The 57,671-nt window shown below is 72.4% G+C and carries 46 protein-coding genes (2 of these 46 only partly in view); 27 read left to right on the top strand and 19 right to left on the bottom strand.

The window, feature by feature from the left end; genetic code table 11:
• On the top strand, positions 1-1,470 hold the 3' portion of the coding sequence (locus ACIHEJ_RS04385; RefSeq protein WP_400132841.1) for a PP2C family protein-serine/threonine phosphatase. 246 nt of this gene lie to the left of the window's left edge; the window shows 1,470 of its 1,716 coding nt (coding positions 247-1,716); the start codon falls outside the window, past its left edge; its stop codon occupies positions 1,468-1,470.
• A 41-nt stretch (positions 1,471-1,511) separates the two neighbouring features.
• A complete protein-coding gene (locus ACIHEJ_RS04380) occupies positions 1,512-2,675 on the top strand; it encodes a PP2C family protein-serine/threonine phosphatase (RefSeq protein ID WP_400132839.1) in 1,164 nt (387 codons plus the stop codon).
• Between the two features lie 31 nt (positions 2,676-2,706).
• On the opposite strand, the gene ACIHEJ_RS04375 is transcribed toward ACIHEJ_RS04380, so the two are convergent.
• The 3 genes from ACIHEJ_RS04375 to ACIHEJ_RS04365 all read right to left on the bottom strand — a co-directional run bounded on the left by ACIHEJ_RS04375 (position 2,707) and on the right by ACIHEJ_RS04365 (position 5,489).
• Positions 2,707-3,225 (bottom strand): MarR family winged helix-turn-helix transcriptional regulator, encoded by a 519-nt coding sequence (locus ACIHEJ_RS04375; RefSeq protein WP_400132837.1) that lies wholly within the window; start codon positions 3,223-3,225, stop codon positions 2,707-2,709.
• A gap of 80 nt (positions 3,226-3,305) precedes the next feature.
• On the bottom strand, positions 3,306-4,193 hold the full coding sequence (locus ACIHEJ_RS04370) for a YihY/virulence factor BrkB family protein (RefSeq protein WP_400132106.1): 888 nt from the start codon (positions 4,191-4,193) through the stop codon (positions 3,306-3,308).
• 87 nt (positions 4,194-4,280) lie between these two features.
• Positions 4,281-5,489, bottom strand: coding sequence for a phosphatidylserine/phosphatidylglycerophosphate/cardiolipin synthase family protein (locus ACIHEJ_RS04365; protein WP_400132104.1), 1,209 nt, complete (start codon positions 5,487-5,489; stop codon positions 4,281-4,283).
• A 219-nt stretch (positions 5,490-5,708) separates the two neighbouring features.
• Between ACIHEJ_RS04365 and ACIHEJ_RS04360 the strand changes: the two genes are divergently transcribed.
• From ACIHEJ_RS04360 to ACIHEJ_RS04330, 7 genes are all read left to right on the top strand, one after another.
• Positions 5,709-6,575: an oxygenase MpaB family protein gene (locus tag ACIHEJ_RS04360; RefSeq protein ID WP_400132102.1), complete on the top strand. Its 867-nt coding sequence runs from the start codon at positions 5,709-5,711 to the stop codon at positions 6,573-6,575.
• 133 nt (positions 6,576-6,708) lie between these two features.
• A complete protein-coding gene (locus tag ACIHEJ_RS04355; protein ID WP_400132100.1) occupies positions 6,709-8,907 on the top strand; it encodes a tetratricopeptide repeat protein in 2,199 nt (732 codons plus the stop codon).
• A gap of 239 nt (positions 8,908-9,146) precedes the next feature.
• On the top strand, positions 9,147-10,484 hold the full coding sequence (locus ACIHEJ_RS04350; protein WP_400132098.1) for a S8 family serine peptidase: 1,338 nt from the start codon (positions 9,147-9,149) through the stop codon (positions 10,482-10,484).
• Between the two features lie 9 nt (positions 10,485-10,493).
• On the top strand, positions 10,494-10,775 hold the full coding sequence (locus ACIHEJ_RS04345; protein WP_400132096.1) for a hypothetical protein: 282 nt from the start codon (positions 10,494-10,496) through the stop codon (positions 10,773-10,775).
• A gap of 121 nt (positions 10,776-10,896) precedes the next feature.
• Positions 10,897-12,462, top strand: coding sequence for a phytoene desaturase family protein (locus ACIHEJ_RS04340; RefSeq protein ID WP_400132094.1), 1,566 nt, complete (start codon positions 10,897-10,899; stop codon positions 12,460-12,462).
• 79 nt (positions 12,463-12,541) lie between these two features.
• On the top strand, positions 12,542-13,654 hold the full coding sequence (locus ACIHEJ_RS04335) for an NAD(P)H-dependent flavin oxidoreductase (RefSeq protein WP_400132092.1): 1,113 nt from the start codon (positions 12,542-12,544) through the stop codon (positions 13,652-13,654).
• Positions 13,651-15,201, top strand: a complete 1,551-nt coding sequence (locus ACIHEJ_RS04330; RefSeq protein ID WP_400132090.1) for an acyl-CoA synthetase — start codon at positions 13,651-13,653, stop codon at positions 15,199-15,201. The genes ACIHEJ_RS04335 and ACIHEJ_RS04330 overlap by 4 nt, the downstream gene beginning before the upstream one ends.
• A 22-nt stretch (positions 15,202-15,223) precedes the next feature.
• On the opposite strand, the gene ACIHEJ_RS04325 is transcribed toward ACIHEJ_RS04330, so the two are convergent.
• The 3 genes from ACIHEJ_RS04325 to ACIHEJ_RS04315 form a co-directional block, all read right to left on the bottom strand.
• A complete protein-coding gene (locus ACIHEJ_RS04325) occupies positions 15,224-18,115 on the bottom strand; it encodes an ATP-binding protein (protein WP_400132088.1) in 2,892 nt (963 codons plus the stop codon).
• A gap of 187 nt (positions 18,116-18,302) precedes the next feature.
• A complete protein-coding gene (locus ACIHEJ_RS04320; RefSeq protein ID WP_400132086.1) occupies positions 18,303-19,310 on the bottom strand; it encodes a (-)-alpha-amorphene synthase in 1,008 nt (335 codons plus the stop codon).
• Positions 19,294-20,727 carry a cytochrome P450 gene (locus tag ACIHEJ_RS04315; RefSeq protein ID WP_400132084.1) on the bottom strand — a complete coding sequence of 478 codons (1,434 nt, stop codon included), beginning with the start codon at positions 20,725-20,727 and terminating at the stop codon, positions 19,294-19,296. Before ACIHEJ_RS04315 ends, ACIHEJ_RS04320 begins: the two co-directional genes overlap by 17 nt.
• 219 nt (positions 20,728-20,946) lie before the next feature.
• Here ACIHEJ_RS04315 and ACIHEJ_RS04310 point away from each other — a divergent pair, with 219 nt between their 5' ends.
• Positions 20,947-22,443, top strand: coding sequence for an acyl-CoA synthetase (locus ACIHEJ_RS04310; RefSeq protein ID WP_400132082.1), 1,497 nt, complete (start codon positions 20,947-20,949; stop codon positions 22,441-22,443).
• Here the strand turns inward: ACIHEJ_RS04310 and ACIHEJ_RS04305 are convergent.
• From ACIHEJ_RS04305 to paaK, 5 genes are all read right to left on the bottom strand, one after another.
• Positions 22,440-23,363, bottom strand: coding sequence for a TIGR03620 family F420-dependent LLM class oxidoreductase (locus ACIHEJ_RS04305; protein ID WP_400132080.1), 924 nt, complete (start codon positions 23,361-23,363; stop codon positions 22,440-22,442). The two genes, ACIHEJ_RS04310 and ACIHEJ_RS04305, sit on opposite strands and share 4 nt — an antisense overlap.
• A gap of 76 nt (positions 23,364-23,439) precedes the next feature.
• On the bottom strand, positions 23,440-23,772 hold the full coding sequence (locus tag ACIHEJ_RS04300) for an ArsR/SmtB family transcription factor (RefSeq protein ID WP_400132078.1): 333 nt from the start codon (positions 23,770-23,772) through the stop codon (positions 23,440-23,442).
• An 87-nt stretch (positions 23,773-23,859) separates the two neighbouring features.
• Positions 23,860-24,780 carry an RNA polymerase sigma-70 factor gene (locus ACIHEJ_RS04295; protein ID WP_400132077.1) on the bottom strand — a complete coding sequence of 307 codons (921 nt, stop codon included), beginning with the start codon at positions 24,778-24,780 and terminating at the stop codon, positions 23,860-23,862.
• 38 nt (positions 24,781-24,818) lie between these two features.
• Entirely contained in the window at positions 24,819-25,292 is a 474-nt protein-coding gene (locus ACIHEJ_RS04290) for a carboxymuconolactone decarboxylase family protein (protein ID WP_400132075.1), read from the bottom strand.
• Between the two features lie 98 nt (positions 25,293-25,390).
• On the bottom strand, positions 25,391-26,695 hold the full coding sequence (gene paaK / locus ACIHEJ_RS04285; RefSeq protein WP_400132073.1) for a phenylacetate--CoA ligase PaaK: 1,305 nt from the start codon (positions 26,693-26,695) through the stop codon (positions 25,391-25,393).
• A 170-nt stretch (positions 26,696-26,865) separates the two neighbouring features.
• On the opposite strand from paaK, the gene ACIHEJ_RS04280 reads away from it, so the two are divergent.
• Positions 26,866-27,732, top strand: coding sequence for an alpha/beta fold hydrolase (locus ACIHEJ_RS04280; protein WP_400132071.1), 867 nt, complete (start codon positions 26,866-26,868; stop codon positions 27,730-27,732).
• A 129-nt stretch (positions 27,733-27,861) separates the two neighbouring features.
• On the opposite strand, the gene ACIHEJ_RS04275 is transcribed toward ACIHEJ_RS04280, so the two are convergent.
• Positions 27,862-29,481 carry an acyl-CoA synthetase gene (locus ACIHEJ_RS04275; protein WP_400132069.1) on the bottom strand — a complete coding sequence of 540 codons (1,620 nt, stop codon included), beginning with the start codon at positions 29,479-29,481 and terminating at the stop codon, positions 27,862-27,864.
• A gap of 186 nt (positions 29,482-29,667) precedes the next feature.
• Between ACIHEJ_RS04275 and ACIHEJ_RS04270 the strand changes: the two genes are divergently transcribed.
• The 9 genes from ACIHEJ_RS04270 to ACIHEJ_RS04230 all read left to right on the top strand — a co-directional run bounded on the left by ACIHEJ_RS04270 (position 29,668) and on the right by ACIHEJ_RS04230 (position 38,614).
• A complete protein-coding gene (locus ACIHEJ_RS04270; RefSeq protein WP_400132067.1) occupies positions 29,668-30,468 on the top strand; it encodes a crotonase/enoyl-CoA hydratase family protein in 801 nt (266 codons plus the stop codon).
• A 22-nt stretch (positions 30,469-30,490) separates the two neighbouring features.
• Complete coding sequence (locus ACIHEJ_RS04265) at positions 30,491-31,450, top strand: Zn-ribbon domain-containing OB-fold protein (protein ID WP_400132066.1); 960 nt, start codon at positions 30,491-30,493, stop codon at positions 31,448-31,450.
• Positions 31,447-32,496 (top strand): thiolase domain-containing protein, encoded by a 1,050-nt coding sequence (locus tag ACIHEJ_RS04260; protein ID WP_400132064.1) that lies wholly within the window; start codon positions 31,447-31,449, stop codon positions 32,494-32,496. The genes ACIHEJ_RS04265 and ACIHEJ_RS04260 overlap by 4 nt, the downstream gene beginning before the upstream one ends.
• Positions 32,493-33,659 (top strand): thiolase domain-containing protein, encoded by a 1,167-nt coding sequence (locus ACIHEJ_RS04255; protein WP_400132062.1) that lies wholly within the window; start codon positions 32,493-32,495, stop codon positions 33,657-33,659. Before ACIHEJ_RS04260 ends, ACIHEJ_RS04255 begins: the two co-directional genes overlap by 4 nt.
• A 93-nt stretch (positions 33,660-33,752) precedes the next feature.
• Positions 33,753-33,995, top strand: coding sequence for a DUF397 domain-containing protein (locus ACIHEJ_RS04250; protein WP_400132060.1), 243 nt, complete (start codon positions 33,753-33,755; stop codon positions 33,993-33,995).
• A gap of 141 nt (positions 33,996-34,136) precedes the next feature.
• Entirely contained in the window at positions 34,137-35,039 is a 903-nt protein-coding gene (locus tag ACIHEJ_RS04245; RefSeq protein ID WP_400132058.1) for a universal stress protein, read from the top strand.
• Positions 35,040-35,266: 227 nt separating this feature from the next.
• The gene (locus ACIHEJ_RS04240) at positions 35,267-36,508 is read left to right on the top strand and encodes an alpha/beta hydrolase family esterase (RefSeq protein WP_400132056.1); all 1,242 of its coding nucleotides are present in this window, start codon (positions 35,267-35,269) and stop codon (positions 36,506-36,508) included.
• 135 nt (positions 36,509-36,643) lie between these two features.
• Entirely contained in the window at positions 36,644-38,059 is a 1,416-nt protein-coding gene (locus ACIHEJ_RS04235; RefSeq protein WP_400132054.1) for a 3-hydroxybutyrate oligomer hydrolase family protein, read from the top strand.
• Between the two features lie 57 nt (positions 38,060-38,116).
• Complete coding sequence (locus ACIHEJ_RS04230; RefSeq protein WP_014670824.1) at positions 38,117-38,614, top strand: hypothetical protein; 498 nt, start codon at positions 38,117-38,119, stop codon at positions 38,612-38,614.
• A 15-nt stretch (positions 38,615-38,629) separates the two neighbouring features.
• Here ACIHEJ_RS04230 and ACIHEJ_RS04225 read toward each other — a convergent pair whose 3' ends face one another.
• Complete coding sequence (locus ACIHEJ_RS04225; protein ID WP_400132052.1) at positions 38,630-40,600, bottom strand: N-acetylmuramoyl-L-alanine amidase; 1,971 nt, start codon at positions 40,598-40,600, stop codon at positions 38,630-38,632.
• A gap of 258 nt (positions 40,601-40,858) precedes the next feature.
• Entirely contained in the window at positions 40,859-42,004 is a 1,146-nt protein-coding gene (locus tag ACIHEJ_RS04220; protein ID WP_400132050.1) for an aminoglycoside phosphotransferase family protein, read from the bottom strand.
• A gap of 266 nt (positions 42,005-42,270) precedes the next feature.
• Between ACIHEJ_RS04220 and ACIHEJ_RS04215 the strand changes: the two genes are divergently transcribed.
• Complete coding sequence (locus ACIHEJ_RS04215) at positions 42,271-43,761, top strand: hypothetical protein (protein WP_400132048.1); 1,491 nt, start codon at positions 42,271-42,273, stop codon at positions 43,759-43,761.
• 35 nt (positions 43,762-43,796) lie between these two features.
• On the opposite strand, the gene ACIHEJ_RS04210 is transcribed toward ACIHEJ_RS04215, so the two are convergent.
• Positions 43,797-45,221 carry a PP2C family protein-serine/threonine phosphatase gene (locus tag ACIHEJ_RS04210; RefSeq protein WP_400132046.1) on the bottom strand — a complete coding sequence of 475 codons (1,425 nt, stop codon included), beginning with the start codon at positions 45,219-45,221 and terminating at the stop codon, positions 43,797-43,799.
• Positions 45,222-45,567: 346 nt separating this feature from the next.
• On the opposite strand from ACIHEJ_RS04210, the gene ACIHEJ_RS04205 reads away from it, so the two are divergent.
• Positions 45,568-45,978, top strand: a complete 411-nt coding sequence (locus ACIHEJ_RS04205) for an SsgA family sporulation/cell division regulator (RefSeq protein ID WP_400132044.1) — start codon at positions 45,568-45,570, stop codon at positions 45,976-45,978.
• Between the two features lie 153 nt (positions 45,979-46,131).
• Entirely contained in the window at positions 46,132-48,195 is a 2,064-nt protein-coding gene (locus tag ACIHEJ_RS04200) for a phosphocholine-specific phospholipase C (RefSeq protein WP_400132042.1), read from the top strand.
• On the opposite strand, the gene ACIHEJ_RS04195 is transcribed toward ACIHEJ_RS04200, so the two are convergent.
• On the bottom strand, positions 48,185-49,210 hold the full coding sequence (locus ACIHEJ_RS04195) for a Gfo/Idh/MocA family protein (RefSeq protein ID WP_400132040.1): 1,026 nt from the start codon (positions 49,208-49,210) through the stop codon (positions 48,185-48,187). The two genes, ACIHEJ_RS04200 and ACIHEJ_RS04195, sit on opposite strands and share 11 nt — an antisense overlap.
• A 103-nt stretch (positions 49,211-49,313) precedes the next feature.
• A complete protein-coding gene (locus tag ACIHEJ_RS04190) occupies positions 49,314-50,408 on the bottom strand; it encodes a chemotaxis protein (protein ID WP_400132038.1) in 1,095 nt (364 codons plus the stop codon).
• A 156-nt stretch (positions 50,409-50,564) separates the two neighbouring features.
• On the opposite strand from ACIHEJ_RS04190, the gene ACIHEJ_RS04185 reads away from it, so the two are divergent.
• Together ACIHEJ_RS04185 and asnB are read left to right on the top strand one after the other, a co-directional pair.
• Entirely contained in the window at positions 50,565-51,344 is a 780-nt protein-coding gene (locus ACIHEJ_RS04185) for an alpha/beta hydrolase (protein ID WP_400132036.1), read from the top strand.
• A 277-nt stretch (positions 51,345-51,621) separates the two neighbouring features.
• A complete protein-coding gene (asnB, locus tag ACIHEJ_RS04180; protein ID WP_400132034.1) occupies positions 51,622-53,463 on the top strand; it encodes an asparagine synthase (glutamine-hydrolyzing) in 1,842 nt (613 codons plus the stop codon).
• On the opposite strand, the gene ACIHEJ_RS04175 is transcribed toward asnB, so the two are convergent.
• Entirely contained in the window at positions 53,456-53,983 is a 528-nt protein-coding gene (locus tag ACIHEJ_RS04175) for a DUF4232 domain-containing protein (RefSeq protein ID WP_400132032.1), read from the bottom strand. The two genes, asnB and ACIHEJ_RS04175, sit on opposite strands and share 8 nt — an antisense overlap.
• A 125-nt stretch (positions 53,984-54,108) precedes the next feature.
• The gene (locus ACIHEJ_RS04170) at positions 54,109-55,731 is read right to left on the bottom strand and encodes an alpha/beta hydrolase (protein WP_400132030.1); all 1,623 of its coding nucleotides are present in this window, start codon (positions 55,729-55,731) and stop codon (positions 54,109-54,111) included.
• Positions 55,732-56,004: 273 nt separating this feature from the next.
• Here ACIHEJ_RS04170 and ACIHEJ_RS04165 point away from each other — a divergent pair, with 273 nt between their 5' ends.
• Positions 56,005-56,676 (top strand): chaplin, encoded by a 672-nt coding sequence (locus ACIHEJ_RS04165; RefSeq protein WP_400132028.1) that lies wholly within the window; start codon positions 56,005-56,007, stop codon positions 56,674-56,676.
• A 145-nt stretch (positions 56,677-56,821) separates the two neighbouring features.
• On the top strand, positions 56,822-57,671 hold the 5' portion of the coding sequence (locus ACIHEJ_RS04160; RefSeq protein ID WP_400132026.1) for a GNAT family N-acetyltransferase. It continues 5 nt past the right edge of the window; only the first 850 of its 855 coding nucleotides appear in the window; the start codon lies at positions 56,822-56,824; the stop codon falls past the right edge of the window.

The following is a 57,671-nucleotide window of genomic DNA, read 5'->3' as shown; positions in this document are numbered from 1 at the left end:
CGGGACCTGCCCCGTCCGGGCCCGGACCACGTCGGTCACGCGGAAGCGGTTCTGTCGGCGGACGAGGAGACCGCGCCGATCCTGCGGCGGCTGGACGAGACCGAGAGACAGCTCCGTCTGCACCGTGAGGAGTTGCACCAGACCAACCAGGGCGTGCTGGCCCTGCATGCCGAACTGGACGCTGCCGCGCGAACCCAGCGCGACCTGCTCGACGCCGAACGAGCCGCCCGCGGCGAGGCCGACAAGGCCCGACGCCTGCTGACCTTCCTCGGCGACGCCAGCGCGGTCGTGACCGCGTCTCTCGACCAGGAGGACATCCTGCGATGTCTTCCCGGGTTGCTCGTCCCCGCGTACGCGAGCCAGGTCGACGTCTGGCTCTTCGACGAACCCGCAGGCACGAGCGGCGCACACTCCGCCGCGGCGGTCGCGGCCGCCCGCCTCGACCGTCCCCAGCACGCCGGGCCGCGCCCCGGCGCACTGCCGGGCGTCGACGACCTCCCGCCCTCCGCGCTGTCCCCGGACCGGCCGCTGCTGTGCATTCCCCTCACCGTGCGCCGCACCGCGGGCGTGCTGACCCTGACCGCGCCCGGCGACCGCTTCGACGAGGACACCAGTGTGATGCTGGTCGAACTGGCCCGCCGGACCGCCATCGCCCTGGACAACGCCCGCCGTTACGAACAGCACCGGGACACCGCCGAAGCCCTGCAGCGGGCCCAGCTCACCGACCTGCCCGCCAGCGAAGGCCTGCGCCTCGCGGCCCGCTACCTCCCTGCCACCCGCGGACTCAACATAGGAGGCGACTGGTACGACGCCTTCACCCACCCCGACGGCAGCCTGCTGACCGTGGTGGGCGACGTCACCGGGCACGGCCTGCGCGCCGCCGTCCTCATGGGGCAGCTGCGCACGGCCCTGCGCGCCTACGCCATCGAGGACGACAGCCCGGCCCGCATCCTCACCCGCCTGCACCGCATGCTCCGCCACCAGCAGCCGAATCTGTACGCGACCGCCGTGGTCGCCCGCTTCCGGCCCGGCGACCCGCACGTCGTATGGGCTGCCGCCGGGCACCCTCCCGCCGTGGTCAGGACGCCCGGTGGTTCCGTGCGCGTGCTGGACACCCGACCCGGCGTCATGCTGGGGGTGCCCCTCGATTTCGAGTACGAGGACCACACGGCCGAACTGCCGCCCGGCTCCACGCTCGTCCTGTACACCGACGGTCTGGTGGAGCGGCGAGCTCACGGCATCGACCCGGGCGTCGAGCTGCTCGGCAGGACCCTGGCCGCACTCGCAGAATCCGAGCTGGAGGACCTGGACGGGTGCGCCGAGTCGTTGCTCGCGCCCCTCCTGCACGACCACGAACGCGACGACGACGTCTGTCTCCTGCTCTGCCGCACGGCTGGGCCGACCACTCCGCACCAGGAGCCGATCGCGATAGCGTGGCGGTCACAGGGGGAGAAGATGGAGATGCCGTGAATGCCTCGGACCGGGCCCCGTCCGCGGAAGCCCAGCTGCGCATGGTTCCGCCGCACGCCCTGGTGGCCACCGCCGGCCGTCTGCTGGCGGAGCGGTTCGGCGCCCGGGAGGTGACGCTCCTCCTCGCCGACTACGGCCTGACGACCCTGCAACCCGTCACGCATCTGCCGCACACCGGAGATCCGGTCTCCGCGCACGACGGCCCCGCCGGTACCGCCTTCACGACTCAGAAACCAGTGGTGGAAGTCACCTCCGACCCGGCCACGCAGCTGGTGCACCTGCCCATGTCCGTCCGCGGGGACCGCCTGGGAGTGCTCTCCGTCCGGGTGCCCGCCACCTCGGCCGAGCCGGGCACGGTGCTCCGACTCTGCGACTTCGCCACCGCGCTGGGCCATGAGGTCGTCACGGCCGGCCGGGACACCGACCTGTACCTCATGGCTCGCCGCACCCGTCGTCTCACTCTTGCCGCCGAGATGCAGTGGCAGCTGCTTCCGGGCCGGGGCTGCGCCCGCGACGAATACGTCATCGGTGCTCACCTGGAGCCGGCCTACGCCATCGGCGGTGACAACTACGACTGGTCCACGGGCGCCGACCACGTCACCCTCACCGTCACCGACGGAATGGGCCAGGGCATCGAAGCCTCCCTGCTCACCAGCCTCGCCGTCGGCGCGCTGCGCAACGCCCGTCGCGCCGGCATCGGCCTCGCGGACCAGGCGTGCCTCGCCGACCAGGCCGTCTTCTCCCAGTACGGGGGCAAGCTGTACGCCTCCACCCTGCTGTTGCGCTTCGACCTCGACAGCGGCAGGGTCTGCGCCGTGGACGCGGGCTCCCCACAGGTCTACCGCCAGCGCGATGCCACGATCGAACGCATCGAACTCCGGGCCCAGCTGCCGCTCGGCATGTTCGAGGAGACCCTGTACGAGGAGCAGACCTTCCAGGTCGAAGCGGGCGACCGCCTCGTCGTCATGAGCACCGGTGTCCACGGCACCCGGTCGGCGACCGGAGAGGTGTTCGGTGAAGGCGTGCTGCGCCAGATCCTCGGGGCGACCCGGCAGAGCTCGCCGCACGAGACGGCACGCTCGGTCGTCGCGGGGCTGATCGAGCACGTCGGCGACGAAGGACTCGTCTCCGACGCCGCCGTCGTCTGCCTGGACTGGACCGGGCGCGATGCCGGGACGACCCGGGCCGGCCGGCGGAGCCGCTGACTCCGTGTCGGCTCCGGAGGCGGGAGGACGCTCAGTCCGGTGCGCGGAGGAAGGCCTTCATGCCATGGATCAGGGCCGATCGCTCCGCCGGTGCCATGGCCGCCAGCACCTCGGCCAGGGCCCGGGCACGTCGATGCGCCACGTCTTTCAGAACACGGCGCCCCTGGCCGGTGAGCGTCAGCAGCACCTCACGGCGGTTGCGCGGGTGCAGGGCCCGTTCCAGCAACCCCGCCGCCTCCAGCCGGTCACAGAGACGGCTGGCGGTGGGCAGCCCTATGTCCAGGCGGTCCGCCAGGCCCGTGAGGTTCACCTCCGGTGCCGCCTCGACGGCCCGAAGCGCCCGCAGCTGGTGGGGCGACAACCGCACAGCCGCCTCCTGCGCGGCCACGGACCACAGGGTCGCAAGACGCTCCACGGCATCGGCGATCTCGTGCGCGCCGACGCTCGGATCCCCCGACCCCTCGGCGCGGCCGTCGGCGCTGCCGGGAAGAGTCACGAGCTCATCACTTTCCGTGAGATCCGGGTGGTGCGGGAACAACCCATATTCCATCGCCCTACCCGGGGAACCGGAGCTCAAGCAGTGTTCGTGTGGCACGACCACCCGACCGCGCCAAGCACCCCCGCCCGGAGTCAGGGGCGGTCCGCCGCGGGTACCGGGTGACCGGCTCCTTCTCCCCGAGCGGGCTTCGCCAGCTCTGCGTTGAACTGGGCGCCGACGAGGAGGGCCAGGTTGGACAGCCACAGCCAGATCAGGAAGACCACGACGCCGGCGAGTGAACCGTACAGACGGTGATAGGTGCCGACGTGGGAGGTGTAGACGGCCATTCCGAGTGAGACGGTCAGAAGGAGCACGACCGCCAGTGTGCCGCCCGGCGCCATCCTGCCCACGGGTCGGGAGGACACGGGGCCCGAACGGTAGAGGACGAGCACCAGGGCGACGGCGACCGCGGCCGCGACCGGCCACCGCAGCGTGTCCCAAGCCGTCTGCGGCCCGGTACCCCAGTTCAGCGCCCGGCTCAGACGCCGGGTCAGGCCGCCGGTGAGGAACAACGCCACGGTGGACGTCAGGAGAAGGCTGATCAGGAAGAGGGCCGTGGCGATGATGCGCGGAGCGGTCCGCCAGACCGGCCGGTGCGCATCGACGCGATGCATGGCGTGCAACGCCCGGCGAAAGACGCTCAGATAGCTGCATCCTGACCACAGGGCTGCCGAACCTCCGAGAAAGACCAGCGTCCATGCCGTTGACGACTGTCCGGCCATCTGCCGCAGGGTGCTGCGCAGCATAGCGCGGGACGCGACCGGGGCGGCCTGCGACATGCGGTCGATGACCTCCGGCTTGGCCGTGGGCACGGTGAGCCCCAGGACCGAGAGGAGCACGAGCAGCAGGGGGAACAGGGCCAGTACCGCGTAGTACGTCAGCGCGGCGGCCCAGTCCGTGACGTCGTCGTCCCATACGGCGATCGGCGTCCGGCGCAGCGCCGCCCACCACCGGGCCGTCCGGCCGTCGGCATCCTCCACGAGGCGGATGTCCTCACCTCCGGTGCTCGGACGGCTTCCCGAATTCTCCGGTGGGTCGCCGTCGTCCTGCTGGGGTTTCCGGTCGGCCTACAGGAAGCGCCGGATCGGGGTGACCGAGGCCTCCTTGACGCGTTGCAGCACGGCCCGTCGTCTCCAGCGAGCGGGGTCGATGGAGACGCTGCGCTCCAGGTCCGCGTCGTAGTCGCGGTCGAGCGCGGCGGTGAACTCCTCGTCCAGGACGGCGAGCATGACCTCTTCGTCGTGGTCCATGGACCGGCGGTTGAAATTGGTGGATCCGATGAGAGCGGCGACCGAGTCCACGGTGATGATCTTGGCGTGCATCATGGTCGGCTGATACTGGCGGATGTGCACACCGGCCTGCAACAGACGGGTGTAGCGGTGCTGACCGGCGAGCTGACAGGCGCGCTGGTCGGTGTGCGGGCCGGGTAGCAGGATCTCGACACGGACCCCGCGACCCGCGGTCTCGCACAGCAGGTCGATGAAGTAGGAGTCGGGGGCGAAGTAGGCAGTGGCCAGCCGGAAGCGTTCCTCGGCAGAAGTGAGCATGACCCGGATCAGGGTCTGCATGTCCTGCCAGCCGATGCTCGCCGAGCCGCGGACGACCTGCACCACCGACGAGCCCGCCTGCGGGTGTTCCGCGAAGCGGTCACGGTCGTCGAAGAGTTCCTCGTGGCACTCGGCCCAGTTCTGCGCGAACGCGGCCGCGATGCCGTCCACGGCGGGACCCCGCACCCGGACGTGGGTGTCCCGCCACTCGGCGGGATTGCGGGCGTCACCGCACCATTCCTCCGCGATGCCCACGCCGCCGGTGAAGGCGGTGTGCTCGTCGACGACGAGGGCCTTGCGGTGACAGCGGTGGTTCTGTTTGAACGGAGACAGCCACACGGGTTTGCGGAACCAGGCCACCTGTACGCCCGCGGTGCTCATGACGTCCAGCAGGCGCTGCTCGATCTCCTTGGCGCCGAAGCCGTCGAGCAGCAGCCGCACCCGGACTCCGGCGCGGGCGCGTTCGGCGAGGGCGACGGCGAAGTCGTGGGCGATCCGGCCCCGCCAGTACACGAACGTCATCATGTCGATGGTGTGCCGAGCCGTGCGGATCGTCTCGAGCATCGCGGGGAAGATCTCGTCACCGTTGCGCAGGGGTGTCAGTTCGTTGCCTTCGGTCGCGGCCACGCCGATCAGCCGCTCCAGGCGGCGGCGCAGGCGCTGTTTGCGCGCCGCCGCGTCAGGCGCGCTCTCGCGAGCAGGGGGCGCCGGAATGCCGTCGAGTATCACGCCAACTCTCCCAGGGGGCCATACGGACAGAGCGTCGAGGGCTGCCGGACGAGCCCGAAGAAGCACATGCCCGGCCGGCACCGCATCACTCCAGCCGTCTGCCGGCGCCCACGGCTCGGATGCGGGCCGTACGAGTGGGACGACCACCCCTTCGAGTGAATGACCCCTGGGCGATCCGGGCAGGGACCACAGGTCGGGGGTGAAACGAGGTGACAACCGATGGCTGTGGTCACATCTGCGGGCGCGGGCGACCCCGGGCTGTTCACGCCGGGCTCCGTGACCTGGCAGATGCACGGCGACCCGATGATGTGGGTCGCCGGCGTCCGCGCGCTCTACCTGCAGGCCCTGCACCCGCGCGCGGTCCGCGGGGTCATGCAGAACTCCGACTTTCGCCGCGACGCCTGGGGCCGGCTCATGCGTACCGCGAACTTCGTCGGCACCACGACGTACGGCACCACCGAGGCCGCCGAGCGCGCCGGCGCCCGCGTACGGAAGATCCACAGCATGCTGACCGCGACCGACCCGGACACCGGTGAGCGGTACGGGGTGGACGAGCCCGGGCTGCTGCTGTGGGTGCACTGCGCCGAGATCGACTCCTATCTGCACGTCCTGCGCCGCTCGGGCTTTCCTCTCACCGACGCCCAGGCCGACCGCTACATCGCCGAACACCGCGTCGGCGCCCGTCTGGTGGGACTCGATCCGACGACCGTGCCGGGCAGCCGCGCGGAACTGGCCGCCTACTTCGCGCGCGTGCGCCCCGAGCTGGCCGCGGGCCCCGAGGCACGCGCGGTGGACGACTTCCTCCTCCGCCCGCCGGCGCACCCCCTCCTCGTACCGGTGCGCGAGGTGCTGTGGCGGCGCGTGGCGCAGTTGGCGTACGCCGCGCTGCCGCCGTACGCCCATGAGCTGTACGGCAGACCCGCCCCCCCACCTGCCGTCGTCACGCGGCGGCTGCGGTCCACGGGCGCCCTGCTGCGGTGTGTTCCCGCACGCCTGCGCTGGCAGCTCCCGCCCAAACACATCCTGCGCGCCATGGCGAGGCTCGGCCCCCAGGCGCGTCCGGCACCGTACAAACTTGGACGATAGGCCGCCATACTGGACGAGCAGGGGGGTCTGTCGCGGATCGGACCGTGCCGTGACGCGGCCGGGTGCGGTCGGGCGACGGCTCCCTCGGCGTGGGGCGGGGCGGGGCGGACGGCGACGGGGGCGACGGATCGCTATGGGGGAGAACAGGCTGGTTCAGGGCCGGTACCGGCTGCTCGACCTGATCGGGCGCGGCGGTATGGGCGAGGTGTGGCGGGCCCGGGACGAGTCCCTGGGCCGGCAGGTCGCGGTGAAGTGCCTCAAGCCGCTCGGGCCGTACCACGATCCGTCGGCCGGCCGGGTGCTGCGCGAGCGGTTCCGGCGCGAGGCCAGGGTCGCTGCCGCGCTCTCGCACCGCGGGGTCACCGTCGTGCACGACTTCGGCGAGTCCGACGGGGTGCCGTACCTGGTCATGGAGCTCCTCGAGGGCCGTGACCTGAGCCGGCTGCTGGAGGAGAACAAGGGGCATCCGCTGCCCGTGGACGACGTCGTCGACATCGCCGGGCAGGTCGCCGCCGCCCTCGCCCACACCCATCGGCAGGGCATCGTCCACCGGGACCTGAAGCCCGCCAACATCGTGCGGCTGACCGACGGGACCGTGAAGATCTGCGACTTCGGCATCGCCCGCCTCGGCCACGACATCGGCTTCACCGCCCGGTTGACCGGCACCGGCATCGCGCTGGGCACCCCGCACTACATGTCCCCGGAACAGATCGGCGCGGGCGAGGTCGACGAGCGCAGCGACCTGTACTCGCTCGGCTGTGTGCTCTACGAGATCGCCACCGGGGCACCGCCGTTCGACCTGGACGATCCGTGGTCGATCCTCATCGGCCACCGCGACACCCCGCCCCGCCCCCCGCGCGAGCGGCGCCCGGATCTCCCCGCCCCGCTCGACCGGATCATCCTCGACCTGCTGGCCAAACGACCCGAGGAACGGCCCCACGACGCCCGGGAACTGGTCCGCCGCATCCACACCGGCCGGGCGGCTCACGTCCCCGTCCCGGCCGTCCCGCCCCCGGACCGGCCGCGGGCCGGCCGCCTGCCGTCCTGGACCCGCGGTATGGCCACCGGCCACAAGGCGGTCGGTGCCGGGCTCGGCGCCCTGCCCCCCGATCCCGGCGCGGCCCTGACCGGCCGGTGGGCGACCCGTCCGGCCGGTACGGCGGTGGCGCTGCCGTCCGAACCACCGCCCCAGGCACTCGCCGCCCTCGCCGCACGGTACGGCGAGGGCGTCCGGCTGGCCCGGCTCGGCCGCTGGGCGGAGGCGGGCGAGATACACCGGGCCGTGGCCGCCGAACGGGCCGCGCTCCTCGGCCCGGACCACCCCGAGACCCTGACCGGCCGCTACCAGGCGGCCTTCGCCCTGGTCCGCGCCGGACGCGCCGCCGAGGCACTGCCCGCCTTCACGGAGGTCGCCGAGGCCAGAGCACGAGTCCTCGGCGCCGACCATCCCGACACACTCGCCGCCCGCCAGGAGACCGGCTACGTCCTGGGCCGGCTCGGCCGCCACTTCGAGGCGCACCAGGTGTACACCGCGGTGCTGGCCGCCCGGGTGCGCGCCATGGGCCCCGACCACCCGGACACCCTGCGCTGCCGGCACAACGTCGCCTGCACCCTCGGCAGGCTGGGCCGCCCGGACGAGGCCCTGCGCACGGCCCTGGACGTGGCCGCGGCCCGGGCCCGCGTGCTCGGCCCGGACCACCCCGACACTCTGGTCTCCCGCTGCGAGGCCGCCTACGCCCAGGGCCAGTCGGGCCGCTGGGAGGAGGCCCTGCGCGGCTACCGCGAGATCGCCGCGGCCAGAGCGCGGGTCCTCGGCGCCGACCATCCCGACACCCTCGCCGCCCGTTACGAGACCGCCCTCAGCCTCGGCCGCCTGGGCCGCAGCGCGGACGCCCTGAGCCTGTACCGCGAGCTGATCGAGGACCGCACCCGCGTCCAGGGCGCCACCCACCCGGAGACGCTGCGCGCCCGGCACGGCCTCGGCGTCAACCTGGGCCGGCTCGGCCGCTGGGAGGAGGCCCTGGCCGAGGCCCGCGAGGTGTGCGTGCTGCGCGAGCACCTCCTCGGCCCCGGCCACCCGGACACCCTCGTCAGCCGTCGCGAGGTCGCGGTCGCCCTGGGCTGGCTCGGCCGCTGGGCACAGGCCCTCACGGAGTACCGGCGGATCACCGCCACCCGCGAACAACTCCTCGGGCCGGAGCACCCCGACACCCTGGCCGGACGCGGGGACGAGGCGCACTGCCTGGAGCGCCTCGGCCGGGACACCGAGGCCGGCGAGCTGTACCGCAGGGTCGCGGTGATCCGCGGCCGGCACGCGTTCGGCGGGCGGTGACACCGGGTCGTCCCGACCGCCGCCGAGCTGCCTTTGGCATGTGCCATTGGTATTTCGCCTGTTTGGCGGTGCCGTCGGCCGTCGCCGCCCTGAGAGGGTGACCGCAGTCCCCGGTGGAACGAACCCGGTGACCGGCCTCGGCCACCGGCGGGATCCACCTTTCGCCGAGGCGGCGCCCGCGCCGGACCCGTGGATCCGTGCCGCCGCCCGCACAGCGTTTGGAGCCAAGCGTGCGTGTCATGATCCAATTGCGCCCGGAGCCCGATGTCGTCGCAGCCGTCATCGACCCGAGCGTGACCACCACCGTCACCGAGATCGCCGGTGAGCTGCCCGGAATCGCCCTCGACCCTCAATTCGAGCCGGTGGCGGTGCCCCGGCCGCAACCCGCGGCACCGGGGGCCGACCCCTTGTCGCTGGAGGCCGTCACCTACTCGATGGCTCCGCAGCACGCCGGTGTCCTCGTACGCGGTGAGATCCAGGACTACGACGTGGCCAGCCGCTACGCGATGCTGTCCGCGGCCCGCCGGGACGTCGTCGGCATCTTCTCCGACCCGGTCATCGAGACGCTGCCCACCTGCGGCGGCGACGGCCCGGTCGGGGACTGGCACGACATCCGGAGCAAGCTGACCGACCACCTGAAGTCGGAGGGCATGGACGGCGAAGGCGTCGCCCTCGCCATCCTCGACACGGGCATCAACGTCGCCCACGTGACCGAGGTCCTCGGGCAGGACGTGACCGTCGACGAGGCCCGCAGCTGGAAGCCGGACGGGGTCACCGGCAGCTTCGGCCGCTTCCCGGTCGACCACGGGTCGATGTGCGCCTTCGACACGAGGATCACCGCCCCCAGGGCCACGCTCCTGGACCTCCCCATCCTGCGCCCGAAGCCCCTGCTCGCGCTGCTCACGGACGCCGTAAAGGCCTTCGCCCACCTGCGGACCGTCCTGGACGCGATGCCGCAGGACAAGCGCGCGCTGGTGGTCAGCAACAGCTGGGGCTCCTTCGACCCGCGCGGGGACTTCCCGCCGGGCCACCCGGGCAACTACTCCGACAACCCCGCCCACCCCTTCAACCTGGCCGTCAGCGCCCTGGTGGAGGCCGGCGCGGACGTTCTCTTCGCCGCCGGCAACTGCGGACGGGAGTGTCCCGACGTCCGCTGTGCCTGGCCCGACCGGTCCATCAACGGGGCCAACTCGCACCCCAGCGTGCTCTCCATCGGCGGCGTCGACCTCCGCGGCGCCCGCGTGGGCTACTCCTCCCAGGGGCCGGGCCGGCTCAGCCGACGCAAGCCGGACGTCTGCACGTACACCCACTTCGCGGGATCGAAGGCCTTCGGGCCGGACGAGCCCGACAGCGGGACCTCGGCGGCCTGCCCCGTGGCGGCCGGCGTGGTGGCCGCGGTGCGCTCCCAGCTCCCCGTCGCCGAGCTGTCCCCGGCCGAACTGCGCGTGCTGCTGCGCCGTACGGCGGACGACCTCGGGATGGCCGGCTTCGACTTCGACTACGGGTACGGCACGATTGACGCGGCCGCCATCGTCGAGGCGGTGCGCCGCCGCAGGAAGAACGGCCGTCATCGCTGAGGAGAAGCCATGACCCAGGGCCCCACCGTCCTCGTCACGGTCACCCTGCCCGCCGGGGCGACACTGACGGACGCCCTGCGCCGGTACGGGCTCACCTCCGACGAGGTCGACGAGGCGTACGGTCTCGTGCCCGTGGATCCGGCCCAGGGCCTGTACGCCCTGCTGGTCAGTGAGGAAGCGGCCGCGCGCATCACCGGCGGTCCGGGCGTGTCGGGCCCCTACGCCAATCCGCCCATCGAGCCCTACGGGCCACCGCGGTCGGGGCCCGGGAGCGACGACGGCGGACGGTGAACGACGTGCCGTGGGCCGGCGGGGACCGGCCCACGGCACGTGCCCGCCGGCTGCCCGACGGGGCCGCGGACCGCCGGAACGCGCCCTCGCCGAACGGGATCATCTTGTGTTACGAAGAACCATGTCTGCCAACGAGGGATCCCGCGCGTACGACGCCGTCATCGTCGGCGGTGGCCATAACGGCCTCGTCGCCGCCGCCTACCTGGCTCGGGCCGGCCGCTCCGTGCTGGTGCTGGAGCGGCTCGACCACACGGGCGGCGCCGCCGTCTCCACCCGCCCGTTCGCCGGTGTCGACGCCCGCCTCTCGCGCTACTCCTACCTGGTCAGCCTGCTGCCGCAGAAGATCGTGCGCGATCTCGGGCTGGACTTCCGGATCCGCTCCCGCACCATCTCCTCGTACACGCCCGTGGAGCGGGCCGGGCGGCCCACCGGGCTGCTGGTCGGGGGCGGTGAGCAGCGCACCCGGGAGGCCTTCGCCCGGCTGACCGGCTCGGAACGCGAGTACGCGGCCTGGGAGCGCTTCTACGGCATGACCGGCCAGGTCGCCCAGCGGGTCTTCCCGACCCTCACCGAGCCCCTGCCCACCCGCGACGAACTGCGCCGCCGCATCGACGACGAGACCGCCTGGCGCACACTGTTCGAGGAGCCGATCGGCGTCGCCGTCGAGGAGAACTTCCGCGACGACCTGGTCCGGGGCGTCGTCCTCACCGACGCCCTCATCGGCACCTTCGCCGACGCCCACGACCCCGAACTGGCCCAGAACCGCTGCTTCCTCTACCACGTCATCGGCGGCGGCACCGGCGCCTGGGACGTGCCCGTCGGCGGCATGGGCGCCCTGACCGACGCCCTCGCCGCTGCGGCCCGCTCCGCCGGCGCGGTCGTCGCCACCGGGCACGAGGCGGTCCGGATCGACACCGACGGACACCGGGCCGAGGTCACCTACCGCACGGCGGACGGCGAGGGAGTCGCCGCCGCCCGGCACGTCCTGGTGAACGCCTCCCCGCAGGAACTGGCCGCCCTCACCGGCGACCCGGCGCCCGAGCCGGCCGAGGGCGCCCAGCTCAAGGTCAACATGCTGCTCGAGCGGCTGCCCGCACTGCGCGACCCCGCCGCCGACCCGCGCGAGGCCTTCGCCGGCACCTTCCACATCGCCGAGGGCTACGACCAGCTCGCCGCCGCCCACGCCCAGGCCGCGGCCGGGGAACTCCCCGCCACCCCGCCCTCGGAGATCTACTGCCACTCCCTGACCGACCCCACCATCCTCGCCCCCGAACTCGCCGAGCGCGGCTACCAGACGCTCACCCTGTTCGGTCTGCACACCCCGGCCCGGCTGTTCGACCGGGACAACGACGGCGTCCGCGAGGAGCTGCTGAAGTCGACCCTGGCCCAGCTCGACGCCCACCTCGCCGAACCACTCGGCGACTGTCTCGCCACCGACGCCGACGGCCGTCCCTGCATCGAGGCGAAGACCCCGCTCGACCTCGAACGGGACCTTCGGCTGCCCGGCGGCAACATCTTCCACCGGGCCCTGTCCTGGCCCTACGCGCAGGCGGGGACCGGCCGCTGGGGCGTGGAGACGGGGCACGCGAACGTGCTGCTGTGCGGTGCGGGAGCCGTGCGCGGGGGAGGGGTGAGCGGGGTGCCGGGGCACAACGCGGCGATGGCCGTCCTGGAGGCGACCGCGTGACACCGGCTCGCACCAAAGAATCTGACGGAACGTCAGAAAAGGTCTTCCCTCGGCAGGACGGCTGCGGCATCCTGCGCCCATGCAGACGGAGCTGAGCAAGCGCCTGGGAGTCGAGCACGCCGTCTTCGGCTTCACGCCGTTCCCCGCCGTCGCCGCGGCCATCAGCCGGGCCGGCGGTCTCGGGGTGCTCGGCGCGGTCCGTTACACCGCCCCCGACGACCTCGAACGCGACCTCGACTGGCTCGACGCGCACACCGGGGGAAGGCCCTACGGGCTGGACGTGGTCATGCCCGCGAAGAAGGTGGAGGGCGTCAGCGAGGCGGACGTCGAGGTCATGATCCCCGAGGAGCACCGGCAGTTCGTGCGCGAGACCCTCGCACGGTACGGCGTCCCCGAGCTGGCCGAGGGCGAGGCGTCCGGGTGGCGCATCACCGGCTGGATGGAGCAGGTCGCCCGTACCCAGCTCGACGTCGCCTTCGACCACCCGATCCGGCTCCTGGCCAACGCCCTCGGCTCCCCGCCCGCCGACGTCGTCGCCCGTGCCCACGGACAGGGCGTCCTGGTGGCCGCTCTCGCGGGCAGCGCACGGCACGCCCGCAAGCACCGGGAAGCCGGCATCGACATCGTCGTCGCACAGGGCTATGAGGCCGGCGGCCACACCGGGGAGATCGCCACCATGGTGCTCACGCCCGAGGTCGTGGAGGCCGTCGATCCGCTGCCCGTCCTGGCGGCCGGCGGCATCGGCAGCGGACAGCAGGTGGCCGCCGCCCTCACACTCGGCGCTCAAGGTGTGTGGCTGGGATCCATATGGCTGACCACCACAGAGGCCGATCTGCACTCGGCCGCCCTGACCCGCAAACTCCTCGCCGCGCAGTCCGGTGACACCGTCCGCTCCCGCGCCCTCACGGGCAAGCCCGCCCGCCAGCTCCGCACCGAGTGGACCGACGCCTGGGACGACCCGGCCGGACCCGGCACCCTGCCGATGCCGCTGCAGGGCCTGCTGGTCGCCGAGGCGGTCTCCCGCATCCAGAAGTACGAGGTCGAACCGCTGCTCGGCACGCCCGTCGGCCAGATCGTCGGCCGGATGAGCAGCGAACGCAGCGTCCAGGCCGTCGTCGACGACCTCACCCGCGGCTTCGAGCGGGCCGTGGACCGCATCAACCGCATCGCCGGAAGGAGCGGCCAGTCGTGAGCACACCCCCCGCAGGTTTCTGGGCCCAGGCCGCCCGGCACCCCGACCGCACCGTCCTCGTCGCTCCCGACGGCGAGGAGTGGACCGCCGGCCGTCTGCACGGCGCAGCCAACCGGCTCGTCCACGGGCTGCGCGCGGCCGGCCTGGAGCGCGGCGACGCCTTCGCCGTCGTCCTGCCCAACGGCGTCGAGTTCCTCACCGCCTACCTGGCCGCCACCCAGGCCGGGCTGTACCTGGTACCCGTCAACCACCACCTCGTCGGCCCCGAGATCGCCTGGATCGTCGCCGACTCCGGTGCCAAGGTGCTCATCGCCCACGAGTGGTACGCCGGTGCCGCACACGCCGCCGCCGACGAGGCGGGCCTGGCCGCCACCCACCGGTACGCGGTCGGCGAGGTCGACGGCTTCCGCCCGTACGCCCGACTCCTCGACGGACAACCGGAGTCCGCGCCCGCCGGCCGCGAACTCGGCTGGGTCATGAACTACACCTCCGGTACGACCGGACGCCCGCGCGGCATCTGCCGACCGCTGCCCGGCAAGGCTCCCGAGGAGTCCTACCTGGGCGGCTTCCTCGGCATCTTCGGCATCAGGCCGTTCGACGACAACGTCCACCTCGTCTGCTCGCCGCTCTACCACACGGCGGTGCTGCAGTTCGCGGGCGCGTCCCTGCACATCGGCCACCGCCTGGTGCTGATGGACAAGTGGACCCCCGAGGAGATGCTCCGCCTCATCGACACCCACCGGTGCACGCACACCCACATGGTGCCCACCCAGTTCCACCGCCTGCTCGCCCTCCCGGCGGAGGTGAAGGACCGTTACGACGTCTCCGCCATGCGGCACGCCATCCACGGCGCCGCCCCCTGCCCGGACCACGTGAAGCGGGCCATGATCGACTGGTGGGGGCACTGCGTGGAGGAGTACTACGCGGCCAGCGAGGGCGGCGGCGCCTTCGCCACCGCCGAGGACTGGCTGAAGAAGCCCGGCACGGTCGGCAAGGCCTGGCCGATCAGCGAGCTCGCGGTCTTCGACGACGACGGCAACCGGCTCCCGCCCGGGCAACTGGGCACCGTCTACATGAAGATGAGCACCGGCGGCTTCTCGTACCACAAGGACGAGGCCAAGACCCGCAAGAACCGCATCGGTGACTTCTTCACCGTCGGGGACCTCGGCTACCTGGACGAGGACGGTTACCTCTTCCTCCGCGACCGCAAGATCGACATGATCATCTCCGGCGGGGTCAACATCTACCCGGCCGAGATCGAGTCCGTGCTCCTCTCCCACCCGGCCGTCGCCGACGCCGCCGCTTTCGGCATCCCGCACGACGACTGGGGCGAGGAGGTCAAGGCCGTCGTCGAACCTGCCGCCGGCCACGAGCCGGGCCCGGCCCTGGCCAGGGCCCTCCTCGACCACTGCACCGAGCGGCTCGCCGGGTACAAACGGCCCAGGAGCGTCGACTTCATCGCCGAGATGCCCCGCGACCCCAACGGCAAGCTGTACAAGCGACGGCTGCGGGACCCCTACTGGGAAGGCCGGACGCGGGCGGTGTGACCTCCCACGCGGCGGCGCCGGTTCACGCCCCCAGGAACCCGGCGAGGCCGGCGGCGTCGGTGCCGATCTTGCGGTAGACGCTGGACAGCAGATGCCGCACGCCTTGCTCGGTGAGGTGCAGTTCCTTGGCGACCACGGCCGCGGAGTGTCCTTGCACCGTCAGTTCGGCGGTGCGGCGCTCCTGGGCGGTGAGCGTGTCCGCCTGCGCGTACCGCAGCGGCAACGGACGCATCCCGGACGCGGAGAGCTCCGCCCTGGCCCGGGCGGCGAGTGCCTCCGCCCCGCAGTGGACCGCGCCTTCCAGGCCGCGGTAGAGCCGGTCGGCGGCCTCCTGCAGCCGCCCGTCGCGGGACAGGGCGGCGCCGTGGCCGATCTGGGCGCGGGCGAGTTCGTAGGCGGCGGGCGACTGTTCCAGGTGGTCGACGGCCTCCGCGTACAGGTCGAGCGCCGCCGGCCCGCCGGTCACCTCGGCGAGCGTGTGCAGGGCCTGGCCGACGGCGGAGGCGGCGCCGAAGTCCCGGGCGCGCTTCACGGCGTCCCGGGCGTGGCCGACCGCCCGGTCCGGGTCCGTGGGGGCGAGGGCGGAGGCGAGGTGCAGCTGCCACGGGCACCATGCCGGGTTCCGCCAGCCCCGTTTGTCCAGCCACTCTCCGACCGAGGACAGCAGCGGCACCGCCTCGGCACGGCGTCCCTCCGCCAGCAGCAGTTCCGCGTACACGGTGCGCGGGTCCGGGTAGATGACGGCGTTCGGCGTCATGTCACCGAAGTGGTGCTCGTCGGCGAGTGCGCGCGCCTCGGCGACGCGGCCACGGGCCAGCAGTGTCTCGATCAGGACGCTGACGCCGTACCACTGGGCAGCCACGACCCCGTCCACCTTGTCGGCGATGCGCAGCCCTTCCCGGACCAGGTCCTCGGCTTCCGCCAGGCAGCCGCGGTGGTAGCGGACGTAGCCGGCGATGGTCTGGCCGAAGGCCAGATGCGAACCGTGCCAGCCCTTGCCCGCGCACTCGGCGATCCCTTTCTCGAACAACTCCTCGGCCCGCCGCGGCTGGTCCCCGTACATGAACACCAGCGCGACCGAAAGGGGTACCTCGAAGCCCCGGTTCTCGTCGGTCCAGCTCATGCCGCCGCGCAGGGACTTCTCGGCGTACGCCAGAGCGGTCTGCCGCGGTTCGCCGCGCAGGACGGCGTCCCAGGCCCGCAGTCCCAGGATGAAGCGCTCCTCCAGGCTGCGACCGGGCAGCCGGCCGGCGAGACGCGCCAGCCTGCGGGATCGGGCGGGCGAGTCGGGATCGTCGGCGCGCATCGTGCTCCAGACGAACTGGTCCGCCTGCATCCGCAGCTTGACGCGCGGATTCGTGGCCTGCTTCGCCTCTTCCGCGGCCACGGCCACGGCCTCGGCCATCCGGTCGGTGTGGGCCAGCGCCGTGGTCAGCCGGTAGACGACGGAGGCACGCAGATCGGGGTCGACGTCGGGCTCCGCCAGCGCCTCGCGGAGATACCGCACCGTGGCCGTGGGCTCGATCAGGAAGGTGGCGCGTGCGAGTTCGTGCAGCACCGCGGCCCGGTCCTCGGGCAGGGGCGGCTCCTGCAGCGCGCGCGTCAGCAGCCGCCGGGCAGCCTCGGTGGCCCCGGCGCGCAGGTACTCGCGAGCGGCCTCGCGCAGACAGGCGACCGTCTCGGGGCTGCCCTCGCAGGGCACCTCCAGCAGATGCCGGGCGGCGGCGGTGGGGCCGTACCCCGCGGTGAGGACGGCCTCCGCGGCCGCGTTGTGCAGACCGGCACGGAAACCGGTGCGGATGGACCGGTAGATCGTCGTGGCGATCAGTGGGTGAACGAACTCGAGCTCACCCTCGGCGCCGTGCCCCTCGGAAAGGATCCGGGCCGCGCGCAGCTGCTGGATCGCCTCGGCGGCGGCCTCGTCGCCGAGCACCGCGATGGTCGCGGCGAGCTGAGGTGAGAAGGGCGAACCCAGCACGGCCGCGGTGTGCGCGAAGCGAACGGTCGCGGTGCCGAGCCGTTCCAGCCGCTCGATCAGCCCGGGGCCCTTGATCGCCGCGGCGAGCTCACGCATCGCGGGCAGGTCGCCCTCGGTGCCGCTCAGTCCGCGCTCGGCGAGCCCGATGGCGAGCTCCACCGTCTCGAAGGGGTTTCCGCCGGTGGCCGACCAGCACTCCTTGCAGAACACGTCCTGCGCCGCCGCACCGACTTCGTTCCTGATGATCCGCGCCACGCCCTCGGCGGTGAGATGCGCCAGGTCGTGCGGGCGGTCCCCGTGCCGTCCGACGAGGGCGCGGAGTTCGTCCGCCTCGGGAGGCAGCTCGTCGGGCCGGTAGGCGACCACGACCAGCAGGGGAAGGTCATCGACCCGGGACGCGAAGGAAAGGAACCAGCTCAGGGATTCGGCGTCCGCCCAGTGCAGGTCGTCCAGGAACAGGACGACGGGCGCCTTCTTCATGGTGAGACGCGTCATGACCCAGTCGAGACCCTCGCGGACCCCGGTCGGGTCCGGTGCGGGGGCGGGACCCCTCGCTTCGAGACCGAGCACGGCGGCCATGACGTCGTACCAACCCCCCAGGAACGCGCGGAGTTCCGACCCCTCCATCCTGGCCAGGGAGGGTTGCACCACCTGGCGCACCACCCGGAACGCCGACCCCTGTTCCTTCTCCCCGCCTCTGCCCGACAGCACGGTGAATCCGGCGGCCGCGGCCCGGTCACGTGCTTCCATGATGAGCGCCGTCTTGCCCAGTCCGGCCGGCCCGCTGAAGGCGACCAGACCCCTGCGCCTCGCTCGCGGCACACCGTCCGCGGCGCGTCGCAGCTCCCGGAACGCGGCGTCGAGAGCCTGGAGTTCCTGTCGGCGCTCGATCAACGTCCGTTGCTCCGTGACCGGGTGCCGCGGCTCCGTCGCCATGTGCCGTACCGCCTTCTGTCGCTCGGCTCGGGGAGAGCCGAGGGTACGCCTCACCCAGGTGCCGGAGGGCGGATTGGGCACCTTCGGGTGAATCACGAACCGCAGGTGGGAGAATGTCCGTCCGTGGGGTAGGACCCACGGATGGACGCCTCCCGGTGACGCCGTCTCCGGAGCACGCCGGGAGCGCCTACGGCACGGCAGGCACCGACGCCACATCCGCGTAGCGAGGCACCGTGCGGGACCAGTCGTAACACCCGCGGATCCAGCCGATCATGCCCTGCACGTAGCCGACGCCCGCGGGGCTCAACTCCGGTTCGACCTCCTCGCGGAGCTCCTGGAACTCCTCGATCGTGCGGTTGATCTGCTGGACGGCCAGGAGGACGGCGGTCTGCAGAGAGCACCGGTGTGCGCGTCGCAGGGCCAGGGCCAGGTTGATCATCTCGCCGGTGCGCTCCTCCTTCACCGCGGAGAACAGGTCGGCCGTCCACACCGCGGCGTCGGCCGACAGCCGGCTCAGCCGCCGTACGCCGGGATGATGGAGCTCGGCAACGGTCAGTTCGTGTGGCTGGGCGGCCTCGTACAGGGGGTAGAACGGCTGGACGCCCGCGGTCAGCGACCGTATGGAGGTGCAGTCCCGGCTCCGCAGGAGGACGGGCCGGGACTGGGCCACCGCTTCGTACAGCAGGCCGTGCACGTACTCACGGCTCTGCCAGGCCCACCGCGCGGCCTGCGCGGGTGTGCTCCGCTCCCTGACCTGCCGGTGGAGGTCGGCCAGGGCCGCTCCGAGAGGAGTGCTGGGCGGCCGGTCGTCCCGGAGGATCTCGACGCTCTCGCACAACATGGGCAGCAACCCGCCCGGTGAGCACCGGCCGACGTCCTCCGCCAGGTCGTCGAAGACGAACTGATAGGCGATCTGGCGGGCCACGATCCGGAGGAGACCGGCATCCACGGTGGGGCTGGTGCAGCACGCGAGTTCGGCGGGGCGCGTGCGGGCGATCATCTCCGGCACGCCCGGTTCGTCGCTCAGGCCCCACGTGCTCAGCCATGCGTCGACCCCGGCCGCGGCCTCGGAGCCATGGGGATTGCGCTGGAACGGGAACGGCATGTGGAGGTTGGCGTCGATCAGGTCCCGGAGGGTGCGGACCGCCGTGCCGTCCGGTGGGCCGAGCGTGATTTCCTCATGCGTTGTCGACACGGTGCTCACCTGCCGTCCGGGATGTGGAGGGGCGAGGGGCGCCTGCTGCCGATGAGCGGGTCTCGCAGGCCATGACCAGTGCCCGCGGTCCCATCGTGATCCCGGGGCGGGGGGGCCGTTCGACGTACCCCGGCAGATGGCGCAGCCGTCGGCGGCCGGCGATGGTCGCGAGCGCCAGGACGGCCTCCACCATGGCGAACTCGTCACCGAGGCATTTGCGGCCGCCCGCGGAGAACGGCATCATCGCGCGGCGCTGCTCGACGGTGGGCAGCCCCGGCAGCCAGCGGTCGGGGTCGAAGCGCTCGGGTTCGGGGAACGTCACGGGATCGTGGTGGAGGAGGTAGGGGCTGTACAGAACGGCGGCTCCCGCGGGCAGACGGCACCCGGCGAGTTCCGTCTCCCTGGTGGTGACGCGGGTGAAGAGCCAGCCGGGGGACGAGTGGCGCAGCGTCTCGGAGACGACGCACCGGGTGTGGACGAGGCGCGGCAGGTCGTCGGGACCCGGTCGACGGCCTTCGCCGAGGACGGAGTCCAGCTCGGCGTGCAGGCGGCGCTCCGCCTCCGGGTGGCGGGCCAGCAGGCTGAAGGCGGCGGCCAGGCACAGTGCTTGGGTCTCGGCGCCCGTGAGCAGCAGCGTGATCAGGTGGTCGTGGACCTCCTGTTCCGTGATCGCCGGCGCTCCGCCGTCGCCGCGCGTCGCCGCCAGCAGGGTGCCCAGCACGTCGTCGCGGTCGGCGCCCCGCCGCCGCTCCGTGATCACCGTGTCGATGATGGCGTGCAGCCGGGTGAGCGCTCGCCGGTAGCGGCGGTTGGCGGGTGTGGGGAGGCGGAACAGGGCGTCGATCGGTACGACGGTGCGGACGAAAAGACCACGGACGACATCGGTGAGACAGTCCCGCACCGCGGCGGCCGTCGTGTCGTCCAGCGAGTCGGAGAGCAGCACCCGGCTGATCACACGGGTGGTGAGGCCCATCATCGCCTCGGTGACGGGAACCGTGCGGCCTGCCGGCCACGTCTCGCACACCGCCTCGGCCTCTTCGGTGATCAGATCCGCGTAGGCGCCGACGTGGGAGGGACGGAAGGCGGGCTGCAGCAGTCGGCGCTTGTCCCGGTGCGTCGGCTGGCGGCAGGTGACGAGACCGTCGCCCATCAGCTTCCCGAGCCTGTCGTACAGCGGGCCCCCCTTGTCGAAGGTGTGCGGATCCATGAGCACCTCGTGCGTCAGCTCCGGGTGGCACACCATCCAGGCGCGCTGGGGGCCCAGCCGTATCTCGACCAGATCTCCGTGCGCGGGCAAAGAATTCAGACAAGCCAACGGCCGGCGGTAGAAGGCGATAGCGTGGCCCAGGAGTGGGAATATGCCGGGTGCAGTACCTGTCGTCCATGTTCGTTTCTGCTCGGACACCGTACGGCTCATGGATACCTCCTGTCCGGCGTGACAGGTAAATCGGTGCAGCTGTCACGGAGTTGACTGCATCATGTCCTGTCCAGGTTCAATGCTGCCCGGTGTCCGGAAACGTTTCTTCATAGGGGCGCACGGAAGCACGCAGAAGCAGAAGCCGCGTGCGACGGACCCTCGTTGCCGCCCCCCCCGGGTGCTTGACCTCCCTCCGCGACGGACCCAGGATCATGAGCCATGACGCAGGGACACGGCAGCACGGTCGACGGGGTGCTGCGACGCAGCGCCCGGCGCACCCCGGCGCGGGTCGCGGTGGAGTACGGCGCGCGCGGATGGACGTACGAGGAACTCGACGACGCCGTCTCCCGCGCGGCTTCCCTGCTGCTCACGCAGGGCCTCACCCCCGGTGACCGGGTCGCCGCCTACGGGCACAACTCCGACGCCTACGTGATCGCCTTCCTCGCCTGCGCCCGGGCCGGCCTGGTGCACGTGCCGGTCAACCACAACCTGACCGGTGACGACCTGGCGTACCTGGTGGGCCAGTCGGGCAGCAGTCTGGTGCTCGCCGACCCGGGCCTGGCCGGTCATGTGCCGGACGACGTACGGGTGCTGCCGTTGCGGGACACGGAGGACTCGCTGCTCGCCCGGCTGCCGGACGCGCCGCCGTACGACGGGCCCGAACCGCGCACCGAGGACCTGGTGCAGCTGCTGTACACCTCCGGGACCACCGCCCTGCCCAAGGGCGCGATGATGACCCATCGCGCACTGGTGCACGAGTACCTGAGCGCGATCACCGCCCTGGACCTGAGCGCCGGGGACAGGCCGGTGCACGCGCTGCCGCTGTACCACTCGGCGCAGATGCACGTCTTCCTGCTGCCCTACCTCGCGGTCGGCGCCACCAACATCGTCCTGGACGCGCCGGACGGGGACCGGCTGTTCGAGCTGATCGAGACGGGCCGCGTGGACAGCCTCTTCGCGCCGCCCACGGTGTGGATCGGCCTGGCGGGCCGGCCCGACTTCGCCACCCGCGACCTGGACGGCCTGCGCAAGGCCTACTACGGTGCTTCGATCATGCCGGTGCCCGTGCTGCGGCGGCTGCGTGAGCGCCTGCCGGGGCTCGCCTTCTTCAACTGCTTCGGGCAGAGCGAGATCGGCCCGCTGGCCACCGTCCTCGGACCCGACGAGCACGAGGGACGGCTGGACTCCTGCGGCCGCAGCGTGCTGTTCGTGGACGCCCGGGTCGTGGACGGCGAGGGCAAGGAGGTGCCGGACGGCACCCCCGGCGAGATCGTCTACCGCTCACCGCAGTTGTGCGAGGGCTACTGGGACAAGCCCGAGGAGACCGCCGAGGCCTTCCGGGACGGATGGTTCCACTCCGGCGACCTCGCGGTGCGTGACGCGGAGGGTTACTTCACCATCGTGGACCGGGTGAAGGACGTCATCAACTCCGGTGGTGTGCTGGTCGCTTCACGCCAGGTCGAGGACGCCTTGTACACCCACGAGGCCGTGGCCGAGGCCGCCGTGATCGGTCTGCCCGACGAGCGGTGGATCGAGGCCGTCACGGCGGTCGTCGTCGCGCGCGGCGAGGTGACGGAGGAGCAGCTCGTCGCGCACGTGAAGGAGAAGCTCCCGCCCTTCAAGGCGCCCAAGCGGGTGCTGTTCGTGGCCGAGCTGCCGCGCAACGCCAGCGGCAAGATCCTCAAGCGCGAGCTGCGGGACCGGTTCAGCGGCTAGCCGTCCCTCCTCGCCGGCCGCAGCGCGTCGGCCAGCACCCGCCAGTGCGGCAGGGCCGACGCGCCCGGTTCGACGCCGATCACCTGCACGGCCACGTGATCGGCGCCCGCCTGGAGGTGGCCGTGCAGCTTCCGCACGACCGTGTCCGGGTCGCCCCAGAACACGAGGTCGTCCACGAAGCGGTCGCTGGCGCCGTCGCCGAGGTCGTCGTCGGTGTACCCGAGACGGCGGAACTCGGCGATGTTGTACGGGGTCCCGAGGTAGCCGTGCCGATGCTCGCGCGCCAGGGCACGGGCGCGGACCGGGTCGCGCTCGAACAGCACCGCGTGCTCGACGGCCAGGAAGGCGTCCGGTCCGAGGACCTCCCGGGCCTGGGCCGTGTGGGCCGTGTTCACGTGGCAGGTCTGGGCGCCGTCGGCGCGGTCGCGGGCCAGCTGCTGCATCTTCGGGCCGTACGCGGCCGGCAGGCGCCGGATCGGGTGGTGCGGGCGGGGGTTGGGCGTCTGCAGGGTGTCCAGCTCGTCGAGGTACGCGGCCATCGCGGCGAGGGGCCGGACCCCCGGGCGCGGATCCCCACCGAAGCCCAGGCCCAGCACGTGCCGGCCCGGGTAGGCGTCGGCGAGCAGCAGGGCGGCGCCGTGCGTCCAGCGCGCCTCCCGGGACCAGATCCGGGCGATGCCGTTGACGACGTTCAGCCGCCGCGTGCAGGAGAGCAGGTACCCGGCATGGGTGAACGCGTCCCGCCCGAGCAGCTCGGGCACCCGGAGCGCCCCCGGCCCAGCTCCTCCAGCTCCTGGACCGAGTCGCGGATCCGCGCTGCCGGCTGGTGCTCGAAGTCGAAGGTGTAGATCCCGAACGTACCGAGGTCCATCGGTGTGCTCCCTCGCGGAGTGGACAGCGTGAAATCGTCGATTCGTCATATCGGAGATTTTCGATATGACCCCCAAGGGGCGCGCGGGGCGGGGGAGGGCGCGGGAGAGGGCGAGGTGTGAGGATCTAGAGGGTCCGCCCGAGCTCGGCGACCAGCTCGGCGATGCGCCGCTCGTCCCGCCTGTAGCGGGTCCACTTGCCCACCCGGGTCGCCCGGACCAGTCCCGCCCGCTGCAGTTCGGCCATGTAGGCCGACACGGTCGACTGGGCCAGCCCGGCCTTGGCCTGGAGGTGGCTCACGCACACCCCCACCTCGGCGGGGTCGGCGATGGCCGCCTCCATGGGGAAGTGCCGCTCGGGTTCGCGCAGCCAGCGCAGCATCTGCAACCGCATCGGGTTGGACAGCGCCCGCAGCGCGTTGACCAGGTCCGGGTCCGGGGTGGGGGCGCTGTCCGTCATGGCCGGAAAGTATAGGCCGCGACGACGTTTCGAGGTACGTCGATACGAGCCTGGTCGGCCGGCGGGCCTGCCTCACCGCCGGCGGCCTCACCCCCGCCGGCGGGCCTGCCTCACCTCGCGATCGACTGCCCAGGCGTCGGCGACCGGGCCGATGTGGCCGAGCTTGTCGGGGTTGATCACCACGCGGACGGCCTGGATCCGCCCGTCCAGTACATCGAGGACCAGCGTGTGGAGGACCTTGCCGTTCCGGTCGCGGAGGATCGCGCCCGGCTGGCCGTTGACCTCGTGCGGCTCCAGGGACGCGTCCACGCGGAGCAGCCAGGGGAAGACCGTGCCCAGCAGCCGGGCCACCTTGTCCGCGCCCACGACGGCCGCTGCCAGCTGCGGGGCCTTGCCGCCGCCGTCCCCGACCAGCTGGACATCGGCGGCGAGCAGCTCCTGAAGTCCGCCCACATCGCCGTCCTTCAGCGCGTCGAAGAACCGTGTCGCCAGCTCCTGCCGCTCCCGCCGGTCCGCCGCGAACCTCGGCCGCCCGGCCTCCATGTGCCGCCGCGCCCGCACCAGCAGCTGCCGGCACGCCGGCTCCGAACGCCCCACCGCCGCGGCGACCTCGTCGAACCCGAAGGCGAACACCTCCCGCAGCACGAACACCGCCCGCTCCAGCGGGCTGAGCCGCTCCAGCAGGAGCAGCGCCGCCATCGACACCGAGTCGGCCAGCTCCACCGACCGCGCCGGATCCTCGTACGGGTCGTTCAGCAGCGGCTCGGGGAACCAGGGGCCCACGTACTGCTCGCGCCGCACCCGCGCGGAGCGCAGTACGTCGATCGAGATCCGTGTCACCGTGGCCGACAGGAAGGCCTTGACCGACACCGGCCGGGTCGACGAGCCGTCGAAGCGCAGCCAGGTCTCCTGCACCGCGTCCTCGGCCTCGCCCACACTGCCCAGGATCCGATAGGCGATCGAGAACAGCAGCGGCCGCAGCTCCTCGAACTCCTCGGCCTTGCCCACACCGCATCCCCTCCCGTGAACCGTTCCGGTCGGCTGTCTCAGTGGAACTGTCCGGGCTCGTAGGTGCCGGCCGGCTGCCGGGTGATGATGTTCAGCCGGTTCACCGAGTTCATGAAGGAGACCAGGATCACCAGGGCGGTGAGCTGTTCCTCGTCGTAGTGCGCGGCGGCGGACGCCCACACCGCGTCACTGACGCCCGTGGCCGCGTCCGCCACCCGGGTCCCCTCCTCCGCCAGCGCCAGGGCGGCACGCTCGGCCTCGGTGAAGACCGTGGCCTCCCGCCATGCAGCGACCAGGTTCAGTCGCACCGAGGTCTCGCCCGCGGCGGCGGCCTCCTTGGTGTGCATGTCGATGCAGACGGCGCAGCCGTTGATCTGGCTCACGCGCAGTGCGACCAGCTCCTGCGTCGCGGCCGGCAGCGGTGAGTCCTTGAGCGCCTTGCCCGCCGACATGAAGTACTTGAGGGCCCTTCCGGCGGCCGGGCTGGCGAAGTAGTTCAGTCGCGCGTCCATGGTGTGCTCCTTCGAGGTGGTCCGTGGCTACACCCCTGAGACGGGACGGCCCGACCCCCTGTGACACGGACGCGTGTGAGCTGCGTCTCTCGTGCCCGCTACCCGGCGGCCCGTGGCCGCAGGTCCACGATCCGCCGGATCTTGCCCACCGAGCGCTCCAGCGACTCCGGTTCCACGATCTCCACGTCGACCGAGACGCCGACGCCGTCCTTGACGGCCGCGACGATGGACCGGGCCGCCGCCTCCCGGGCCTGCGGAGTCGCGCCGGGGCGGCCCTCGGCCCGGACGGTCAACCGGTCCAGCCGGCCCTCCCGGGTCAGCCGCAGCTGGAAGTGCGGTGCCACACCGGGCGTGCGCAGCACGATCTCCTCGATCTGGGTGGGGAACAGATTGACCCCGCGCAGGATCACCATGTCGTCGCTGCGCCCGGTGATCTTCTCCATCCGGCGGAACGCCCGGGCCGTGCCGGGCAGCAGCCGGGTCAGGTCGCGGGTGCGGTAGCGGAGGATCGGCAGGGCCTCCTTGGTCAGCGAGGTGAACACCAGTTCGCCCCGCTCGCCCTCCGGCAGCACCTCACCCGTGATCGGGTCGACCACCTCCGGGTAGAAGTGGTCCTCCCACACGGTCAGGCCGTCCTTGGTCTCCACGCACTCCTGTGCCACACCGGGGCCGATCACCTCGGACAGCCCGTAGATGTCGACGGCGTCGATCCCGAACCGTTCCTCGATCTCGCGCCGCATCTGCTCGGTCCACGGCTCGGCCCCGAACACGCCCACCCGCAGCGAGGTGCCGCGCGGGTCGACGCCCTGCCGCTCGAACTCGTCCAGCAGCGTGAGCATGTAGGAGGGGGTCACCATGATGACGGCGGGTTCCAGGTCCTGGATCAGCTGCACCTGCCGGGCCGTCATGCCGCCGGATGCCGGGACGACCGTACAGCCGAGGCGTTCGGCACCGTAGTGCGCGCCCAGGCCACCGGTGAACAGACCGTAGCCGTAGGCCACATGCACGACGTCCCCGGGCCGCCCGCCGGCCGCTCGGATCGACCGGGCCACCATGTCGGCCCACATGGAGAGGTCGTTGTCCGTGTAGCCGACCACCGTGGGGCGTCCCGTCGTCCCGCTGGAGGCGTGCAGCCGGCGGATCCTCTCCCGGGGCACGGCGAACATGCCGTACGGGTAGTTCGCGCGCAGGTCGGCCTTGGTCGTGAAGGGGAAATGGGCGAGATCGGCGAGGGACCGGCAGTCCTCCGGGCGGACGCCGGCCTTGTCGAAGGACTCCCGGTAGAACGGCACATGGTCGTACGCGTGCCGCAGCGAGGCCCGCAGCCGCTCCAGCTGCAGCGCGCGCAGCTCCTCGGGCACGAGCCGCTCGCCCGCGTCGAGCAGGTCCGTCGCATCCGCCATCGGGACGTCTCCCTTGCCAGCCTCACATTCCGGACGACCGATCATTCGGTCGATCTGTTCCGGGCCAGTAATTCAGGCCGTACGGCTCCAGGCAAGAGGGCTGCGGGAATTTTTCGTACGAGACGAAAAAGGGTGGTCGCGTCTGCCCGAAGGCAGAGATGATCAGGCCCATGCCGAACTTCACCACGCCCGACGGCACACGGCTCGCCTATCACCTGCGGGGGGACGGCGAACCCCTCGTCGTGCTGCCCGGCGGCCCGATGCGGGCCTCCGCCTATCTCGGGGACCTCGGCGGACTGACCGCGCACCGTCGGCTGACCTTGCTCGACCTGCGCGGCACAGGAGACTCCGCGGTGCCGGCGGATCCGGCGACGTACCGGTGCGACCGGATGGTCGAGGACGTGGAGGTGTGGCGGGCACACATGGGGCTGGAGCACATGGATCTGCTCGCCCACTCGGCCGGCGCCGCCCTGGCGATGCTCTACGCGGCTCGCCATCCGCACCGGATACGGCGGCTGGTGCTGATCACCCCCAACCCCTCGGCGCTGGGCATGCGGGCGACCCCCGAGGACCGGCTGGCGGCGGCCCGGATGCGCGCGGACGAGCCCTGGTTCGCCGAGGCGTTCCCCGCCTTCCGGGCCTGGCTGTGCGGCGAGGCCGACTTCGACGACGTGTTCCTGCCCTTCTTCCACGGCCGCTGGGACGCCACCGCCCGGGCGCACACCGACGCCGAACTGGCGCAGACCAACGAGGAGGCCGCCGACGCCTACTTCGGCGAAGGCGCCTTCACCCCGGACGCGACCCGCACCGCCCTCGCCGCCCTGACCGCACCGGTCCTCGTCCTCGCGGGCGGACTCGACGGCGGCCCCCGCCCCGACCTCGCCCGCCGCACCGCCGACGCCTTCCCGAACGCCGAGTTCACCGTTCAGCCCGGCGCCGGTCACTACCCCTGGCTGGACGACCCGGAGCGCTTCGCCGGCCGCGTGCTCCCCTTCCTCGGCGCCCCCGCGGGTACGGCCGTGCCGTCCGCAGAGTGACCGGCCCGGGAGCGCGCGGCCCGGACGGCGTTCCCGGCATGGACACCCCGGCGCTGCCGCCACCCGCCGGTGTTCGGCCGCGACCCGCCGGTGACCGGCTGTCACCCGCCGGTGTTCGGCCGCGACCGCCTACCGCCGATCGGCCGCCAGCGCCACCTCACGGGCCCACCGGTAGTCCGCCTTGCCGCTCGGCGACCGCTGGATGGACTCCGCGACGACCAGCTGCCGGGGGATCTTGTAGCCGGCCAGCCGGCTGCGGCAGTGGCCCTGGATGTCCGCCAGCGTCGGGCAGGGCGCTCCCGCGCGCAGCTGCACCACGGCCGCCACGTGGTTGCCCCAGGTGGCGTCCGGCACCCCGGCGACCAGCGCGTCGTACACGTCCGGATGGGCCTTGAGCGCCTGCTCGACCTCCTCCGGATAGACCTTCTCGCCCCCGGTGTTGATGCACTGCGAGCCCCGCCCGAGGACGGTGACCACGCCGTCCTCGTCGACCGTCGCCATGTCGCCCAGCAGCACCCAGCGCTGCCCGTCCTTCTCGAAGAACGTCTCGGCCGTCTTCCCGGGGTCGTTGTAGTAGCCGAGCGGCACATGGCCGCACTGGGCGACCCGGCCGATCTCGCCGACGGCGACCGGCTCGTGCGTCGCCGGATCCACCACCCGGGTGCGGGAGTTGACCCGGATGCGGAAGCCGCGCTCGGGTCCGGAGTCGTCCGTCGCGGTGCCGTTGAACCCGGACTCCGAGGAGCCGAAGTTGTTCAGCAGCACGGCGTTCGGGACCAGGTCCCGGAACTGGCGGCGCACCGTCTCCGACATGATCGCGCCCGACGAGGAGACGCTGAACAGGGCCGAGCAGTCCGTGCCCTTCATCGGACCGCTCAGCGCGTCGATCAGCGGCCGGAGCATCGCGTCGCCGACCAGGGACACACTGGTGACCCGCTCCCGCTCGATCGTGCGCAGCACCTCCTCGGGGACGAACTTGCGGTGCAGCACGACGCGTTGGCCGAAGCCGAAGCCGATGAAGGCGGTGAGGGTCGAGGTGCCGTGCATCAGCGGGGGAGTGGGGAAGAAGGTGATCCCGGAGCCGCCCGCGGCCACTCGCTCGGCCAGCTCCTGCGGGGCCTTCACCGGCTCACCCGTCGGCGCACCGCCGCCCAGCCCGGCGAAGAACAGGTCCTCCTGGCGCCACATCACGCCCTTGGGCATCCCCGTGGTCCCGCCCGTGTAGACGATGAACTGGTCGTCCCCGGAGCGCGCCGCGAAGCCCCGCCCGGGTGAACCGGCTGCCTCGGCGTCGGTGAAGGGCACCGCCCCGGGCACTCCGCCCGCCGGGCCCGTCCCCACCCGCAGCAGATGCCGCAGCTTCGGCGCACGCGGCAGGGCCCGCGCCACCCGGTCCTCGAACTCGGCGCCGTAGACCAGCGCGACCAGGTCGGCGTCCCGGTAGAGATACACCAACTCCTCTTCGACGTACCGGTAGTTGACGTTCACCGGGACGATTCGCGCCTTCAGGCAGCCCAGCACCGTCTGCAGGTACTCCACGCCGTTGTACAGGTGCAGGCCCAGGTGCTCCCCGGGGCGGATGCCGCTGTCGATCAGGTGGTGCGCGACGCGGTTGGCCGCGGCGTCCAGCTCCGCGTAGGTCAGGCGGCGCTCGGCACCCGTGCCGGGGTGGTCGAGGTACACGAGCGCCTCGCGGCCCGGAACCACGTCGACGACCGACTCGAACAGATCGGCAAGGTTGTACTCCACCGCTCCTCCTGACCCCGGCAGCCGGACGAAGAAAGGCGCGCCCTTCGGTTCGTCGGTCATCAGAGCAAAGGGCGCGGCAACTGGGAAGGGTCCGCGCCAATAAATCTGACTGACTGTCAGAAAACCCTTGAAGTGCCTTCTCGCCTCCTGCAACCTGTTCTCGTTCTTACCGAGGGGAGATGGCCCATGGGTGGGACCGAACACCTCACCGTCCGACGTGAAGGCGCCACACTGGTGCTCACGCTCAACCGGCCCGACGCCAAGAACGCGCTCTCGCTCCCGATGCTCGTCGGCCTGTACGACGGCTGGCTCGAGGCCGACGAGGACGACGCGGTCCGCTCCGTCGTCCTCACCGGGGCCGGCGGCGCCTTCTGCGCGGGCATGGATCTGAAGGCGCTGGCCGGGAACGGCATGGCGGGGGAGCACTACCGGGACCGGCTCAAGGCCGACCCCGACCTGCACTGGAAGGCGATGCTGCGCCACCACCGCCCCCGCAAACCGGTGATCGCCGCCGTCGAGGGCCACTGCGTCGCCGGCGGCACCGAGATCCTCCAGGGCACCGACATCCGGGTCGCGGGCGAGTCCGCGGCCTTCGGCCTGTTCGAGGTCAGGCGCGGCCTGTTCCCGATCGGCGGCTCCACCGTCCGGCTGCAGCGCCAGATCCCGCGCACCCACGCCCTGGAGATGCTGCTCACCGGGCGCCCGTACAGCGCCCGGGAGGCCGCCGCCATCGGCCTGATCGGGCATGTCGTGCCCGACGGCACCGCCCTCGAAGAGGCCCTGGAGATCGCCGAGCGGATCAACGCCTGCGGCCCGCTCGCAGTCGAGGCCGTCAAGGCCTCGGTGTACGAGACCGCCGAGATGACCGAGACCGACGGACTCGCCGCCGAACTCGCCCGCGGCTGGCCGGTCTTCGACACCGCCGACGCCAAGGAAGGCGCCCGCGCCTTCGCGGAGAAGCGGCCCCCCGTCTACAAGCGCGCCTGAACCGTCGAAGGAGTCCGTCAGAATGCCCGAAGTCCTCAGCGCCCCCCTGGTCGTCGAATTCCCCTTCACCCGCTCCCTCGGCCCCGTCCAGAGCGCCTTCCTCACCGGCCTGCGCGAGCGCGTCGTCCTCGGCGTGCGGACCACCGACGGACGCACCCTCGTGCCCCCCGTCGAGTACGACCCGGTCACCGCCGAGGAGATCCGCGACCTGGTGCAGGTGGCGCCCACCGGCACGGTCACCACCTGGGCGTGGAACCACGAGCCGCGCCGCGGCCAGCCCCTCGACACCCCCTTCGCCTGGGTCCTGGTCCGGCTCGACGGCGCCGACACGGCCCTGCTGCACGCCCTCGCCGCCCCCGGCCCCGACGCCGTCCGCACCGGCATGCGGGTGCGCGTCCGCTGGGCCGGCGAACGCACCGGCGCCATCACCGACATCGCCTGCTTCGAGCCGTACGACGGCGAACCGGCCGAACCGGCCGAACCGGCCGAACCGTCCGGCCACGCCGGGGCATTCGAGAACCCGCTGACCGGCATCGTCGCCCCGGCCCGCCTCGACTACACCTACTCGCCCGGCCGCGCCCAGACCGCGTACATCCACGCCCTCTCCGCGCGGCGCACCGTCGGCGAACGCTGCCCCGCCTGCCGCAAGGTCTACGTCCCGCCGAGGGGTGCGTGCCCCACCTGTGGTGTGGCCACCGTGGAACAGGTCGAAGTAGGTCCCCGCGGCACGGTCACCACCTTCTGCATCGTCAACATCAAGGCCAAGAACCTCGACATCGAAGTGCCGTACGTCTACGCCCACATCGCACTCGACGGCGCCGACCTCGCCCTGCACGCCCGGATCGGCGGCATCCCCTACGACCGGGTCCGCATGGGGCTGCGCGTGGAGCCGGTGTGGACCGAGGGCGCCCGCTACCCCGACCACTACCGGCCCACCGGTGAGCCCGACGCCGACTACGACACCTACAAGGAGCTGCTGTGACCCGGGAGATCGCGGTCGTCGCCTTCGCACAGACCGACCACCGCCGCACCAGCGACGAGCTCTCCGAGGTCGAGATGCTCATGCCGGTGCTGCACGAGGTCCTCGCCCGGACCGGCCTGAGGACCGCCGACATCGGTTTCACCTGCTCCGGCTCCAGCGACTACCTCGCCGGCCGCGCCTTCTCCTTCACCCTCGCCCTCGACGGCGTGGGCGCCTGGCCGCCGATCTCCGAGTCGCACGTCGAGATGGACGGCGCCTGGGCGCTGTACGAGGCCTGGACCAAGCTGCTCACCGGCGACGCCGACACCGCGCTCGTCTACTCCTACGGCAAGTGCTCACCGGGCTCGGTGCGGGACGTGCTGACCCGCCAGCTCGACCCGTACTACCTGGCCCCCCTGTGGCCCGACGCCGTGGCCCTCGCCGCCCTCCAGGCCCAGGCCCTCATCGACGCCGGGGACACCGACGAGCCCGCCCTCGCCGCCGTCGGCGCCCGCAACCGGGCCGACGCGGAGGCCAACCCGCACGCCCAGCTCAAGGGCGGCACACCGCACGGCGACTACGTCGTACGCCCGTTGCGCACCGGCGACTGCCCGCCCGTCTCCGACGGCGCCGCCGCCGTGATCCTCGCGGCCGGGGACCGGGCCCGGGAACTGTGCGCGCGGCCCGCCTGGATCCGGGGCATCGACCACCGCACCGAGGCCCACGCACTCGGCGTCCGCGACCTCACCGACTCGCCCTCCGCCCGGCTCGCCGCCGAGAAGGCAGGCGCTTTCGAACGGCCGGTCGACACCGCCGAGTTGCACGCGCCGTTCACCGCCCAGGAGGTCGTACTGCGCAAGGCGCTCCGCCTCGGCGACGGCGTGCGCGTCAACCCCTCCGGCGGGGCACTGGCCGCCAACCCGGTCATGGCCGCAGGCCTCATCCGCATCGGCGAGGCCGCCGCCCGCATCCACCGCGGCGCGTCCGACCGCGCCCTCGCCCACGCCACCTCCGGCCCCTGCCTGCAGCAGAACCTGGTCGCCGTCCTCGAAGGGGATCCCCGATGAGCAAGGAGCCCGTGGCCGTCGTAGGCGTCGGCCAGACCAAGCACGTGGCCGCCCGCCGGGACGTGTCGATCGCCGGACTCGTCCGCGAGGCGGCCCGAAGGGCCCTGGAGGACGCCGAGCTGACCTGGGCCGACATCGACGCCGTCGTCATCGGCAAGGCGCCCGACTTCTTCGAGGGCGTGATGATGCCCGAGCTGTACCTCGCCGACGCCCTCGGCGCCGTCGGCAAGCCCATGCTCCGGGTGCACACGGCGGGCTCCGTCGGCGGGTCGACGGCGCTGGTGGCCGCGAACCTGGTCGCCGCCCGCGTCCACGGAACCGTCCTCACCCTCGCCTTCGAAAAACAGTCCGAGTCGAACGCGATGTGGGGCCTGTCCCTGCCCATCCCCTTCCAACAGCCCCTGCTCGCGGGCGCGGGCGGCTTCTTCGCCCCGCACGTGCGCGCGTACATGCGACGCAGCGGCGCCCCCGACACCGTAGGCTCCCTCGTCGCCTACAAGGACCGGCGCAACGCCCTGAAGAACCCTTGGGCCCACCTCCACGAGCACGACATCACCCTGGAGAAGGTCCAGGCCTCACCCATGCTGTGGGACCCCATCCGCTACTCCGAGACCTGCCCGTCCTCCGACGGCGCCTGCGCCATGGTCCTCACCGACCGCGCCGGAGCCGCCCGCGCACCCAGGCCGCCCGCCTGGATGCTCGGCGGCGCCATGCGCAGCGAACCGACCCTGTTCGCCGGCAAGGACTTCGTCTCCCCCCAGGCCGGGAAGGACTGCGCCGCCGACGTCTACCGGCAGGCCGGCATCGCCGACCCGCGCCGGGACATCGACGCCGTCGAGATGTACGTGCCGTTCTCCTGGTACGAGCCCATGTGGCTGGAGAACCTCGGCTTCGCCGAGGAGGGCGAGGGCTGGAAGCTCACCGAGTCCGGGGTCACCGAGCTCGACGGCGACCTGCCCGTCAACATGTCGGGCGGTGTGCTGTCCAGCAACCCCATCGGCGCCTCCGGGATGATCCGCTTCGCCGAGGCCGCCCTCCAGGTGCGCGGCCGGGCCGGGGAACACCAGGTGGACGGCGCCCGCAGGGTGCTCGGGCACGCCTACGGCGGCGGCTCGCAGTTCTTCTCCATGTGGCTCGTGGGGTCCGAACCCCCCGACTCCTGACCGTCGTACGAAAGTCCTCCTCACATGGCCTGTCGGCCGTCCCGAGGGGTCGCTAGGCTGAGCCGCGGACGACGAACCGGGAGGAGCACGGACGTGGCCGAGACCACCACCCAGCAGCAGCCGCTCACGGGCTGGCGCAAGCCGGAGTTGGACCTCAGCAGGGCCGAGTGGCAGTCCAGCAGCCGAGGCCTGGGCGATGTCCAGATCGCCTTCGTCGAAGGGTTCATCGCGATGCGCAACAGCGACCGCCCGGAGAGCCCCTCCCTGATCTTCACCCCCGCCGAATGGGGCGCGTTCGTCTCCGGGGCCCGCGAGGGCGAGTTCGACCTCACCTGAGGAAGCGCGCACCACGAGCCGAACCGGGGGAGTTCCGACCGGATTTCCGGACACGCGACCAGCAGCGCCCTGCCGGGGCCGACGCCTGAGCGAGGCTGGCCCCAGCAAGGCGGAGGTCGCCGTTTTCGGAGGTGAGGAAGTATGAGCACAGCACCGGTCATCGTCGCGGTCGAGGGCTCCGAGGACAGCCTGCGCGCCCTGGAGTGGGCCCTGGAAGCCGCCCGCCGCCGCGCGGCACCCCTCAGAGTGGTGCACGTCCGTCAGTACGCCGCCTGGGGCCAGGCCGATGTGCTGGTCGCCGGGCCGCCCGAGACCGGGGGCGACCCGGTGCTCGACGAGGTCCGCGCCCGGCTCGGGGACGGCAATGGGGAACCGGCCGTGGAGTACGTCGCCCAGGAGGGCGTCCCGGGTGCCGTCCTGCCACAACTCGGGATGGGCGCACAGCTGTTGGTGCTCGGCTCGCGGGGCCGTGGCGGTTTCGCCGGACTGCTGCTGGGCTCCAACGGCCTCGCCGCCGCCCGCGACGCCGAGTGCCCGGTGGTCGTCGTACCCCGGCCGGACCGCGAGGTGCACGCAGAGCCGCCGGCCGAGCCCGGACCCCGGGTGGTCGTCGGCCTGCACGTCGACAGTCCCGACGAGGCCGTTCTCACCCTGGCCTTCGCCGAGGCGGCCCTGCGCGGCGCCCGGGTGCAGGTGATCGCCGCCTACCCGTGGCCGCCGCAGACCTGGACCGCCCCGGGCCAGCCGGTGCCGCCCCTGGTCGACCAGGCCGCCGTGGAGAACGAGACCCGCACCCTCGCCGAGGGCTTCCTCGCCCCGCACCGCAAACGGCACCCCGAGGTCCGCGCGGACACCCGGGCGCTGCCCGGCGGCGCGGCCGGCCACCTCGTCGCCGCCTCCAGGGACGCCGACCTGGTGGTCGTCGGCCGGCACCGGCGGCGGCTGCTCGCGCCCGCCCGCATGATGGGCTCGGTCACCCAGGCCGTGCTGCTGCACGCGGCGTGCCCGATCGCGGTGGTACCGCCCGCACCACCGGAGGACTGACCGGCGCGGCTCCGACCCCACCGCCCGTACCGCACGGCCGAGTCCACTTAGCAGAGCACGGACGGCCCCGCAATCCCTCCGCCGCCGACCGGCACGGAGACGGCTGTGGGGCCCGGCGCCATGGTGCCGCCACGCGCGCGAACCTACGGTTCCGCCACGCCCGGTGCGCGAGGTGGCGCCCGTACGCCCCAGCGGCCGGGACACGCGTGTCCACCCAAGGAGCCGCCATGCCCCTCGCCCGGTCCAGAACAGCCGCCACCGCGCCGTCCCCCTCTCGATGGCGCCGCCTCCTGGCCGTCGTCGCCGTCGTCCTCGGTACCGCGCTCGCCGGTCCCGCACCCGCGGCGCACGCCTCCGTCACGCTCACCGAGGTGCCCGGATTCGGGTCCAACCCCGGCGCCCTCACCATGTACGTGTACCGGCCCGCCACCCTGCCGGCACACCCGCCGGTGGTCGTGGCCCTGCACGGATGCACCCAGAGCGCCCAGGTCTACGCCGACAACTCCGGCCTCCCCGAGCTCGCCGACCGCGACGGCTTCCTGCTGGTGTTCGCCGAGACCACCACGGCCAACAACCCGAGCCGGTGCTTCAACTGGTTCCAGACCACCGACAACCGGCGCGACCAGGGCGAGGCCCTGTCCGTCCGGCAGATGGTGAGCCGGGCCGTGACCGCCTACGGTGCCGATCCCGGGCGGGTCTACGTCACCGGCCTGTCCGCGGGCGGCGCGATGACCGCGGTCATGCTCGCCACCTACCCCGACGTCTTCTCCGCGGGCGCGGTCGTCGCCGGCCTGCCCTACGACTGCACCAAGGACAACAGCCCCTACACGTGCATGAATCCCGGCGTCGACCTCTCCCCGGACGCCTGGGCCCAGCGGGTGCGCGACGCCCATCCCTCCTACCAGGGACCCTGGCCGCGCACCGCCGTCTGGTACGGCGACCAGGACACCACCGTCGTCCCGCGCAACGCCACGGAGCTGCGCGACCAGTGGACGGCGCTGCACGGCCTGTCCCAGACCCCCACCCGCACCACGACCATCGGACCCGACGCCACACAGCACGACGAGTACCTGGCCGCCGACGGCACGGTCGCCGTCGAGGTCGACCGGGTCCCCGGCATCGGCCACGGCACCCCCGTCGACCCGGGCACCGGCACCACGCAGTGCGGCAGCACCGGGGCCCCCTACTTCCCGGACTCGATCTGCTCCGGCTACTGGATCGCCCGCTTCTTCGGCCTGGACGACTCCGACCCGGGCGGTGGTGACGGCGGCGGGGGCGGAGGCACCGCCGCCTGCTGGACGGCGAGCAACTACGCCCAGGTGCAGGCGGGACGTGCCACCACCAGCGGCGGCGTCACCTACGCCAAGGGCTCCGGCCAGAACATGGGCCTGTACAACACCTTCGTCACCCACACCCTGAAGGAGTCACCCACGGGCTACTACACCATTGCCGACAACGGCTGCCCCTGACAGCGGGTCGAACCTGCTCGGTCATGGTGGCCGACGACGCCGTGGCGGCCGCCTTCATGGCGGCCGCACACATGTCCGGCGTGCCTACTCCGCCCCTAGCCTCCAGCGCGTCCACCCAGAGCCGGAGGAACCCGTATGCCCACCACACCGCCCGGACGGCCCGCCCGCCGAGCCGTTCTCCACGCACTGTCGCTCACCGCGGCCTGCCTGCTCCTGACCACACCGGCCGCGGCGGCGCCCACCGGCACACCGGACGGCCACTGCGCCGGCCGCGCCCAGCTGCGGGTGCCGGGCGCCGCCCGCCAGCAGGCCGACTGCCTCGACGAGCTGACCACCGCCGGCACCGTGGCCTCCGGCCACACCGACCCGGCCGACTACGCCGGTCTCACCCCGAAGGACCTGCCCACGCCCAGCGGCGTCCCGGGCATCCAGATCGACGGCTACTTCCCGGACACCTCCACCACGAACACGAACCACGGCTGGAACCACGACTCCCAGTTCGTCGTCCGCCTGCCCGACCACTGGAACGGCGGCCTCGTGGTGGCCGGAACGCCCGGCAACCGCGAGCAGTACGCCAACGACAAGGCCATCGCCGACTGGGTCCTCGCCCGCGGCTACGCCTACGCCGCCACCGACAAGGGCAACACCGGCACCGCCTTCCACCGCGACGGCCGACGGCCCGGCGACGCGATCGCCGAATGGAACACCCGCCTCACCCAGCTCACCCGCGCGGCCCGCGCCGTCGTCGCCCAGCGCTATCACCGGCCCCCGGCCCGCACCCTCGCCACCGGCCTGTCCAACGGCGGCTACCTGGTCCGCTGGCAGCTCGAGAACCACCCCGAGCTGTACGACGGCGGAGTGGACTGGGAGGGCACCCTGTGGCGCGCCGACGGACCCAACCTGTTCACCTTCCTGCCGCAGGCCCTGCGCCACTACCCCGCGTACGCCGCCGGCGGCCCCGGAGCAGCCGAGGCCGAGTCCGCCCTGCACCGGGCGGGCTTCCCGGCCGGCTCCGAGTTCCTGTGGCCGTACCACTACCAGGTCTACTGGGACCTCACCCAGCGCATCTACCGCGAGGAGGTCGACCCCGCCTACGACGGCGCCACCGAGGCCGGCACCCCGTACTGCGCCTCCGGCACCCCCGGCTGCGACGCCGACTACGACTACGCATCCCGGCCCGCCGCCGTCCACCGCGCGGTCGGCCGGATCGCCCTGACCGGACGCATCGGCAAACCGCTGATCACCCTCCAGGGCACCCTCGACACGCTGCTGCCGATCAGCCGGGACTCCGACGTCTACGCCCGGATGGTCCACGCGGCCGGACGCGGTGCCCTGTTGCGCTACTACCGCATCCAGGACGGCACCCACACCGACTCCCTGGTCGACGTCTTCCCCGACCGGCTCCGCCCGATGGTGCCCTGCCACCGCGCGGCCTTCACGGCACTGGAACGCTGGCTCGCCGGTGACGGCCGTCCGCCCGCCGACCACACCGTCGCCCGCCCCGCCGACGCCGACCGGGCGACGCTGCTCACCAGCTGCCCACTGGGATAGACGAGCTCCCGGCGCCCGCAGGTCACCCACCGGAGCCCGGGCACGTACCATGGCCGCATGTCGTTCCTCCGCCGCCGCAGCGCCACCCCCGCCGGGCCCGACTTCGACGTGCTGGCCATGGACCCGGGCGACTGGCCGGGCAACCTCGGCGCGGGCCTGCTGCCCGCCCCCGACGGCACCTGCCAGGGTGTCTTCCTGCGCTACGACCTCTTCGGCGGCCGCGGCCCCGCCATGATCATCGGCAATCTGCCGGAGGGCTCCCCGGCCCGCGACGTCGCCGAGGGGGAGATCCCCTTCGAGGTGGGCCAGCTGCTGCTGGCGCTGGAGAACGACGAGGAGGTCACCGTCGTCGGCGTCGAGGACACCCCGGTGCTCCAGGGCGACAACCTGCTCATCGTGCGGCGGCTGAAGCTGTCCGAATCGAGGATCAGCTGTGTGCAGTTCGACCGCAGCGACGGCGTCCTCGTCACCATCGCGGCCTGGGACCGCCCCATCACGGACGACCTGTACGCCCTGCTGAAGCCGCTCCCGGCGGAGCTTTTCCAGCAGGGCTGAGGCCACGTCCCGGCGTCAGTCGGCCGAGCCCTCCAGGGTCACGTCCGCGGCGCGGACGAAGGCGACCCGGTGGCCGTACTGGATCTCGTAGTACAGGTCCTTGCCCACCACGACCCGGTGCGAGTCGGTGGTGAAGGTGACCGCGTAGTAGTACTCGCCCGGCACCTCGTCACCGACCACGTACGCCTGCCCGGCCGGGATCGTGTACGGCAGCGGCACCACCGACTGCGCAGGGACGTCCGCCGGGTACGCCTCCTTCTCCGGGTAGGCACGGCCGTACACCGGGACGCTCGCCAGACCGTCCCGCGGCGTGATCACCGCTCCCCGGGCGGGCACCGCCGTCGGCTGCTTGCGCGGGTTCTCGAACCACGCCTTCTGCCCCAGGTACCAGATGGCCGTCCAGTCGCCCCAGCGGTCGGCGACCGCGTACTGCTGACCGGTGGAGACCCGCGAGGACAGGTCGTTCACATCGGTCGTCGGGGCCGTCTTCAGACCGATGTCCTTGACCAGCGGCGCGTCCACGTCATGGTCCGTGTACAGCCGCACCTCGCTGGAGCCGTGCACCGTGCAGGGCTCGCCCTTGGTGGTGCAGCCCGTGTACACGGGCTGGTTCGCAGCGTAGTCCGGCAGGATCGTCACCAGCCCGGACCGCTTGCCCGCCGTCTTCCTGAAGGGGTGGCCGAGCAGCTGGAAGTAGTGCCGCCAGTCCCAGTACGGGCCCGGGTCCGTGTGCATGCCGGGAATGGTCGAGGTGGTCGGCCCGGGCACGTTGTCGTGGCCCAGGATGTGCTGCCGGTCCAGCGGGATGTCGTACTGCGCGGCCAGGTAGCGCACCAGCCGCGCCGACGCCCGGTACATCGCCTCCGTGTACCAGGCGTCCGGGGCGGCGAGGAAACCTTCGTGCTCGATGCCGACGGACCGGGCGTTGATGTCCCAGTTGCCCGCGTGCCAGGCCACGTCCTTCGCCTTGACGTGCTGGGCGATCAGCCCGTCGGTGGAACGGATCGTGTAGTTCCACGACACATAGGTCGGATCCTGGATCAGGTTGAGCACCCCGTCCCAGGCGCCCTCCGTGTCATGGATGACGATGTACTTGATGCGCTGCGACACCGGGCGGTCGCCGAGGTCGTGGTTGCCGTAGTCGTCGTTGCCGAACTGCGCGTACGGCGCCCAGACCGCCTCGCAGGACACCGACCGCGGGCACTCCACGCCGTCGGCGGGGAGCGTGCGCAGCCCGGCCCGCTCCAGCTGGGCGGTGTCCGCGGTCAGCCGCGGCTGGGCCGCCAGGGCGACCAGCTGGCCGTCGTCCGTGACGCGTTCCTCGCCGCTGCGCAGCACGTCGTACACGTCGTCGGCGTAGGCAGCCGCGGTCGCCGAGTCGTCGGCGCCGGAGAAACGTGCCACCGCGCCGTACCACTCCGCCGGGTCGGCGCTCGGCGGCTCGCCCAACTGCTTCTGCGCGGCGGCGAGCAGGGCGGCGCCGCCGGCCACGTTCGCCGCCGGGTCGGTGCGCAGCCGCTCGGCCGGGACACCGGTCAGCTCCGCCGCCTTCGGCAGGGTCCTCAGCCGGGCCGGGAGAGCGGACTCGGCAGGCACCTCGACGTCCGGGCGCACGGCGGCGCGGGCGCTGTCTCCTCGGGCGTCCTCCGTGCCCTCGGCGTAGTGCTCGGTGGTGGCGATCGCCGTACGGGCGTCGGTGAGGTGCATCGGGCCGTAGCCGCCGCTCACGCTGGGCGCGCCGGCGTGCCGGTCCCAGCGGGACTGGAGGTAGGAGACGGCCAGCAGCACGCTCTGGGGCACGTGGTAGTCGGCGGCCGCGGTGGCGAACGCCTCTTGCAGCCGGCCGGCGGAGGAGTCCGCGGCCCCGTGGGCGGGTGCCGCGCCGAGCAGCGGCACGAGCAGGGCCACGGAGGCCAGCGGGCCGGCGGCCCGCCGGAGATGTCTGTGGCCGGGCGTGGACGTGGGGTCGGTGGCGGAACCTCGCAATGCGGCCTCCTGTGACGCGCGGGCGTGGCGGGGCGTACGGCGCCGAGCTGGGTCAGTGGTACCGGCTGGCCGACGATCCGTCAATAATGCCGTCAGGGCGGCGATTTCCCATGTCACGGAGGGTTTTCGGCGAGTTTCGCGACGGCGGTGCGCGGGCCTGCGGGGCGTCACTGGCATACACCAGTGACCGGACCGGGCGCGGACGCAGGAAGGTCCGCGGTGCGCCGCCGCTCTGGCGCACCGCGGACCTCCCCTCCCTCAGCGGGTGCCGACCGCCGCGCGGACGGCCTTGCGGGCCATCTGGCAGTCGTCGTGCAGCCGCCGGAGCAGCAGCCGCTGTTCCTCGCCGCACGGCGCGGCACCCGGGTGGGCCGCACCCTGAGCCGACGGGACCGGATCGTGCATCGAACGCTGCACGGCCGTCTCGTACGTCCGGATCTCCCGGGTGAGCAGCAGCATCAGGTTCACCAGGAAGGCGTCCCGGGAGGCCGGGCCCGCCGACTGGGCGATCTGACTGATCTGCCGCCGGGCCACCGGTGCGTCCCCGAGCACCAGCCACAGCGTCGCCAGGTCGTAGCCCGGCAGGTACCAGCCCGCGTGCTCCCAGTCCACCAGCACTGGACCGGCCGGTGAGAGCAGGATGTTCGACAGCAGGGCATCGCCGTGGTTGAACTGCAGCAGGCCGTGCCGCCCCACCTCATGGGCGATGCCGTGCAGCAGTTTCTGCAGGTCGCCGAGGTCCCGGTCGGTGAGCAGGCCCAGCTCGTGGTACCGGGACATCCGGGCGCCGTAGTCGAGCGGCATGTCGAAGGTGCCCGCCGGCGGCCGCCAGGCGTTCACCCGGCAGATCGAACCGAGCGCCGCCCGGACGTCCGCGCGGGGCGGCACCTCCGCCGGATGCCGTTGGAACGCCAGCACCCGGCCCGGCATCCGTTCGATGACCAGGGTGCAGTTGTCCGGATCCGCCGCGATCAGCCGGGGAACACGGACCGGAGGCCGGTTCCGGACGAACGAGCGGTATACGGCTATTTCGTGGCGGATCCGGTCGGCCCAGGCGGGCGAGTGGTCCAGGAGACACTTCGCCACGGCCGTGTTGCGCCCTGTCGTCCCGACGAGCAGGACGGACCGTCCGCTGCGCCGCAGTACCTGCACCGGAGCGAACTCCGGGCAGATGCGGTGCACCGAGGCGATCGCGGAGCGCAACTGCGCGCCCTGGGGGCCGGACAGGTCGAGTCTCCCGCTGAGTGGTTGGGGACCGACCTGGCCCGGGATCCGCCGGGGCCGGCCCATGCCCAGCACGGGCCCGCCCGGACGCGCCGCCGGGTCGAGGTACGGCCCGCCGCCCGCCGGGCGGGGGCGCAGCGGCCGGGTCGGGGCGGACACGGAGGACGATGCTGCGTACATGGGAGAGACAGATCCCTTCGTGTGCCTGCGGTGCCTGCCGAATTCCTCACGCGCAACCCGTCCCGGTCGCCCGGGCACACCCTGGGGAGAGTGCCCGTCGGCTCGGTCGACGCCGAGCGGCGACCGGGTCGGGGTGGCGCTTTCCTACCTGACACCCGACGACCCGTGGCACACCATCTGGCGGACCCTGGCGAACCGTGGCGAATAGTCGCCCGGCAACCTTCACGGGTCTACTGTCAACTCAGCCGAGAACCTGGGGGCTTGACGTGAGTGGACAACCCAACACCCGCCTTGCGGACCTGTTCGGCCTGGCCGGCTGGTCCAAGGGCGAACTCGCGAGGCTGGTCAACAAGCAGGCGGCGGCCATGGGCCACCTCCAGCTGGCGACCGACACCTCCCGGGTGCGTCGGTGGATCGACATGGGAGAGATCCCGCGCGATCCCGTACCGCGGGTGCTGGCGGCTCTGTTCACCGAGCGTCTCGGTCGTGTCGTGACCATGGAGGACCTCGGTCTGGTACGGCACGGGCGTGCGGGGAAACGGCAGGGCGACGGGATCGAGGAACATCCCGACGGAGTGCCGTGGGCGCCCGAACGGACCGCCGCGGTCCTCACCGAATTCACGGGAATGGACCTCATGCTCAACCGACGCGGCTTGGTGGGCGCGGGTGCCGCGCTCGCCGCGGGATCCACACTCAGCAGCGCCATGTACGACTGGTTGCACACCGACCCCACCCTGAAGGCCGACGCCCCTGTCCTCGACGATCCCCTGCACGCCGACCCCGCTGGGTTCGACCGCTATGAGGCCGCCCCCATCGGATCGCAGGAGATCGAGGAACTGGAGCGCTCGGTCGAGGTGTTCCGCGCCTGGGACGCGGCCCGTGGCGGCGGGCTGCAGCGCAAGGCGGTCGTGGGACAGCTCAACGAGGTGGGCGGCATGCTCGCCTATCACCATCCACCCCATCTCCAGCGGCGCCTGTGGGGCGTCGCCGCCAACCTGGCCGTCCTCGCGGGCTGGATGTCGCACGACGTCGGCCTGGAGCCCACGGCGCAGAAGTACTTCGTCATCGCCGCCCACGCCGCCCGTGAGGGCGGGGACCGGCCGCGCGCCGGGGAGGCGCTGTCCCGGGCGGCCCGCCAGATGGTGCACCTCGGCCGGCCCGACGACGCGCTGGACCTGATGAAGCTCGCCCAGTCCGGCGCCGGTGACCGCCTGCAGCCGCGCACGAAGGCGATGTTCCACACCATCGAGGCCTGGGCGCAGGCGTCGATGGGCAAGGGCCAGGCGATGCGCCGCACCCTCGGCCAGGCGGAGGACATGTTCGTCGCCGACCGGGGTGAGGCCGAGCCGCTGGACTGGATGCAGACCTTCAAGGACGAGGACCTGTACGGCATGCAGGCGCTCGCCTACCGCACCCTGGCGGAGTTCGACCCGAGCGCGGCCACGCACGCCCAGTACTACGCGGAGAAGGCTCTCTCCCTGCGCGTCGACGGGCGGGAGCGGTCGAAGATCTTCGACCATCTGTCCATGGCGTCGGCCTGCTTCATCGCCGACGACCCCGAACAGGCGAACCGCTACGCACGCCTGGCGCTGATGTCGATGGGGTCGAACTCCTCCCGTCGCACCTGGGACCGGCTGCGCGAGATGTACCGGCTGACCGCGGAGTACGCGGGCTACCCGAAGATCCACGAACTGCGGGAGGAGATCAGGCTCGCTCTGCCCAGGCCCAGGGGCAAGAGCGACAGCGCCCGGGCCTAGGGGCCTGTGCGCCGCGTCCGTCCCGTCCGGTCAGCTCACGCGGTGACCCGGGCGACGAGGACGCACGCCTCGTCCGCGCGCTCGGTCGCGCCGAACTCCTCGACCACCGTCCGCACACCGTCCTGCGCGGTGCGCGCCGCGCCGAACCGTGGGGCGAGGTCGAGCAGCCGGTCCACGGCCGCGGTCCCGGTGTGCCCGGGCACCAGCCCCTCGGTGTGCAGCAGGAGCAGGTCGCCCGGTTCCAGCGTCACTTCGGCCTGTCCGTAGACGGCGCCCGAGGTGGCGCCGAGCAGGACGCCGTCCGGTGCGGTCAGCACGCACCCCGTCCCGTCGCGGTACAGCAGCGGGGCGGGGTGCCCGGCCCGCGCCCAGACCAGGGTGCGGGTCTCGGGCCGGTAGCGGCAGCACACGGCGCTGCCGAGGGCGGGCTGCACGGTGGCGTCGAGCAACTGGTTGAGCATGGCGAGCAGCGGGCCGGGGTGCGCGCCGGCCATCGCCATGCCGCGTACGGCACCGAGCAGCGTCGCCATGCCGGAGGCGACGGAGACTCCCTGTCCGGTGAGGTCGCCGACGCTGAGCAGCGTCTCGCCGTCGGACAGCTCCAGGGCGTCGTACCAGCCGCCGCCGATCAGCGTGGCGGTGGCGGCCGGCAGATGGTGGGTGGCGAGGTCGAGGGCGCGGGGTCCCTGGCGCGGGAGCCGCAGGGAGCCACGCCACGGCGGCAGCACGGCCTCCTGGAGCTCGACCGCGATCCGCTGCTCGGTCCGCTCCTCCCGCCGGTGGCGCTGCAGCGAGTCATGGGTCTCGCGCACCGTCCGCCGGTGCCGGCGCAGCTCGCTGACGTCCCGCAGCACGGCCCACATCGAGGCCGTGCCACCGTCGGCGCCGAGCACCGGTTCGCCCATCATGTGCACGGTCCGGACGGTGGCGTCGGGCCGTACGACGCGGAACTCGCCGTCGATCGGCTTGCCGTCGACCAGGCAGTCCGTCACCATCGCGGTCAGCTTCGGACGGTCCTCGTCCAGCACCAGTGAGGGCAGTTCGTCCAGGGTGAGGGCGGGTTCGGACGGGTCGCGGCCGAGGATCTGGTACAGCTCGCCGGACCAGGTCGCCTCGTCCGTGAGGAGGTGCCACTCCGCGCTGCCGACGCGGCTGAGCAGCGAGCCACTCGCGGTGCCCGCCGGGGGCTGCTCGGGGGCGGCGGGCGGTTCGGCGGGCTCGGGCTCCGGGCCGTCCCGCAGCTGAGCCAAGTGGGCGTCGAGATCGTCCAGTTGGTGCATTGCCAGGTCGTACAGGGCGCGCTGCCAGCGCTCCTCGGGGTCCGCTCCGTCGCTCCGCGCGTCCCGCCGTACGGCGTCCACCTCGCCCTTGAGTCGCCGCGTCTGCGTGATCAACGCCTCGACCGAGCCGGGTCCGGGTGGGTGGGCGGCTGAGCGGTCCGCGGAGACCGGTGACGGCATGACGCACTCCGAGGGGGGACGGTACGGCCAAGAGGGACGGGGGACCGTTACGACTGTGGCACAGCCCGCGACGCCCCGTAAGGGATTTGGCACCACACGATACGGTGGTGCTTCCGGCATATGCCAGAGTCTTCCGGGAGGGTTCCTGAGGTACGGATGACGTACGCGCCTGGGTGTCCAAGTCGTAGGAAGCCTACGGGAGTTGCCGCGCACGGACGGCCTCGGTGACGCAGGCAAGCGTGTGTTCGACGCTCTGGTGTTCGCTCGTGTCGCCGACGGCCTGTACCTATCGAACTCTGACCGGATTTGGCGGCATGCGGAAGGCCTCCACGGACTCCATTAGGGCATGGACACCATCGAACAGCCCGCCCACGCCCGGCTCGTCACCGCCGAGGACCGGGAACTCCCGGTGTCGGCCACGCTGCGCTACACCGCCGACGACCCGCTGGCCGTCTTCGTGGACTTCCCGGCCGAGGCCGCCCTGGACGGCGAGGAGGTCACCTGGACCTTCGCGCGCACCCTGCTCGACCAGGGGCTGCGCGCCCCGGCCGGACACGGGGACGTCCAGATCTGGCCCTGCGGAGGGGCCCGGACGGTCCTGGAGTTCCACTCGCCCCACGGCCTCGCCCTGCTGCAGTTCCAGGCCTCGACGCTGCGCCGCTTCCTGGTGCGCACCTACGAGGTGGTCGCACCCGGGCAGGAGGACGTCGCCGGGGTGGTGGAGCGGGGCCTGAGCGCCCTGTTCGGCGGGGTGTGAGCGCCGGTCCACGGCCCTCGCGGGCGGCCGGGCCGCGACTTCGACCTTTGTTCACCTCTGCCTCACCGCACCGGTATGGACCCTGACGATCGCCGCGGGCACCCTGGCGCGCGGTGTGCCGCAGGGGCACCGAAGGCGACGAGGACGAGGCGAATGACACCGATCAGCCGAAGAGGCTTCGTGGGGCTCGGCGCATCCGTGGCGGCCGAGGTGGCGCTGGGCACCGGGACGCTCCCCCAGAGCTCGAATGCGCTCGCTCGGGGAGGTACCCCCATCACGGCGGCTGCCGCGACCACGGCGACCGGCACGATCAAGGACGTACAGCACGTCGTGATCCTCATGCAGGAGAACCGCAGCTTCGACCACTACTTCGGGCGCCTGAAGGGCGTGCGCGGCTTCGACGACCGCAGCGGCATCACCCTCAGCGGCGGCCACCCGGTCTTCAGCCAGCCGAACGGGACGGGCCGCCAGTACCCGTGGAAGCTCAGCGCGACCCCGTCCGCCGGCGGCAAGGACGGCGAGACCCTGGCCCAGTGCAGCGGCGACCTGCCCCACTCCTGGTCCTCGCAGCACTCCGCCTGGAACAAGGGCCGGATGGACAACTGGGTCGCGGGCGTCGGCAACGTCCGCTCGCTCGGCTACCTGGACCGCTCCGACATCCCCTTCCACTACGCGCTCGCGGACAACTACACGATCTGCGACGCCTACTTCTGCTCCACGCTCAGCGCCACCGGTCCCAACCGCACCTACCTGTGGAGCGGCAAGGTCGACTCCGCCTCCTACGACGGCGGCGACGAGTCCGGACTGACCTGGCAGAACTACGCCGAGGCGCTGCAGACCGCAGGAGTGACCTGGAAGGTCTACCAGAACGCGGCCGACAACTACGGGGACAACGGCTGCGCCTACTTCAAGAACTTCACGAACGCCAGGGCGGGCGACCCGCTGTACGACCGCGGCATGGCCTCGGTGCCGAGGGTGACCGGCTCCACCCCCGACGACATCGCCGCCGCCATCAAGGCCGACGTCCTCGCGGGTACCCTCCCGCAGGTCTCCTGGGTCGTCCCCAACCAGGCCTTCTCCGAACACCCTTACGCCCCGCCCGGCGACGGCGCCCACTTCGTCAGCCTCGTCTACCAGGCCCTCGCGGCCGACCAGGACGTCTTCGACTCGACCGTGCTGTTCCTCAACTACGACGAGAACGACGGCTTCTTCGACCATGTGCCCCCGCCGGCGCCGCCCGCCGGAACCGCCGGGGAGTTCCTCAACGGGGTGCCGTACGGTTTCGGCTTCCGCGTGCCCATGATCGTCGTCTCGCCCTGGACGCGCGGCGGCTGGGTCTCCTCGGAGGTCTTCGAGCACACCTCCGTGCTGCGCTTCCTGGAGACCTGGACGACGGCGATCGGCAAGCCCGCCAAGTGCCCCGGCATCAGCGACTGGCGGCGCAAGGTGAGCGGCGACCTCACCGGCGTCTTCGACTTCGCCACCCCCGTCCACGGCCCCGTGTCCCTGCCCGCGACCGGCGTCATCGGCCTGGGCACCTGCGGCCCGCTGCCCAACCCGGTGCCGACGGACAACACCCTGCCCGCCCAGGAGCCCGGCACGCGTCCGGCCCGCGCGCTGCCGTACCAGCCGGACGGCCGTCTGGACCACCTGGAGTTCGGTGCCGCGGGCAAGGTCCTCGCCTGGTTCACCATGACCAACCAGGGCGGCCCGGCCTCCCGCGCGGCCCACTTCTCGATCCACCCGGGCGCCTACCGGGACACCACGCCCTGGCAGTACACGATCGATCCGGGCGGCACCGCCTCCGACTCCTTCAACATCGGTACGGGCTTCGGCGCGGGCAAGTACGACTTCACCATGGTCGGCCCCAACCGCTTCCTGCGCCGCTTCCAGGGCGACGCGACCAAGGCGGGCAAGTCGGCGGAGGTCCGCACCCGGTACGCGGTCGAGCCGGGCACCGGCAAGCTCGCGATCTACTTCAAGATGACCAACTCCGGTACGTCATCGGTGAAGTTCACCATCACCTCCCAGCACTACCGCGGCGACGGTCCCTGGCGCTACACCGTCGCCGCGGGCGCCTCGACGGAGGACTTCTTCAACGCCGTCGCCTACCAGAACGGCTGGTACGACTTCGCGGTGACCGTCGACTCCGACACGACCTGGTCGCGCCGGTTCACCGGGCACCTGGAGACGGGTGCCGCGAGCGTCAGCGGCTGACCCCGGCGTACAGGTCCGGGCGCGCGGCGAGATCGACGGCCACCCGGCCGCCGCTCTCCAGCGCCCGGACCCCCGCCTCGGCGACGACCGACGCCGCGTAGCCGTCCCAGACGCTCGCACCGGTGACCTCGCCGCGCCGGGTGGCGTCGACCCAGGCCTGCACCTCACGGTCGTAGGCGTCGGCGAAGCGGACGAGGTAGTCCTGCGCCACCTCCTCGCGGGCGCTGCCCGCGGTGGTGACCACCATGGTGTGCCCGTCGCCGATCCGGGCGCTGCCCCGCTCGCACACCGCCTCGCAGCGCACCTCGTAGCCGAAGCCGCAGTTGACGAAGACCTCGACGTCCACCAGGGCGCCGCGCTCGGTCTCGAACAGCACGAACTGCGGATCGGTCAGCCCCTCGGGGGCACCCGCGGACGACGCGGGCCGCAGCACGGCCACCGCCGTCAGTTCCTGCCCGAGCAGCCAGCGGGCCGCGTCGATCTCGTGCGAGACCGAGCTGTTGATCAGCATGGCGCTGGTGAAGTGGCCGGGGGAGGAGACGTTGCGGTGGGTGCAGTGCAGCATCAGCGGCCGGCCGAGGCTGCCGCCGTCCAGCAGGGCCTTCAGCCGCCGGTACTCGGCGTCGTAGCGGCGCATGAAGCCGATCTGCGCCAGCCGGCGGCCCAGGCGCGCCTCCGCCTCCACGACCCGCAGGGCGCCTTCGGAGTCCGGCACCATGGGCTTCTCGCACAGCACCGGCAGCCCACGGGCGAAGGCGGCGAGCAGCGCCTCCTCGTGCGCGGGGCCGGGGGAGGCGATCAGGACGGCGTCGACGCCGGGCGCGGCGAGCGCCGCCGCCGGATCCGTGTGCACCGTGATCCCGGCGAGGCCGGCCGCGGCGTCCCTCGCCCGGTCGGCATCGGGGTCGGCCACGGCCGCGACCCTGGCGCCGCTGACCACTTGGTCGAGCCGCCGTATATGGTCGGCCCCCATGTGGCCTGCGCCCAGTACCGCCACACCCAGCAGGTCACCCATGTGTGCGCTCCCTCTCGCCGGCGATCACGGCCGTAGCGTACGCCGACGAGAGAGCGCTTCCTCAGGGTGCCCCCGCGGGGCCCGGGTCGCGCCGCAGCGGGCCTCAGTAGCGCAGGACCCCCGCGATGCCGTTCGCGTCGTCCAGGGTGCCGTCGGGCACGAAGCGGACCTCGGCACCGGTCTCCAGGCACTGCTCGACGATCTCGTCCACGATGTCGTCGCGGGCATCCAGGTCACCGGGCTCGGCCGGCAGCAGATGCTCGCCGAGGTCCCGGACGCTCACCCGGAAGTTCTCCTCGACGGCGAGCAGCCGGACCCGGCCCTCCCGGGCGCTCTGCCACAGCTCGTCGAGGCCGGCCGCGTAGGTGCGGTGGCCGCGGGCCGAGGTCAGCTCCCGGACCACGGCCGAGGCGTCCTTGCGGGCCTCCGCCTCCAGCACCGGTCGCAGCGCCTGCCACACCGCCTCCGGGCCGGCCTGCGCGAGGCCTCCGTGCGGGACGTGGACGGCGGCCTTGGCGACGCTGCCGACCTCGTCGAGCAGGGAGAGCGCCGCCTGATCGCCGGTGACGTACAGCGGCCGTGGCTGCTCGCGCAGGACCGTGCTCATGGCGGTGTCCGCCTCGCGCAGGAACTGCCGGGTGCCCTCGTCGCTGAAGGTGCTCGGCATGCCGCCCGTGCGCATCTGGCGCTCGGGGTCGAAGTTCGGGCGGCTGCGGACGAGCGGGAATCCGCCGGCGCGGTCCTCGACGACCCGGTCGTGGCCGCCGCTCCACAGCGTGACGCGGTCGGCGGAGAGGGTCAGCACCCAGTACGGGCGCTCGGCGGCCTGCGCGGAGACGAGGTTCCGGGTGAGGAAGGTGTCCGACAGCACCACCCGTTCGGGGACGGTGCGGGCCAGGGACCACACCTGGTGCTCGCCCGGAGCGGCGAAGATCACCAGGCCGTCCTCGGTATGCGCCAGGTCCACCTCCGACAGCGCCCGGTCGAGCTGCGCCACGACGTCGTTGCGCCGTTCCCGGGTGACGGACGGATCGGCCTCCAGGCGCCTGCGGGCCTCGGTGACCACATTGCGCAGCCGGACGGGGTCCTGGCCGTTCCCCGGTTCTCGGCGGTGCGTCGGGGTCAGCACGGACACCGCCGGATACGGGCGCGGGCGCCGCAGTTCGGCAAGGGTCGCGGGACTCAGTGCGTGCTCCATGACAGAACGATAGGTCCGATTCACACGTACGGCATTCGGGGTAATCCGGACCGGAGGGCGCTGCGGGCTCCGCCGTGCACACCGGTGACGCGGTGCCCGGCGTACGGCTACCCTACCGGCCAGTAACCGAATCGCAGCGCACCCCAGGAGGCCTCCATGCCACAGCTCGACGTCGACGGAGCGGTCCTGACGTACGACGACGAGGGTCCCCGTGACGCACGGGAGGCGCCCCTGGTGTTCGTCCACGGCTGGACCGCCGACCGGCACCGCTGGGACCACCAGCTCGCGCACTTCTCCGTGAGACGCCGGGTGGTCCGGCTGGACCTGCGCGGGCACGGCGAGAGCACGGGCGCCGGGGTGCGCACCATCGCGGAGCTGGCGCAGGACGTCCTGGCCCTCCTCGATCACCTCGAGGTGGAGCGGTGTGTGCTCGTCGGCCACTCCATGGGCGGGATGATCGCGCAGACCATCGCGCTGTCCCACCCCGAACGGGTGGAGCGCATGGTGCTGGTGGGCTCCATCGGACGGATGGCCTACAGCCGCGGCCGGGGCCTGCTGATGGCGGCGTCCACGCTGGTGCCGTACAAGCTGTTCGTGGCCGCGAACATCCAGCGGGCCTTCGCGCCCGGGTACCCCCGTGAGGAGATCCGCGCGCACATCCGTGCCTCCGCCGCCACCCCGCGCGCGGTGGTGATGACGCTGTACGGCGCCATGCGGGCCTTCGACGTCCTGGACCGGGCCGGTGAGATCCGTACGCCCACCCTGATGGTGCACGGCTACCACGACGTCCAACTGCCGGTGGGGCAGATGCTCCGGATGGCCAGCGCCTACCCGGACGCGGTCGTGCGCATCCTCGACGCGGGCCATGAGCTGCCGCTGGAGAAGCCGGCCGAGCTGACCGCCGCGCTGGACGGCTTCGTGTCCGAAAAGCATTGACCCGTTCGGCGCTTGGTGAAGTTTTTGCTCGTGGCCGGTTCCTGGCGGCTCCGGCCCGACGGCATGCGCTTCGCGCGATTTCGCGCAAGCAAAACGAGGCCGAAATCGTGGGGGAGGCGTGTCGGCCGTGTTGCGGTCGCGTTGACTGCCTCGGGCAACTGGCGGAGGCTGGCCGTATAGGTGCTAGATACAACGGTTTGCCGGCCGGTTCGCTGTCACTTGGGAAACCCCAGGTGAGCGCCCGAGTCGGCGGCGAGCCGGAGGCAGGAGGTAGCGCATGTGCGGCATCACCGGATGGGTCTCCTTCGACCGCGATCTGACCACCGAGGCCACCACGTTGCATGCGATGACCGAGACGATGGCCTGCCGCGGCCCGGACGACCGCGGCACCTGGGCCGCGGGACCGGCCGCCCTGGGCCACCGCCGGCTCGCGATCATCGACCTCCCCGGCGGTCGGCAGCCGATGTCCCTGGACACGCCCGGCGGAACCGTTGCCATGGTGTACTCCGGGGAGGCCTACAACTTCACCGAGCTGCGCCGGGAACTCGAGGACCGCGGTCACCGTTTCACCACCGACTCCGACACCGAGGTCGTCCTGCACGGCTACCTCGAATGGGGTGACGCCGTCGCAGAACGGCTCAACGGGATGTACGCGTTCGCCGTGTGGGACGGCCGCCACGACAAGCTCGTGATGATCCGCGACCGTATGGGCATCAAGCCGTTCTACTACCACCCGACCCCCGACGGCGTGCTGTTCGGCTCGGAGCCCAAGGCGATCCTCGCCAATCCGCTGGCCCGCCCCCGGGTCACGCTCGACGGCCTGCGTGAACTGTTCGTCATGATCAAGACGCCCGGACACGCGATCTGGGACGGCATGCGCGAGGTGGAGCCGGGCACGGTCGTCACCGTGGACCGCTCGGGCCTGTCCACCCGCGTCTACTGGCGACTTCGCACCCGTCCGCACACCGACGACCGCGACACCACCGTCGCGACCGTGCGTTCGCTGCTCGACGACATCGTCCGCCGCCAGCTGGTCGCCGACGTCCCGCGCTGCACCCTGCTCTCCGGCGGCCTCGACTCCTCCGCGATGACCGCCCTCGCCGCCCGGCAGCTCGGCGAACAGGGCGAACGGGTGCGCAGCTTCGCCGTCGACTTCGTCGGCCAGACCGACAACTTCGTCGCCGACGAGCTGCGCGGCACCCCCGACACGCCCTTCGTGCACGACGTGGCCCGGCTCGCGGGCACCGACCACCAGGACATCGTGCTCGATCCGGACTCCCTCGCCGACCCCGCCGTGCGCGAGCTGGTGATCCGCGCCCGCGACCTGCCGGCCGGCTTCGGCGACATGGACGCCTCGCTGCTGCTGTTGTTCCGCGCCGTCCGCGAGAAGTCCACGGTGGCCCTGTCCGGCGAGTCCGCCGACGAGGTCTTCGGCGGCTATCTGCAGTTCTTCGACGAGGAGGCCCGCCGCGCCGACACCTTCCCCTGGCTCGTCAGTATGAGCCGGCACATGGGCGACGACGCGGAGGTGCTGCGCGCCGACCTGGGCAAGACCCTGGACCTGGAGGGTTACGTCGCGGACGGCTACCGTACCGCCGTCGCAGCCGTCGACCGGCTGGACGGCGAGAGCGACTTCGAGTACCGGATGCGGCAGATCAGCCACATGCATCTGACCCGCTTCGTCCGAGCCCTGCTCGACCGCAAGGACCGGATGAGCATGGCCGTCGGCCTGGAGGTCCGGGTGCCGTTCTGCGACCACCGGCTGGTCGAGTACGTCTACAACGCCCCCTGGGCGCTGAAGTCCTTCGACGGCCGGGAGAAGAGCCTGCTGCGGGAGGCGGCGGCGGACGTCCTGCCGCGCTCGGTGTACGACCGGGTCAAGAGCCCCTACCCGTCCACCCAGGACCCGCAGTACGCCCGCGCCCTGCAGAAGCAGGTCAAGGAGCTCCTCTCCCAGCCCTCCCACCAGGTCTTCGACCTCGTCGACCGCGACCGGCTCCGCCGGGCCGCCGAGCGCGAGGCGCCGATCAGCAGCCAGGCGGCCCGGCGCGGCCTGGAGCGCACCCTCGACCTCGCGCGGTGGCTGGAGGTCTACACGCCCGAGGTGGTGCTCAGCTGAGGCCGATGCCCCGGTCGGCGGCCGCCGCCGAGGGCTGCCACCACGTCGTCACCGGCTCCCACACCAGGACCTTCCTCCCGGTGCCGAGGTGCGCGGCGGTGAACGAGCGGCCCCCGTGCGCCGCCGACGCGGCCACGGTGACGGTGCCCACCCGGCGGGCCTCGGGGTCCGCCGGGTCGCCGATGGTGCGGACGTCCGCGTAGGCGGTGCCGCCCGCGGCGAGCCGGTACGTGCCCCTGCCGTCCCGCGGTGTCGGCAGCGCGATCCCGTCCAGGTTCCCGAAGGTCACCGTGGGCACGCGGTCGACGAGGCAGGCGCGGCCGCTTCGGTTGGTGACGTCGGTCCGCAGCACGGTCGGGTCGCCCGGCACGGCCCGTGCGTGCACCGTCAGCGCCTTCTCGGCGCAGCGGGCGGGCCGGGCGGGGCCGGCGGCGGCCTGGCCCGGCGTCGCGCTCGTCAGCAGCGTGAGCGCGGCGGCGGCCGAAGCGGTGGATACGGCGATGGCGGAGCGGATGCGCATGGCGGTCCCCAGTCGTGGTCAGGTACGGGGTCACGGCGGCCGAGGCACGCCTGCCCGGTGTGACGGCGGGGATGCGCGGAAGGTTGTTCCGGTTCGGTGTCTGTCACCCGGTTGCGGACTTCCTGTCACCGGTCGGCGGAGTAGGTGACGGCGCTCCACTCCCTGCCGTCGGCCGGGCAGGAGCTGCCGTTCGGCGGCAGGGAGCCGTACAGGAGGAAGTCGTCGATCCTGCGGTGCACGCAGGCGGAGGAGCCGTACCCGGTGTGGCCGTCGCCCTTGTTGTCGAGGACCACGGCCGACGGCCCGAGCCGCTTCGCCGTCTCCTCGGTCCACCGGTACGGCGTCGCCGGGTCGCCGCGGGTGCCCACGAGCAGCATCTTCGCCGAGGGGACGTCCTTGACCCGGTCACGGATGAAGTCGGTGCCCCTGGGGCGGCCGTAGCACATGAGCATCTGGTTGAGCCGGTAGCGGCCGAAGACCGGGGAGGCCTGGTCGTACGCGGCCCGCAGGTCCTCGAGGTCCTTGGTGAGCCGGGCCGCGCTCGGCCGGTCGGGGTCGTCCGCGCAGTTGATCGCCATCAGCGCGGCGGGCAGGTTGTCCGCGGGGACGTTCTGCGGATCGACCAGGCCGGCGTTCTGCGGGTGCCGGTCCTGGTCCCGGCCGCTGCGCACGGGGAGGCCGATGCCGCTCGTGGTGAAGTTCTGCACGCCCCGGGTGTCGCCGTCCTGGACCAGCGAGGCCAGGGCGCGCTCCAGCGACGGCCACAGATCCTTGCTGTACAGGGCCTGGCCGATGGCGCCCACCAGGTCCTGCCCGGACAGGAAGCCGCCGAAGTCGGAGGGCACCGGGTTCTCGTCGAGCGAGTGCACCAGCTGCACGATCTGACTTCCGGCCGCACGCCGGTCCTGACCGAACGGACACGCGACGTCCGTCGTACACCAGTCCAGGAAGTCGTCCAGTGCGGTCTGCTGTCCCTCGGCGCCCGCGATCCCCTGCTCGGACAGCGGCTCGGTCAGGGTGTCCACGCCGTCGAGGACCAGCCGGCCGACCTGGTGCGGGAACTGCGCCGCGTACACCGCGCCGAGCCGCGTCCCGTAGGAGAAGCCGAGGTAGTTGAGCTTTTTGTCGCCGAGCGCCTGGCGGATGACGTCCAGGTCGCGGGAGGCGTCCACGGTGCCGATGTGCGGCAGCACCGGGCCCGAGTTGCGGGCGCACTCCTCGGCGGCCCGCCGCAGCTGCTCGAGCATCGCCTGCGGGTGGGCGAGGTCGGCGCTCTGTGCCTTCGCCTGGGCGTCGTCGCCGCTCTCGCCGCAGCTGACGGGGGAGGAGCGGCCGACCCCGCGGGGGTCGAAGCCGACCACGTCGTAGCCGTTGGTCAGGTCCATGAACTGCCTGCCGTCGGTGGCCAGTTCGCTGATGCCCGAGCCGCCCGGGCCGCCGAAGTTCAGCAGTACCGAGCCCTCGGACTTCCCGGTGGCGCGGTAGCGGGCCAGCGCCAGGTCGAGCGTGCCGGCGCGCGGCCGGGCGTAGTCGAGCGGGACGGTGACCTTCCCGCACTGCAGGTCCTTCGGCATGTCCGGGCCCGGGCAGGCACCCCATGTCAGCTTCTGCCGGTAGAACCGGGTGAGGTCGGGCTGCGCCCCGTCGGCCGCAGCCGCGGGCAGGCCGGCCCCGAGCAGCACCAGGGCGAGGACTCCGGCACCCGCGCAGCGCCGCACAGCGGGCCGTGTGGACAGGTTGGCCAGCATCGATAGCCTCCTGGGGCGCTCGTCGCGGACCGGGGACAGCGCTCTCCGATCACCATAAGCGGGCCCCGGACGGGCCGCCTCCGGGCGAGCAGGACCGCGCCCGGTGCCGTACTCTTCGCTCCTCTTGACGATCATTGGACCGCTTTACAGGCAGTTCGATAACACTGTCGCTCGATGGGGTGGAAGACCGATAAGCCATAACTCGGATGGTTGCTCTGCGTTTCAAGAGATGCGGGTGAGTGCCCGCGACGAAGTCTGGAAGGCAGGGAACCTATGAGACGGGCTACCCGTAACGGTGTGCTGGCCGTCGCCGCCGCGTCCGGCGCGATGGCCGTGGCGCTGCCGGTGTCCGCCGCCTTCGCGGCCGACGGCGCCGGCGCCGAGGGCTCGGCGGCCGGCTCGCCCGGGCTGATCTCCGGCAACGGCGTCCAGCTGCCGGTGCACGTCCCGGTCAACGTGTGCGGCAACACCGTGAACGTCGTGGGGCTGCTCAACCCGGCCGCGGGCAACGCCTGCGCGAACACCGGGGGAGCCGGGAAGGGCGGCACGGCCGCTTCCGGCGGGGTCAGCTCCGGCGGGGCCTCGGCCCACGGCGGCACGAAGGACTCGCCCGGCGTGCTCTCCGGCAACGGCGTCCAGCTCCCCGTCGATCTCCCGGTGAACGTCAGCGGCAACAGCGTGAACGTGGTGGGGATCGGCAACCCGGCCGTGGGCAACCATTCGGTCAACGGCCCCGTCGACCAGCCCAGCCCGGCCCCGAAGCCCCCGGTGCCCGCGCGGCACCACCCCGTCCCGCGGACGCCGGTCCCGGCCGCCCCGCAGACGCCGCCCACGCTGGCCCACACCGGTACGGACCTCACCGCTCCGGCCGTCGCCGGCAGCGCAGCGTTCCTGCTCACCGGCGCGGTGCTCTACCGCCGCTTCCGTCCCGGACGTGCCGACTGACCCACCCCCTCCAAGGCCCCACCGGACGCCGGCCCGGTGGGGTCTCGTGCGGTGCGCAACGGCTGATCTCCCCATGGCGGCGGCCCCCGTTGATCGGGAAGGATGCGGCACGTCACTCCGACCCCGACCGAAACGGAGCGCACCGATGACCTCTGCGGCCCCCCAGGACCTCGTCGTCACCCAGGCCACCCTCGCCGACTGGCCGGTGATCAGCGGGTGGGCGGCGGCGGAGGGCTGGAACCCCGGGCTGTCCGACGGGCCCGCGTTCTTCGCCCAGGACCCCGAGGGGTTCTTCCTCGGCCGGATCGACGGTGAGCCGGTGTCGGCCATCTCCGTCGTCAACCACGGCCCCGACTACGCCTTCCTCGGCTGCTACCTGGTCAGGCCGGACCAGCGCGGCCGGGGCCACGGCCTCACCACCTGGAAGACCGCGCTGGCCCACGCCGGCGAGCGCACCGTCGGTCTGGACGGAGTCGTCGCCCAGCAGGACAACTACCGCGAGTCCGGCTTCGAACTCGCCTACCGCACCGTCCGGTTCACCGGCACGGCCCCCCGGGGCGAGGCGCCCGCCGGCATCCGCCCGGCCGGACCCGCCGACCTGGCCGCGATCACCGCCTACGACAGCGCCTGCTCCCCGGCCGACCGCCCGCGCTTTCTCGCCGAGTGGCTCACCGGCCCCGGTCACCACGCTCTCGTCCGGCACGACGGCGGACGCCTCACCGGCTACGGCGTGATCCGCCCCGGCCATGACACCCTGCGCATCGGCCCGCTGTTCGCGGACACCGCCGACGACGCCCGGGCCCTGTTCACCGCCCTCACGGCCGATGTCGCCGGCCGGGAGGTAGCCATCGACGTGCCCGAGCCCCATACGGCCGGGGTCGCGCTCGCCGAAGAGGCAGGCCTCCGCCCCTCCTTCGAGACCGCCCGCATGTACACCGGACCGGTCCGCGAGTACGCCCGGGAGCGGGTGTTCGGTGTCGCGACGCTCGAACTGG

This window comes from Streptomyces sp. NPDC052301 (genome assembly GCF_044593395.1).
Taxonomy (GTDB): Bacteria; Actinomycetota; Actinomycetes; order Streptomycetales; family Streptomycetaceae; genus Streptomyces.
The sequence above is the reverse complement of the archived record's forward strand: the minus strand, read 5'-3'. Positions and strand labels throughout refer to the sequence as shown.

Excerpts from the sequence above, each read along its gene's own strand:
- ACIHEJ_RS04380 (WP_400132839.1), top strand. The coding sequence starts at position 1,512 with ATGGTTCCGCCGCACGCCCTGGTGGCCACCGCCGGCCGTCTGCTGGCG.
- ACIHEJ_RS04375 (WP_400132837.1), bottom strand. The coding sequence starts at position 3,225 with ATGGAATATGGGTTGTTCCCGCACCACCCGGATCTCACGGAAAGTGAT.
- ACIHEJ_RS04360 (WP_400132102.1), top strand. The coding sequence starts at position 5,709 with ATGGCTGTGGTCACATCTGCGGGCGCGGGCGACCCCGGGCTGTTCACG.
- ACIHEJ_RS04355 (WP_400132100.1), top strand. The coding sequence starts at position 6,709 with ATGGGGGAGAACAGGCTGGTTCAGGGCCGGTACCGGCTGCTCGACCTG.
- ACIHEJ_RS04350 (WP_400132098.1), top strand. The coding sequence starts at position 9,147 with ATGATCCAATTGCGCCCGGAGCCCGATGTCGTCGCAGCCGTCATCGAC.
- ACIHEJ_RS04345 (WP_400132096.1), top strand. The coding sequence starts at position 10,494 with ATGACCCAGGGCCCCACCGTCCTCGTCACGGTCACCCTGCCCGCCGGG.
- ACIHEJ_RS04340 (WP_400132094.1), top strand. The coding sequence starts at position 10,897 with ATGTCTGCCAACGAGGGATCCCGCGCGTACGACGCCGTCATCGTCGGC.
- ACIHEJ_RS04335 (WP_400132092.1), top strand. The coding sequence starts at position 12,542 with ATGCAGACGGAGCTGAGCAAGCGCCTGGGAGTCGAGCACGCCGTCTTC.
- ACIHEJ_RS04325 (WP_400132088.1), bottom strand. The coding sequence starts at position 18,115 with ATGGCGACGGAGCCGCGGCACCCGGTCACGGAGCAACGGACGTTGATC.
- ACIHEJ_RS04315 (WP_400132084.1), bottom strand. The coding sequence starts at position 20,727 with ATGAGCCGTACGGTGTCCGAGCAGAAACGAACATGGACGACAGGTACT.
- ACIHEJ_RS04310 (WP_400132082.1), top strand. The coding sequence starts at position 20,947 with ATGACGCAGGGACACGGCAGCACGGTCGACGGGGTGCTGCGACGCAGC.
- ACIHEJ_RS04305 (WP_400132080.1), bottom strand. The coding sequence starts at position 23,363 with ATGACGAATCGACGATTTCACGCTGTCCACTCCGCGAGGGAGCACACC.
- ACIHEJ_RS04300 (WP_400132078.1), bottom strand. The coding sequence starts at position 23,772 with ATGACGGACAGCGCCCCCACCCCGGACCCGGACCTGGTCAACGCGCTG.
- ACIHEJ_RS04290 (WP_400132075.1), bottom strand. The coding sequence starts at position 25,292 with ATGGACGCGCGACTGAACTACTTCGCCAGCCCGGCCGCCGGAAGGGCC.
- paaK (WP_400132073.1), bottom strand. The coding sequence starts at position 26,695 with ATGGCGGATGCGACGGACCTGCTCGACGCGGGCGAGCGGCTCGTGCCC.
- ACIHEJ_RS04280 (WP_400132071.1), top strand. The coding sequence starts at position 26,866 with ATGCCGAACTTCACCACGCCCGACGGCACACGGCTCGCCTATCACCTG.
- ACIHEJ_RS04270 (WP_400132067.1), top strand. The coding sequence starts at position 29,668 with ATGGGTGGGACCGAACACCTCACCGTCCGACGTGAAGGCGCCACACTG.
- ACIHEJ_RS04265 (WP_400132066.1), top strand. The coding sequence starts at position 30,491 with ATGCCCGAAGTCCTCAGCGCCCCCCTGGTCGTCGAATTCCCCTTCACC.
- ACIHEJ_RS04255 (WP_400132062.1), top strand. The coding sequence starts at position 32,493 with ATGAGCAAGGAGCCCGTGGCCGTCGTAGGCGTCGGCCAGACCAAGCAC.
- ACIHEJ_RS04245 (WP_400132058.1), top strand. The coding sequence starts at position 34,137 with ATGAGCACAGCACCGGTCATCGTCGCGGTCGAGGGCTCCGAGGACAGC.
- ACIHEJ_RS04240 (WP_400132056.1), top strand. The coding sequence starts at position 35,267 with ATGCCCCTCGCCCGGTCCAGAACAGCCGCCACCGCGCCGTCCCCCTCT.
- ACIHEJ_RS04235 (WP_400132054.1), top strand. The coding sequence starts at position 36,644 with ATGCCCACCACACCGCCCGGACGGCCCGCCCGCCGAGCCGTTCTCCAC.
- ACIHEJ_RS04230 (WP_014670824.1), top strand. The coding sequence starts at position 38,117 with ATGTCGTTCCTCCGCCGCCGCAGCGCCACCCCCGCCGGGCCCGACTTC.
- ACIHEJ_RS04220 (WP_400132050.1), bottom strand. The coding sequence starts at position 42,004 with ATGTACGCAGCATCGTCCTCCGTGTCCGCCCCGACCCGGCCGCTGCGC.
- ACIHEJ_RS04210 (WP_400132046.1), bottom strand. The coding sequence starts at position 45,221 with ATGCCGTCACCGGTCTCCGCGGACCGCTCAGCCGCCCACCCACCCGGA.
- ACIHEJ_RS04205 (WP_400132044.1), top strand. The coding sequence starts at position 45,568 with ATGGACACCATCGAACAGCCCGCCCACGCCCGGCTCGTCACCGCCGAG.
- ACIHEJ_RS04200 (WP_400132042.1), top strand. The coding sequence starts at position 46,132 with ATGACACCGATCAGCCGAAGAGGCTTCGTGGGGCTCGGCGCATCCGTG.
- ACIHEJ_RS04195 (WP_400132040.1), bottom strand. The coding sequence starts at position 49,210 with ATGGGTGACCTGCTGGGTGTGGCGGTACTGGGCGCAGGCCACATGGGG.
- ACIHEJ_RS04190 (WP_400132038.1), bottom strand. The coding sequence starts at position 50,408 with ATGGAGCACGCACTGAGTCCCGCGACCCTTGCCGAACTGCGGCGCCCG.
- ACIHEJ_RS04185 (WP_400132036.1), top strand. The coding sequence starts at position 50,565 with ATGCCACAGCTCGACGTCGACGGAGCGGTCCTGACGTACGACGACGAG.
- asnB (WP_400132034.1), top strand. The coding sequence starts at position 51,622 with ATGTGCGGCATCACCGGATGGGTCTCCTTCGACCGCGATCTGACCACC.
- ACIHEJ_RS04175 (WP_400132032.1), bottom strand. The coding sequence starts at position 53,983 with ATGCGCATCCGCTCCGCCATCGCCGTATCCACCGCTTCGGCCGCCGCC.
- ACIHEJ_RS04170 (WP_400132030.1), bottom strand. The coding sequence starts at position 55,731 with ATGCTGGCCAACCTGTCCACACGGCCCGCTGTGCGGCGCTGCGCGGGT.
- ACIHEJ_RS04165 (WP_400132028.1), top strand. The coding sequence starts at position 56,005 with ATGAGACGGGCTACCCGTAACGGTGTGCTGGCCGTCGCCGCCGCGTCC.